28 protein-coding genes (2 of these 28 cut by a window edge) are annotated in these 57,671 nt (G+C 53.1%); 4 read left to right on the top strand and 24 right to left on the bottom strand.

The features are described 5' to 3' along the window. The 11 genes from HNQ92_RS18445 to HNQ92_RS18395 all read right to left on the bottom strand — a co-directional run. Positions 1-426: the 5' portion of an ion channel gene (locus HNQ92_RS18445; RefSeq protein ID WP_184175957.1), read on the bottom strand. 540 nt of this gene lie to the left of the window's left edge; only the first 426 of its 966 coding nucleotides appear in the window; it begins with the start codon at positions 424-426; its stop codon lies off the left edge, out of view. A 159-nt stretch (positions 427-585) separates the two neighbouring features. Next, positions 586-2,982 (bottom strand): ABC transporter permease, encoded by a 2,397-nt coding sequence (locus tag HNQ92_RS18440; RefSeq protein ID WP_184175955.1) that lies wholly within the window; start codon positions 2,980-2,982, stop codon positions 586-588. Between the two features lie 99 nt (positions 2,983-3,081). After that, positions 3,082-3,249 (bottom strand): nuclear transport factor 2 family protein, encoded by a 168-nt coding sequence (locus tag HNQ92_RS28705; RefSeq protein WP_246440408.1) that lies wholly within the window; start codon positions 3,247-3,249, stop codon positions 3,082-3,084. 132 nt (positions 3,250-3,381) lie between these two features. Next, positions 3,382-5,727, bottom strand: a complete 2,346-nt coding sequence (locus HNQ92_RS18430; protein ID WP_184175951.1) for an FtsX-like permease family protein — start codon at positions 5,725-5,727, stop codon at positions 3,382-3,384. Positions 5,728-6,167: 440 nt separating this feature from the next. Further along, positions 6,168-8,528, bottom strand: coding sequence for an ABC transporter permease (locus HNQ92_RS18425; protein WP_184176215.1), 2,361 nt, complete (start codon positions 8,526-8,528; stop codon positions 6,168-6,170). Positions 8,529-8,747: 219 nt separating this feature from the next. Beyond that, a complete protein-coding gene (locus HNQ92_RS18420; RefSeq protein WP_184175949.1) occupies positions 8,748-11,138 on the bottom strand; it encodes an ABC transporter permease in 2,391 nt (796 codons plus the stop codon). Between the two features lie 12 nt (positions 11,139-11,150). Next, a complete protein-coding gene (locus HNQ92_RS18415) occupies positions 11,151-13,511 on the bottom strand; it encodes an ABC transporter permease (RefSeq protein WP_184175946.1) in 2,361 nt (786 codons plus the stop codon). Positions 13,512-13,669: 158 nt separating this feature from the next. Then, complete coding sequence (locus HNQ92_RS18410) at positions 13,670-16,123, bottom strand: ABC transporter permease (protein WP_184175944.1); 2,454 nt, start codon at positions 16,121-16,123, stop codon at positions 13,670-13,672. 130 nt (positions 16,124-16,253) lie between these two features. Next, positions 16,254-18,686 carry an ABC transporter permease gene (locus HNQ92_RS18405; RefSeq protein WP_184175942.1) on the bottom strand — a complete coding sequence of 811 codons (2,433 nt, stop codon included), beginning with the start codon at positions 18,684-18,686 and terminating at the stop codon, positions 16,254-16,256. A 126-nt stretch (positions 18,687-18,812) separates the two neighbouring features. Continuing rightward, positions 18,813-21,275 carry an ABC transporter permease gene (locus HNQ92_RS18400; protein WP_184175940.1) on the bottom strand — a complete coding sequence of 821 codons (2,463 nt, stop codon included), beginning with the start codon at positions 21,273-21,275 and terminating at the stop codon, positions 18,813-18,815. A 96-nt stretch (positions 21,276-21,371) separates the two neighbouring features. Continuing rightward, positions 21,372-23,774, bottom strand: a complete 2,403-nt coding sequence (locus HNQ92_RS18395; protein ID WP_184175938.1) for an ABC transporter permease — start codon at positions 23,772-23,774, stop codon at positions 21,372-21,374. A 451-nt stretch (positions 23,775-24,225) separates the two neighbouring features. On the opposite strand from HNQ92_RS18395, the gene HNQ92_RS18390 reads away from it, so the two are divergent. Continuing rightward, positions 24,226-24,834, top strand: coding sequence for a class I SAM-dependent methyltransferase (locus HNQ92_RS18390; RefSeq protein ID WP_184175936.1), 609 nt, complete (start codon positions 24,226-24,228; stop codon positions 24,832-24,834). A gap of 154 nt (positions 24,835-24,988) precedes the next feature. Here the strand turns inward: HNQ92_RS18390 and HNQ92_RS18385 are convergent, their stop codons facing one another. The 13 genes from HNQ92_RS18385 to HNQ92_RS18325 all read right to left on the bottom strand — a co-directional run bounded on the left by HNQ92_RS18385 (position 24,989) and on the right by HNQ92_RS18325 (position 54,793). Then, the gene (locus HNQ92_RS18385) at positions 24,989-27,442 is read right to left on the bottom strand and encodes an ABC transporter permease (RefSeq protein ID WP_184175934.1); all 2,454 of its coding nucleotides are present in this window, start codon (positions 27,440-27,442) and stop codon (positions 24,989-24,991) included. A 155-nt stretch (positions 27,443-27,597) separates the two neighbouring features. Further along, positions 27,598-29,976 (bottom strand): ABC transporter permease, encoded by a 2,379-nt coding sequence (locus HNQ92_RS18380; RefSeq protein ID WP_184175932.1) that lies wholly within the window; start codon positions 29,974-29,976, stop codon positions 27,598-27,600. 191 nt (positions 29,977-30,167) lie between these two features. Next, a complete protein-coding gene (locus HNQ92_RS18375) occupies positions 30,168-32,549 on the bottom strand; it encodes an ABC transporter permease (protein ID WP_184175930.1) in 2,382 nt (793 codons plus the stop codon). 216 nt (positions 32,550-32,765) lie between these two features. Next, positions 32,766-35,153, bottom strand: a complete 2,388-nt coding sequence (locus tag HNQ92_RS18370; RefSeq protein ID WP_184175928.1) for an FtsX-like permease family protein — start codon at positions 35,151-35,153, stop codon at positions 32,766-32,768. 253 nt (positions 35,154-35,406) lie between these two features. Then, the gene (locus tag HNQ92_RS18365; RefSeq protein ID WP_184175926.1) at positions 35,407-36,813 is read right to left on the bottom strand and encodes a DUF3471 domain-containing protein; all 1,407 of its coding nucleotides are present in this window, start codon (positions 36,811-36,813) and stop codon (positions 35,407-35,409) included. Between the two features lie 285 nt (positions 36,814-37,098). Beyond that, positions 37,099-38,406 carry a DUF4143 domain-containing protein gene (locus HNQ92_RS18360; RefSeq protein WP_184175924.1) on the bottom strand — a complete coding sequence of 436 codons (1,308 nt, stop codon included), beginning with the start codon at positions 38,404-38,406 and terminating at the stop codon, positions 37,099-37,101. Between the two features lie 208 nt (positions 38,407-38,614). After that, a complete protein-coding gene (locus HNQ92_RS18355; protein ID WP_184175922.1) occupies positions 38,615-41,068 on the bottom strand; it encodes an ABC transporter permease in 2,454 nt (817 codons plus the stop codon). 224 nt (positions 41,069-41,292) lie between these two features. Further along, positions 41,293-43,674 carry an ABC transporter permease gene (locus HNQ92_RS18350; protein ID WP_184175920.1) on the bottom strand — a complete coding sequence of 794 codons (2,382 nt, stop codon included), beginning with the start codon at positions 43,672-43,674 and terminating at the stop codon, positions 41,293-41,295. Positions 43,675-43,789: 115 nt separating this feature from the next. Then, on the bottom strand, positions 43,790-46,225 hold the full coding sequence (locus tag HNQ92_RS18345) for an ABC transporter permease (RefSeq protein WP_184175918.1): 2,436 nt from the start codon (positions 46,223-46,225) through the stop codon (positions 43,790-43,792). A gap of 191 nt (positions 46,226-46,416) precedes the next feature. Beyond that, complete coding sequence (locus tag HNQ92_RS18340) at positions 46,417-48,852, bottom strand: ABC transporter permease (protein ID WP_184175915.1); 2,436 nt, start codon at positions 48,850-48,852, stop codon at positions 46,417-46,419. Between the two features lie 131 nt (positions 48,853-48,983). Continuing rightward, entirely contained in the window at positions 48,984-51,461 is a 2,478-nt protein-coding gene (locus HNQ92_RS18335) for an ABC transporter permease (protein ID WP_184175913.1), read from the bottom strand. A 432-nt stretch (positions 51,462-51,893) separates the two neighbouring features. Then, a complete protein-coding gene (locus HNQ92_RS18330; RefSeq protein ID WP_184175911.1) occupies positions 51,894-54,293 on the bottom strand; it encodes an ABC transporter permease in 2,400 nt (799 codons plus the stop codon). Positions 54,294-54,520: 227 nt separating this feature from the next. Then, positions 54,521-54,793, bottom strand: coding sequence for a hypothetical protein (locus tag HNQ92_RS18325; protein ID WP_184175909.1), 273 nt, complete (start codon positions 54,791-54,793; stop codon positions 54,521-54,523). A 797-nt stretch (positions 54,794-55,590) separates the two neighbouring features. On the opposite strand from HNQ92_RS18325, the gene HNQ92_RS18320 reads away from it, so the two are divergent. The 3 genes from HNQ92_RS18320 to HNQ92_RS18310 form a co-directional block, all read left to right on the top strand. Next, positions 55,591-56,514 (top strand): hypothetical protein, encoded by a 924-nt coding sequence (locus tag HNQ92_RS18320; protein WP_184175907.1) that lies wholly within the window; start codon positions 55,591-55,593, stop codon positions 56,512-56,514. A gap of 11 nt (positions 56,515-56,525) precedes the next feature. Continuing rightward, positions 56,526-56,957, top strand: coding sequence for a GPW/gp25 family protein (locus HNQ92_RS18315; RefSeq protein WP_184175905.1), 432 nt, complete (start codon positions 56,526-56,528; stop codon positions 56,955-56,957). Between the two features lie 369 nt (positions 56,958-57,326). Then, a protein-coding gene (locus tag HNQ92_RS18310) for a hypothetical protein (RefSeq protein ID WP_246440405.1) crosses the window boundary here: on the top strand, positions 57,327-57,671 show its 5' portion. It continues 1,164 nt past the right edge of the window; 345 of the gene's 1,509 nt are visible here — the first part of the coding sequence; its start codon is at positions 57,327-57,329; its stop codon lies beyond the right edge, outside the window.

Here is a 57,671-nt window from a genome sequence, read left to right as displayed (position 1 = left end):
AATGCCAATAAAAGACTCAATGGAGGCCACCACGTTGGTAACAAACCCCACCGGACTAATATGCCCATACCCTACGGTTGTGAGGGTTTGGGAGCTAAAAAAGAACGCCTGAAGGTACCTTTCGCTAAGGCTGTCGGCCAGCAGGGTACCTTCTAGGCTATCGGGTCCGAGGGAAAAATAGATCGTAGCAAAAATAATGTTCAGGCTGGTGTAGATACCAAAAACCGTCAGGATAAAATAGAGACGAGGCATCCGCAGCAAGCTGTGGTAAATGCTGATGCGCTCGTAAAAAGGGATGCCTTTTTTGCGGAGGCTCACCGTTCCATCCCGGTTGATCAGCCTTCGGCCCGCGGCGTCGCTGTTGGGGCTGAAGCCGGTATTATCAATGGATTTCGACTTTTTGCCGGATAAAGATGCACGACTCATGATTAATGGACCGAATAAGGAGGTTAAGAAGCTTGAATTCTTTCCAAAACTATACCTATTCGGCTGATCTACCAAGATCGACCGTTTAAATCAATTGGTTACGCCCTTGCACGAGGTACTTTTCAAAAGTACCCCGTGCCCTCTGCCCAACGCCCCATGCTACTCACTCCGCAGGCTCTTCACCGGGTTCATGAGCGCGGCTTTGATCGATTGGTACCCCACTGTAGCCAGCGCCACGGCTATAGCCAGCGAGGCCGCCACCGCAAAGTACCACCACGCAATCGGCTCGCGGTAGGGGAAATTCTCCAGCCACAACGTAGCGCCATAGTACGAAACGGGCGAAGCGATGACGATGGCCAACAAGACCAACACCACGAAATCTTTGGAAAGCAGCGCCACGATGGCCGCGGCCGAAGCGCCCATGACCTTCCGGATACCAATCTCTTTGATGCGGGTTTCGGCGCTGAACGTAGCCAGCCCAAACAACCCGATACACGAAACAAAAATGGACAAAATGGTCGCCCAGGTGATCATCTGCCGCCACTGGGCTTCGGCTTCGTACCTTTTGGCGTTGGTTACATCCTCAAACCGGTACTCAAAAGGCATAAGCGGAACGTGCTTCCGGAAGGTACTTTCAATGGCCTTGACCGCCCCCGGCACGTCTTGTTCTGCTTGGCCCGTCCGTAGCTTTACGAAGACCGTGCGCAGGCCGTAGTTTGGGTCCTGCGTCAGCAGCAGGGGAGCGATTTTTTCTTTCAGGGAAGCATAGTGGTAGTCTTTGATAACGCCAATAACCTTCATCTTCTGATTCTTCCAGAAAAAGTCTATTTCCTGACCGATGGGCTCGCGCCAGCCCGCCTCTTTCACAAAGGCTTCGTTCACAATGACGGCGTCCGTTGGGTCCGAGGGGAAGCGTTGGGAGAAGTTGCGCCCCTGTAGCACCGGAATCTGGAGCGTGGGCAGAAAGTTGTCATCTACACCGATGTACCCAAATCCCAGCTCGCGGCCGTCTACCTTTGCGCCGGTGCCGTTGTAATGCCCGTTAAAAGCCGCCACCGATTCCACGCCCGCAATTGCTTCCAGCTCTTGCATGAGTACGGCCAGCTTTTCTTGTCCGCCCCTGCCCCGCCCCATGCTAAAGCTCAGCAGTTGTTCGTCGTTGTAGCCCAGGTCTTTATTGACCAAATAATTGAACTGCGAGTAGATCACGATGGTACCGATTAGCAAACAAACCGACAAGGCAAACTGAAAAACCACCAGGCCTTTGGTCAGGTAGTTTTTGTGGGTGAGCTTCGTGCGGTTATACAACGTTTGTACCGGGCTAAAACCCGACAGCACCAGCGCCGGATAAAAGCCTGCGACTAGGGCGGTCAGTAGGAATAAAGCCACGTAGGCACTTACCAACCCGGCATCGAGCAGGTACGACAAAGCCAGCTGCTTGTTGGCCAGCTCGTTGAACGTAGGCATGACTGCCAGCGTGAGCACAATACCTAGCAAAAACGCCACCAACGAAAGCAAAAACGACTCGCCCAGGAATTGGTAAATGAGCTGCTTCCGCAGGCTTCCTACTACTTTCCGTATGCCAATTTCCTTGCTCCGTTTCAGGGAGCGCGCCACGGTCAGATTGACAAAATTGATGCAGGCAATGAGCAGTATAAACAGCGCGATACCCGTCAGGATGTACGAATAAATAGGCTTGCTGCCGTGGTCCAGTCCGTTGCGTAGCTCGTACTGTTCGCTCGCCTGGTGGATTTGCAGAAAAGGCTGTAAATCAAAATGAACGCGCTGCTTAAACCCTTCTTGTTGACTGAGTTCTTCCCGCGCTTTGGTATAAAAAACGCGGTCCAGCTTGGGTACCACGCTGAGGTAATTGGCTTTTTCGTGCAGCAACACGAAGGTATTCATGTAAAAACCCAACCAGGCGTTATCCAGCCAGCCGCGGGCTTCCTGGAATTTAAAAGAAAGGAGCGCATCAAACTGCAGCGAGGAGTTCTGCGGACACCTTTTGGCCACGCCCGTAACCGTAAAAGCCTCAAAATTTTCTCCTATTTTAAAATCAATCGTTTGGCCCAGGGCGTCTTTGGTATTGAAGTACTTCACGGCCAGGTCTTCCGAAAGTACCACCGAATTAACGCCCGCCAAGGCCGTTTTGGGCTCGCCCGCCAGCAAGGGCATCGAGAACACCGAAAAGAAATTGTCATCCACAAAAACGACGTTTTCGCTCAGGAGTTCGTTGCCTTTTTTCGTCACGAACGAGTTGCTCTGCATCCGCACGATGGCCTCAATTTCCGGAATTTCTTCCCGAAACGTGGGCCCGTGGATGGCGTTGGTACTCCCGGTGGTACTTGACTCCTTCTCGCCGGTCATGCTGACCGTGACCCGATACAGCCGGTCTTTGTTTTTCTGAAAGCGATCAAAGCTTACCTCATCTTTGGTATAAAGCGCAATGAGCATACAGCAGCTGAGCCCGAGCGCCAGGCCCGCCACGTTAATAAAAGAGAAAACCTTGTTTCTAAACAGGTTTCGAACGGCGATTTTGAAGTAGTTCTGCAACATGGCTATGCGTGAGTTTTGTGTTTACTTTACGGATAATTCAGGGGACAAAGCAGGCTCGCCTGGCTACTACCGGGGCTGCTGCGTAAACTTGGGCGACGGCTACCACAGCACGTTCACGATGTACCAGGAACCTTTTATCTTCAGGTGAATGTAATCAATACCCCACTCGGCCCTGAACTTGGCCGAAGCGGTCTTGGCGGCTACCTCAAATACCTCCCGACTGCGCGTTGGTGCGCTTCCGAAGCCGCGTCTTGTTCTACGAAACATTTTGTTAGCAACATGTGCATGTGCCCTTCTTCTCGCAACTTGTAGCTGGTCGTACATGGTCGTCGTGGTGTCGCGGAATAGAATTAATTGTCTGGCCCTCGTCATAACCTGCCAATGAATGTTTTACTGGTTTTACTCTGCTTTCAACACGTTTACGGGTTCAATCCGCCCCGCTCGAATGGTTTGGGATAGGACAACCAGTAGACCGACTATGGCAACCAAACCAACGCCTATGCTTATATTTATAAGACCCAAATCAAGCTGACTGCCCATTTCTTTTCTTAGTAAATCACCGCCAAACAAGCCCGCCGGAACACCAATAAGCCCGGCAATCAGGATAAGAATACCAAAATTCTTGGTAACTATCCACACCAATTTTATATTGTTTGCTCCTAATATTTTTCTTATACCCAGTTCTTTAGTGCGCGTTTCTACGGCGTAACTGGCTATGCCTAAAATACCCAAAGCAGCGATGATCATGACAATCAGGGCAGAGCCTCCAAAAATTTCCATTTCTCCACTGATTTTCCCACTGATTTCTCCTGAATAGCGATACTCTTTTAAGTTATAAAGATTTGCTGTTTTCTCAGAAAAATGGTCTTTCCATACCGATTGAATAGCTTTGGTCGCTTCCATTTCTGTATTTGGCTTTATTTTTATAGTCAAGGTGGTTATTTCTTTTGGCAAATACCGATAGATTAAAGGGATTTGTTGGCCAATAACCTCATTAGGCATGATGCCGATGACTTGTACAGAGGCAGAGTCCAGCAAGAGATTTTGCCCCACTAGGGTCTCCGATTTAGATTCCAATAATTTTGCGGCAGCTTCATTCACCAACACATATTGCTCCGTACTTTGGGGCATAGTTGAAGGAAAATTTTGCCCAGCCAGTAAGCTGATACCTTCTGTTTCAATTGTTCGTGGATCAATACTTACGTAGTTTATTTCCAGAGTTTTATCGTTTAGCGTTACAGAATCTTTACCCATTTTAATGGGCTCATAGTACCAGTTAGTGGCCAAAGTCGTTTCTACCTGACTTAACTGGCTTATTTCGTTTTGCAGGTTTTGATATTTTTCACCTTTTAAATCCAGTGTCAGAACATTGGATGGCACGGTTAAGCTGATGATTGCATTGTTTTTTCTATCATAATCGGCTACTATGACAACCAGTATCATAAACATGATGGTCACAGAAAATTGAACGACAATCAAAGCTTTGTAAACAGCAACACCCCGGAACAGCTTTATATTCTTCATTTTATGCAAAACCTGTATAGGCTGAAACGCTGACAATAGCCATGACGGGAAGGCCCCTGCGACTAAGCCCGTAATCACTGCGTAGGTTATCAAACCTACTACTAAGGCTATATCCCAAGAGAATGTCACATCATCCATATCGGGTATGTAGTGGCTTAGAATAGTAACACATGGCACTGTAAACAACAAAGCAAACAGGGCAACCAGGGTCGATTCCATTAAAAATTGACCAATAATTTCTCCTCTTCTTGCGCCTATCGTTTTGCGAACACCTACTTCTTTCGCTCGGGAGAAAGCACGCGCCAATGCCAAACTGATATAATTGAAAGCAGATAAAAGGGTTAAGGCTAGAACTATGAATAGCTGCATTTTTACGTCTCCCCAACTAGCACCCGCATTGGGGTTATTTTTAATATGAAATTTTCCAGGGGTAATATCTTCTATGGGTTGTGCCAAAAATTGAAGATGGCTCTTATCCAATTTCCGATTATAGTTCTGGAGCGTTGTATTGAGCTGCTTTATATTATCTTCTGATTTTAAACGGGCATAAATGGCTGAACCCTTGAAGTCTCCCCAATCTTGTGAAAGACTACTGATTGCTCCTTTTTTTTCAAGCATTTCAGCAGAACTCATTGATAACATTGCCTCAATGGGCAGATGTGTTTCTAAAGGAGGGTCCTGAATAATTCCCCCAACGGTATAAGAACCTAAATTTTCAAATTGGACCGTATGCCCTAAGACATTGGTGCTGCCAAATATTTTCTCTGCTGTTTTTTCTGTTAAAAAAAGGGTGGTGGAATTATTGGTAAGGCTTTTCGCATTACCTGACAATAATTTAAAGCCAAAAACATTAAAAAAAGAAGGCTCTGAAAATTTTATGTCAATGGGCACATCCCCTTTGTCGGTTTGCAGGTTATGTTTTCCTGCCAGACGTACTTTTACCGTTTCTTCAACAAAGGAGAAGCTTTCCATTTGAGTCGCCAACGGCAGTGGAGCTGTTGCCCATTTGGTTTGTTCCCCCTCCTTTGTTTCCTGCGTGAGTATCCGTACTAGTCGATTAAATTCTGGATGAAAATGGTCTGTATCAAAAGTGGCTTTTAGACCTGTAAAAAGAATAACACCAACCGCCATACTCAATGACAAGCTCAGTATATTGACTAATGAAAAAAGTTTGTTTTTCCAGAGTATCCGTATAGCGATTTTTAGACTGTTCTTTATCATGGCTTAAAGTGTTTATTTTTGATTAAAATCGGCCAAATACCGACGAGGGAATTCCTCTCAATTCTATTGACAAGGTTTGCGTCAATAGTACAAATTATTAAAACATGTTCGCTTGTGGTCATCACTTGTTGTATCGGTTTGATTCAGTCAAGTACAAAATATTTACACCCAAACTTACTTTTATCTCAGTGGGTGATTGCCGTGGAGAAGCCTATTGGTAGGATTGCCAAACGTTTCTTTTTTGTCGGGGAACCTTTGCCGGATTACACGGAAGGGCATTGTTGCTAACTTTGTACTAAACGAGTAATCCCACTTCAGCAAGCTCGGGTGACTGCTCTGGGCATAGGTATTAGAAAGCGCAGCCATCAGCAGGACAATCACAAATAACTTATTCATAACTAGTTCTTTATAGATTATAATTCTACATTCTTCATTAATTATCACTCACTGCGCAGGCTCTTTACCGGGTTCATGAGAGCGGCTTTGATGGCCTGGAAACTTACCGTGAGTAGGGCGATGAGAAGGGCTGCCACGCCCGCCACCGCAAAGTACCACCACTCGATCTCGATGCGGTAGGCGTACTTTTCGAGCCAGTTTTGGAGGAAGTACCAGGCCAGCGGAAAGGCAATCAGCGCCGCAATGGCTACGAGCTTCAGGAAGTCACGGGAGAGCATCCCGACCAGGTTGGTCACGCTCGCGCCAAGTACCTTGCGCACGCCGATTTCCTTGGTCCGTTGCTCGGCCGTAAAGGCTGCTAGCCCGAACAGCCCCAGACACGAGATAAAAATGGCCAGAAACGCAAAGTAGTTGGCCAGGGTATTCACCACGTTTTCGGCCTTGTACTGGTTACCGAAGTCTTCGTCGGCGAAGTGGTACTTGAACGGAAAACCCGGATTAAATTGCTTGTACACCTCTTCCAGCTGCGCGATGGCCTCTCTGGTTTTTCCGGGCTCCGTACGAACGAGCACCACGCCCCAGTTTTCTTCTTTGGGCTGCAAGTTCACGATCAATGGCTCTATGGGTACGTGCAACGACCCGGTATGGAAATCTTCCATGAGGCCGATGATGGTACCCTTTTTGCCCCACATCGTCAGTTCCTTGCCCACGGGGTCCTGGTAGCCTATCTTGCGGGCGGCGGCTTCGTTGATGAGGTAGTTGGAGGTATCCGTTCCGAACGTCGGATTGAAATCCCGCCCGTCGAGTAGTTTGACGCCCATCGTCTTCACAAAGTCATAGCCCGTCGGATTGACGCTAAAAAGTAACTGCTGCGTAGTGTCTTTACCTGGCCAGGTCACGCCCATGGTAGAGCTACCGAAGTTGAGCGGGTTGGCCTGGGAGCAGGCTACTGCCTTGATACCAGGCCGGTTTTCCAGCGCTTGCTTGAACGAAGCGAAGCGGTTGCTCATGGCTTTTTCGACGTCGGTGACGTACAGCAAATTTTCCCGCTCGAAGCCCAGGTTTTTGTTTTGAATGTACTGGATCTGCCGGTACACCACGATCATGGCCAGAATCAGCAGGATCGACAGCCCAAACTGAAATACCACCAGTCCCTGTCGGAAGTAGGCCGCGCTGGGCTTAAACTTCAAACTACCCTTAAGTACCACCACCGGGTTGAGCGACGACATGAATAAAGCCGGGTAGCTACCCGCCACCAGGCCCGTAATGACCGTGAGCCCCAGCAGCAGCAAGAGCACCGAGGGGTCCAGAAAATTGAGCTCCAGCTGCTTTTCGGTAAGGGCATTGAACGCAGGCAGCAGCAGGAGCACCAGCACCACGGCCACCAGCAGCGCCAGAGAGGTGATCAGCACCGACTCCCCCATAAACTGCCCGATCAGGCTGGCGCGGTAGGCTCCCACCACCTTACGCAGCCCCACCTCCTTGCCCCGTTTCACCGAGCGCGCCGTGGCCAGGTTCATGAAGTTGATGCAGGCAATGACCAGGATAAAAATAGCCACGATCGTAAAAAGCCGCACGTACTCGATCCGTCCGCCGTTTTGTTGGCCCGCGTCCCAGCGCGAGTACAGGTACCCCTTCCCGTAGTTGGTCAAAAACAGCTCCACGTTGCTGTTTTTGTTTTTGGTTTTTACGTAGCCTTTGATCTTGGCATTGACCTTATCCACATCCGCATTTTTGGCCAGCAGTACCACGCAGCGTGGGCCGTTGTTGCTCCATTCTTTGGACCAATCGTTGCTTTTTTGCCAGCGATCGTAGCTCATCAGGAAGTCGAACTTCATGGACGAAGCCGCCGGGATTTCCTTCAGAACACCGGTCACGATCACATCGTCTTTGTTGTCGACCCGGATCGTTTTGCCCAAAGGGTCCTGGCCTTTGAAGTACTTGTCGGCCAGCTTCTGGGAAATCACCACGCCGTCGGGCCGCCGCAGGGCCGTGTTAGCATCGCCCTGGCTGAGCTCAAACGAAAACATGGGGAGAAAATCGCCCTGCACGTACCGGCCTTTTTCGTTGTCGTAGGTATCGCCTACGGTAAAAACCGGCGCTTCTTCCCAAAGTACCTGGCTGGCCATTTCGATTTCCGGAATGTCTTTCACGATGTGATCGGCCAGAATACCCGGCGTGGAGGCGTAGGTATTGATGGAGCCCGAGTAGTGCTGATTCTCCATGACGTGGTAAATCCGCGCGTCGTTTTCGTGAAAACGATCCATCTTTATTTCGTCTCCCACCCACAGCATGATGAGCAGGCTACAGGCCATTCCCAGGGCCAGGCCCAGGATGTTGATGAGGCTGAACGATTTGTTTTTCACCAGGTTCCGCCAGGCAATTTTGAGGTAGTTTCTGATCATGGCTATTTTTAGTTTAAGGGGTACTTTATACATTTTTAGAATAGGTACTTATTGGCAGGGGGTTCGGGGCATTGGGGTAGTTAAGAGTTTAATGTTCATGGAATAGCCTCTATCCCCCCGCCCTTTCTCCGGCGGAGAAAGGGAGCTTCTTTCGAGGGTAATTTACACTTTCAACCCTAAGCTCTAAACTACCCACTGCCCAACGCCCTCTGCCCTACGCTACTCACTTCGCAGGACGCTGACCGGATTGCGCCGGGCCGTTCGCCATGCGTGCAGGCCCGTAATAAGCAGCGTCAGCAGCAGCGTAAACAGCAACACCAGGGCCAGTAAGGGGTAGTTGAACGCCGTCCGGAAGGCGAAGTTATCCAGCCATTGATCTACTACGTACCAGGCTGCCCCAAAGGCGGGAAGCGCCGCTCCGCCGATCAGTAGCAGGTACTCGCGCGTCAGCAAAAGTACCATTGGCCCCAGCCCCGCGCCAAGTACCTTACGAATACCGATTTCGCGGGCCCGTTGCCGGGCAATAAACGCCGCCAGACCAAACAAGCCCAGCGCCGCAATGAAGAGCGTCAGGAAAGAAAAAGCCAGAAAAATCCGCCCGCGGAGCTGGTCGGTCCGGTAGCCATCCTGCAAGGCTTCTTCCAAAAAACGGTACGTAAAAGGTACCTGCGGAAACAGCCGCTGCCAGGTACTTTCGAGCTGCGCCATCGCCTTGGGAAGATCCTCCCCTACCTTTACCACCAGTTGATCCGAAGGGCGCAGCAGCAGCAGCTGCGGCTCGATGGGCTGGTGGAGCGAGCTTTGGTGGAAATCTTCCATGACGCCAACTACCTCCAGGTAGTTAGGATTGCCCTGATCGCCCAGCCGGATCTTGGCGCCCAGCGGCTCGGCCAGGCCAAACTGCCGGGCCAGTGTTTGGTTAATAATGGCCGCTCGGGTAGCATCCGCCGGGGCGTCGGGCAGGAAGTTGCGCCCCGCCACCAGCCGGATGCCCATCGTGGACAGGAAGTCGGCATCGACCCGGCCCCGGCGCACCAACTGCGGCTCGGGCCCGGTGGTACCTTCCGCGCTGATGGGCCCCTTGACCATGTCGTCGGTGCCGGGCAGGAAATCGGCCGAGCCCGCAGACACCACGTAGGTACTTTGCCGAAGCTGCTTCTTGAAAACCTCCCACGGCTCGGCCTCGACCTCGCCGGGTCGGCTCAGCCGCAGGATCTGCTCCTGGTCGAAACCCAGGTTTTTACGCTGCAGGTACCTAAGCTGGTCGTAAATGAGGGCCGTGCAACCAAGCACAAAAAGTACCACCCCAAACTGAACGCCCACCAGTACCGTGCGCAGCGTGGCCCCTTTTACCAGACCACCCTTAAGTACCACTACCGGCCGCAAGGATGAGAGCACCAACGCCGGGTAGCTCCCGCCCAAGGTACCTAAGCCCACGGCCAGCGCCAGCATCCCGGCCAGCAGCGGTGGGCGCGCCAGCTGCCTGGCGTCCAGCTGCAAGCCAAGTACCTCGTTGAGGTAGCCTGAGCTCACCGACAGCAGCGCCACGCCCGCCACCAGCGCCAGCAGCGTAAAGGCCAAAGACTCGGTCAGGAACTGGCCCGCAACCTGCCGACGGCTGGAGCCCATCACCTTCCGGACCCCGATCTCCAGGGCACGCTTGCTCGCCTGGGCCGTCACCAGGTTTACGTAGCTGATCAGGGCCAGGAAGAGCATCAGCAGGCCTACGGCGCCAAAAATATACAGGTAGGTATAGCCACCGGTTTCGGCCAGATGGATGGCCGCGAGGGGCAGCAGCTCATGCGTGGCACTCACCAGCACCGGTTCGCGCTCCGGGTTGAGGTACTTGGTATACAGGCCCGACAGGTCCGAAGCCAGCGCCGCAGGATCTACGCCCGGTTGCAGCAACAGGTAGGTGGCGGTGTTGAACTGATTGAAATAGTATTGATCCAGGTCCGGGTCCGTTTGGGCCGAAATCAGCGCTTCGGGTACCCGGTGGCCGTTGCGGGGTAGGTCGCGGTACACGCCCGTTACCAGCAGGGACAAACGCTGGCCGTCGGTCTGGGTAGTGGTACTCAAATTACTCCTCAGCGTTTGGCCCAGGGCTTGTCTGGGTCCAAAGATGCGCCGGGCCAGGCTTTCCGAAAGAACGATTTTGGCCGGGCCGTCGAGCGCCTTACGGGAAGTACCCTCCACAAACTCGTAGGAAAAGACATCGAACACGCTGGAGTCGGCCGCGTAGACCTGGGCTTCGGAGATGGTTTTATCCTGATACTGAAAGGACATAAAATCATCTTTCCAATACTTAAAAAACCGGACGTAGGCCGCTACGCCCGCATACTCCTGCTGCGCCAACGACCCCAAGTTGGCCGGGGTAGAATGCCAGCCTACTTCAAGTACCTTCTCGCGGGTTTGGATGGCACGGGTTTCGATCCGGTAGATGCGGTCGGCATGGACGTGGGAGCGGTCGTAGCTCAGCTCAAAATCCAGGTACAGCAAAATACCCAGCGCCGCCGCCATACCCAGCGTAAGGCCAGCCAGGTTCAGGCCCGACAGCCAAGGCTGCCGCGCTACCGTGCGCCAAAAGAGAAGGAGGCTATTTCGCAGCATCGGGTTTGGTGTTTATTCCGTTTTCAAGGCTTTTACCGGATTGGTTAGCGCGGCTTTGATGGCTTGGCTGCTGACCGTCAGCAGCGTAATGAGCAGCGCCCCGCCCCCCGCCAGCGCAAAAACCCACCAGCTGATGTCGGTTCGGTAGCTGTAGCTTTGCAACCACCAGTTCATGCTCCACCACGCGACGGGGAAGGCCACCAGGCACGAAAAAGCCACCAGCCCGATGAACTCCCGCGAAAGCAAACCCGCCACCGAAGGGATGGAAGCGCCAAGTACCTTCCGGATGCCGATTTCTTTGGTGCGTTTTTCGGCCATGTAAGCGGCCAGCCCGAATAACCCCAGGCAGGAGATCAGGACGGTCAAAAACGCAAACAGAGCCGCCAAAGTCCCCGTGCGCTGTTCATCTTTGAACTTCGCCGCGTAGCTTTCATCCACAAACCGGTAATTGAACGGGTAGGACGGATTGTATTTGGTAAAAATTTGCTCAGTGGCTTTCAGGGCCTCCTGCGTAGGTACCTCCGGCCGGTATTTGATATGAATGACATTGAACCAGCCGTGTGCGCCTTCGATCACCATCGGCTCCATGGGATCATATGGCGAGTTAAGTATAAAATCTTTGATGATGCCCACCACGCGCCATTCCCGTCCGTTGTCTTTGATTACCTGCCCGAGGGGCTCGGTAAAACCCATGGCCTTCACCGCCGACTCGTTGAGGAGCACGGCGGACGAGTCGGTAGGGTACTTGCTCAGGTCCATATCCCGGCCTTCAAGCAGGGTGAGCCCCGCCGTGTTTACGATGTTTTCATCCGTACAAAACCGGTTGAAGACAATCTTGGCGTTGTCGGGTTTGCCCGTCCAGTCGAAGCCCCAGCTGTTGCTCCAGCCTTCGGTTAGGGGGGCGCTGGTTTTGGTCACCGACTCCACCACGCCCGAGCGCGCCAATTCGCTTTTGATGACTGCGTAATTTTTGGCTATATCGCCTTCCATAAAGGTATAGACAAGGTTGTTTTTCTGGTAGCCGTTGTCGCGCTCCTGCGCGTAATTGATCTGTTTTTTGATCACCAGCGTAGACACAATAAGCACCAAAGCAATACTGAACTGCACCACCACCAGTACTTTGCGCGGGTTGATCACCGCACGGGCCGTTTTGAAAGTACCCTTAAGTACCTTCACCGGCTGAAAGGAAGAAAGGTAAAAAGCCGGATAACTACCCGCCAGCAAGGCCGTAATCACGACAAAGGCACTAATAAATAACCAGAAATAAACATTAGTAAAATCAACGGTCAGCGGGCGGTCGATCAGCTCACTAAAAGCCGGAAGGCTCACAACCACGATGGTCAAAGCCAGCAAAGCGGCCAGGCAGGTAATGATAAAAGACTCGCTCAAGAACAGCCCGATGAGCGATTGTCTCCGGGCACCCGCTACCTTGCACACCCCTACTTCCTTGGCGCGCTTTTCGCTACGGGCCGTGCTCAGGTTCATGAAATTGATACAGGCAATGAGCAGGATAAACCCGGCGATGATGCCAAACTGCCGAACTACCTCGATGCGCCCGCCCGCCACCTGGCCATTCTCAAACCGCGAGAAGAGCCGCCACTTGGGAAGCGCGTGCAGAAACACCTCGTTGTCTTCTTCGTTTTTGCTGTGGCGACGGGTAATGTTTTTAATTTTTTGGGCTACCACCGCCTCCCGGGCCGTGGGGAGTAGCTCCACGTAGGTACGTACGGAGTTATTGCCCCAATACCCATCGTCCCAGCCCAACTTTTGCAGGTAAGACCAGGGCGAGAGGTACTCAAAATCAAAGCGGGAATTGGCGGGCAAATCCGCAAGTACCCCCGTGACGAGGGCGTTTTCGCTGCTGTCGATGCGGATGGTACGGCCCAGGGCCTCGGCGTTACCAAATAGCTTTTGGGCCAGTTGCTGCGTAATGACGATACTCCCCGGCTGGCCCAGGGCCGTAGCCGCATCGCCACTCAACAGCGGAAAGGTAAACATGGACAGAAACGTGGAGTCTACAAAGGCGCTGTTGGCCCGTATCTTTTTATCGCCTACAGTGAGCAGCGAGCCATTATTGGCCGAATAGCGGCTGGTTTGGGCTACTTCCGGGTACTCCTTCTGCAAGGCCGGTCCCAGCGGCTTGGGGGTACTTGGCCAGGCTTGTAGTTTGCCGTCGAAGGTAGATCGGTTCATGGCCAGGTAGAGCCGGTCCTTCTTCTCATGAAACATGTCGTAGGTGATCTCACTTTGAATCCAAAGCAAGATGAGCAGCGAGCAGGCCATGCCCACGGCCAGCCCGCCGATGTTGATAAAGGCATACCCTTTGGCTCTGATCAGGTTTCGCCACGCAATTTTGAAATAGTTCTTGATCATATCTTTTAAGCGTTTCTTTTCCTTCAAGGTACTTTATGGCATGGGGCGTACTTAGCCCGAAAGCCTCTATCCCCCCGCCCTTTCTCCGGCCGAGAAAGGGAGCTTAGTAAGGTACTTTTATTAAAAAGTACCCCGTGCCCAAGACCCCATGCCCCACCCTACTCGCTCCGCAAACTCTTCACCGGGTTCATGAGCGCGGCTTTGATGGCCTGGCTGCTGACCGTCAGCAGGGCGATCACAACGGCCAAGGTACCTGCCAGCACAAACATCCACCACTGAATACTGATCTTATAGGCAAAATCCTGCAGCCACTGCTCCATGACGTACCAGGTCAGCGGCGTGGCCAAGACCAGGGCGATCAGCACCAGCTTGATAAAATCGCCGGAAAGCAACGCCACGATGCTCGTAATGTCCGCGCCAAGTACCTTGCGCACGCCGATCTCCTTGGTGCGTTGCTGGGCCGCAAAGGTTGCCAGGCCAAACAGCCCCAGGCAGGAAATCAGGATCGAAATGAGCGTGAAGGAGTTGACGATGCGGGCCGTACGGGCGTCGGCGGCGTAGTTGCGCTGGAAATCCTCATCCAGAAAGCTGTACGTAAAGGGCTCGCCCGGCATCAATGCGTTCCATTTGGCTTCCAGAGCGGGAAGTACCTGGCCAACGTCGTGCGTATTGACGTGGGCAATGAGGTACCGGAAGTCGTTGCCCAGGTGCAGAAAAAACGCGTACGGCTCGATGGCCTGGTGCAGGTCGGCAAAGTGAAAGTCTTTCACTACCCCCACGATTTCGAGGGGATAAATCGAGCCGTCGCCTTCGGGAAAATTGAGCCGGGTACCTACGGCCTTGTCCAGCGGGATGCCGAACTTGCGCAGGGTTGCTTCGTTGACCACCATGCGGGAGTTGGTATCGCCCGGAAATTGCTCCGACAACATGCGGCCCGCGACCATCGTAAAGCCCATCGTTTGCATAAAATCCGGGGCTACCCAGTTGGTTTTAACCAACGCCGATTCGTTTACGCTCTGGTCGGGACGGTACAACGATAGGTCGCTGGCATTGGTGATGCCTGGGTAGTAAGAGGTACCCGAGGCCGCGGTGATCTGATTATTCTGTAAAATTTCCTCGCGCAGCGCGTGGTAGGCCTGCCGGGCCTTATCGCTCCGCAGCGGAATGACGACCTGCTGCTCTTTGGTAAAGCCCAGCGGCTGGTCGTGCATGAACTGGATCTGCTTCTGGATCACCAGTGTAGCCACCACCAGGCCGATCGAAATCACAAATTGGCACACCACGAGCCCCCGCCGCAAAGCCGTAGCCGAAACTGAGTTGACAAACCTACCTTTGATGACGTCCAGGGGATTGAAGACCGATAGGTAAAACGCCGGATAACTACCCGCCAGCAGGCCCGTCAGGAAAGCCAGCCCGACAAATGCCAGCAAGATTTCGGGCTGAAGCAAGTCCTGCAAAGCCAGGGCTTTGTCGGCCATTTGGTTGAAAGCGGGCAGGAAAAGGACCACCCCCGCTACCGCTACCAACAGCGCCAGGAAGGTAAGTACCATCGACTCGCCCAGAAACTGCCCGATCAGGCTACCTTGGCCCGCTCCCATTACTTTGCGCATCCCTACCTCCGCAGCCCGCTTGACCGAGCGAGCCGTGGCCAGGTTCATGAAGTTGATACAGGCAATGAGCAGCGTAAACAACGCAATGGACGCCAGCACGTACAGGTAGGTAGTGCTGGTAGTAGGCGTAACGATGGCATTGATCCGGCTAAACAGGTGAATATCCGACACCGGCAGCAAGAAGAGGTACTTTTCCACACCGGCGGCTTTCAAATCCTGCCGGGCGTACTTTTCGACAAAGGCAGGTAGTTTCTGCGTAAACTGTGCCGCGTTGGTACCTTCCCTCAGCCGGACGTACGTAAAAAACATGTTGTTGTTGGTGAAGTCCTGCGGCTGGTCGCGCAGGAAGCCCCCGACCCAACCGGCCGTCATGGGAAGAAAATAGCGGGCGTCGATGTGCGAGCGGGTACTTTCGTTTCGGTAAACGCCCGTTACGTTGAAGCTTTCACCGTACCCGCTCGACCCGCCAATGCGGATCGTACGGCCCAGGGCGGGTACTTCGCCAAATAGCTTCCGAGCCACCTCCTCCGACAGCACCACCGACTGCGGATCGGCCAGCGCCGTGCGGGCGTTGCCTTCCAGGAAGTCATACGAAAAGACGTCGAAAAAAGTCGAGTCGACCTGGTAGCCTTTGGTTTCGTAAAAAGACTTTACGGCCTGCCCCGGCTCCTGTATTTTCAGCAAGGCTTGGCTTTCGACGAAGTTGGGCCACAGGCGCGTCACCTGCACGACCTCGGGGTACTCGGCCTTGATGGCCTGGGCGTAAGGCGAGGGCGCGCGCGGGTTATCCATCTTATCGCCATTGCGCCAGTTTTCGCTTCGTAGTAAATAAATATCCTCGGCAAAGGCATGGTGCCGGTCGAACGAAAGCTCACTGCGAATGTAGAGCAGCAGCAACATGCAGCAGGTCATGCCTACCGATAGGCCAAACACATTGATGGCCGAAAACAGCTTGCTCTTTTGTACGTTTCGCCAGGCGATTTTGAGGTAGTTCCGGATCATGTTTTAGTTGTTCTTTTTAACAGGTACTTTTGGTATAGGGCGGAGGGGTAAGGGCAAAGGGTACTTTGTTATTGTGGGGGTACTTTACACTTTAACCACCCTCTGCCCCGCGCCCACGGCCCTCTGCCAATCACTCGCTCCGTAGGCTCTTCACGGGGTTCATCAGGGCGGCTTTGATGGCCTGGAAACTCACCGTCAAGAATGCCACAGCCAGTGCCAGCGCCGCCGCCAGCACAAACACCCACCACTCGATTCCGATCTGGTATTGAAAGCTCTCCATCCACGATTTCATGAAGTAGTACGCCACGGGCGAAGCGATGACGATGGCAATGCCGACGAGCTTCAGAAAATCTTGGGAAAGCAGCGCCGTGATGCTTACCACCGAGGCCCCAAGTACCTTGCGTACGCCGATTTCCTTGGTACGTTGCTCGGCGGTAAAGGCCGCCAGGCCAAACAACCCCAGGCAGGCGATAAAAATCGTCAGGCCAGCGAAGGTGCGGTAGAGCAAGCCCATTTGCTGCTCAGCCTGATAAAAGTTTTCGATGCTTTCTTCGTAGAATTTCCCTACGAAAGGTACCTCCGGGAAGATTTTCTCGTAAGCCGCTTTTACTTTCTCAATCGTATTTGGCAAGTTCTGGGATTGCAGTTTCACGGCTCCTGACCAATAAAACTCAGCCAATTGGGTAATCAATATGGGGTCCGTTTCTTCTTTAGCCGAATGAGTATGAAAATCCTTAATGACGCCCACGATGGGGGCGGGGTCCCAGTTGCCCATGCGCAAATGGTGGCCGATGACGGAGGCAGGATCGGTCACGCCCAGCTTTTTCAGGAGCCGCTCGTTGACCACAAATTTGGTATTGGTGTCGCCCGGCGCGTAAGGGGTACCCGCTATGAACTCGATGCCGAAGGTTTTGAAATAATCACCATCGGCCATCTTCATCGAGACGCTGAAATCTTCGTCCTCGGACATATTCGTAAAAGCAAAGTTGCTCCGCCAGTTGTTGCCGGAAGACGGTTGATCGGACGCGTAGGAGACAGCTCGTACTTCGGGGATTTTTAGTAATTCGTTGCGGAGGGCCTCATTGCGCGACCGGTACTCGGTATCCATGCTGAGCGTATAGACACCCTCTTTCACAAAACCCAGGTCGAGCTGGCTGACGTACTCCATCTGCCGCAGGTTGATAACCGTGCCGATGATCAGTACCAGTGCTGCTGCGAACTGAAACACGATCAGACTTTGGCGAAGCGTAAGGCCGCCCATCCAGCCGCGCGAAACCTTCTGGCGGAACACTTCCAGCGGCGAGAACGAGGAAAGTACCAAAGCCGGGTAGACGCCCGAAAGCAACGTAAGTACCAGCAGACCGCCCAGTAGCCACAGACCCAGCTCGGGGGTGAAGTACAGCGACGGATCGGTAGGTACATTAAACATTTGTTCGAGTAGCGGAATCGCCATGTAAGCCAGTACAAGACCTACGGCTACCGACCCCAGCACCACCAAAAACGTTTCGGTCAGGAACTGCGCCACCAGTTGACTCTTCTGGCTGCCCAGTACCTTGCGGACGCCTACTTCCCTGGCGCGTTTGGTGGCCAGTGCGGAGTACATGTTGATGAAGTTGATGCAGGCCATCAGTAGGATGAGGATGCCTACTACGGCAATGTTTCTAATCCGCTCCCTCGGCACCGCGCGATGTTTATAGTTATCCAGTCCAACGTTGTGGTGTACGTCTGCCAACGGGCTCAGCGAGTGCGTTTGCTTGCCTTTTTCTTTCCGGATGTCGTAGTGCTTGCGCGAGAATTTTTCGAGCAAGGCATTGGCCGAAGCCACCGAAAAGTGCTCGGGCAACAATACAAAAATTTGGTCTTTTGTAGTGGTACTTCCCCAATTTTCAAAATCCCCAAACCCAAACAGCTCCGGCTTGGCGCGCTTGGATTCGTAGGAAAGCACCAGATTGAGCGGGAAGTCCGTGTTAGCCGGAGCGTCTTCCAGTACCCCACCTACCTTCATAGTCGTCGTGTTATTGATCCGCAGGTACTTTCCCTCGGCTTGCTGGTAGTCCTTGAAATATTTTTCGGCAAACTTGCGCGACAGTACCACCACGTTGGGCTGGGCCAACACCTCAGGACGGCCCACAAGCCAGCGGTAGTTGAACAGTTGAAAAAAATCAGGCTCCACCATTACGCCTTCGTTTTTCTCCATGAATTTGGTAGAAACATCTTGTGAAGCAGGGTCGCTGCCCAGTACCGTCACCTGCGGGTCCAGGGTACCGAAGATCGGTACAATCTTTTCAAACTGCGGGATGTCCGTCTTCAGGGCCGCTGCTACGGGCAGCGGGCTACCCGGTGTTATTTCTTCGCCACCATCGGCATAGGTTTGCTGCTGCACTAGGCGGTAAACCCGGTCGTAATGGGGATGGAAGGTATCGAAGCTCAGCTCATAGCGCACCACCATGAATAGTAACAATGCAGCTGCCACGCCCACGCTTAGGCCCAACGTATTGAGAATAGTAAAGCCCCGGTGACGGGTCAGGTTTCGCCAGGCAATTTTGAGGTAGCTCCGGATCATGTTAGCTATTATTTTAAAAGGTACTTTAAAAGGGCCTCTATCCCCCCGCCCTTTCTCCGGCGGAGAAAGGGAGCTTGCTGGGTACTTTACACTTTGAACTTTCAACGCTAAACTACCCTCTGCCAATCACTCGCTCCGCAAGCTCTTCACCGGGTTCATCAGGGCGGCTTTGATGGCCTGGAAACTCACCGTGAGCAATGCAACGCCCACGGCCAGTCCTCCCGCCAAGGCGAAAATCCACCAACCGATGTCGATTTTGTAGGCGAAGTTCGATAACCACTGATTCATGGCATACCACGCGATGGGCGACGCAATCAGGATTGCAATCAGTACCAGTTTCAGAAAATCTTGGGAAAGCAGCGCGACGATGCTGCCAACGCTCGCGCCGAGGACTTTGCGCACGCCGATTTCTTTGGTGCGTTGCTGCGCCGCGAAGGCCGCCAGTCCGAACAGGCCCAGGCAGGAAATCAGGATGGAAATAATGGTAAAGTAGCTGACGATGCGGGATGTACGGGCTTCGGCCTGGTAGTTCTTCTGAAAATCCTCGTTCAGAAAAGTGTATTCAAAGGGTTCGTCGGGCCGCAGGGCTTTCCATTTCTGCTCCATAAAGCCCAGTACCTGCTGCATGTTATCGGTATTGACGTGCACGATGAGGTAATTGAAACGGGACCGGTTATTCAGCAGGAACGCGTACGGTCGGATGGTCTGGTGTAGGTTTTCATAGTGGAAATCCTTCACAACACCCACAATCTCGAACGGATAGGTGACGCCCTGCCAGTCGAAGCTCAACCGTTGTCCAATGGCCTTATCGGCCGGAATCTGAAACTCCTTCAGCAGGGCTTCGTTCACTACCATGCGGTCGTTGGTATCGCCGGGGTACTCGCGGGAGAACAGGCGCCCCTGCTTCAGGTCAAAGCCCATCGTCTGCAGATACTCGTAGTCCACACGGTTGATCTTGATCTCGGAGCCCTGGTCCTGAGGCTGGTCGGGACGGTGCATTACGAGGTCGGAGGCGTTGAAGATGCCGGGGTAGTACTGCGCGCCCCCCGCCGCTACGACCTGGTTGCTGGTAAGTACCTCGTTCCGGAAGGCGGAGTACACTGCCCGTGCCTCTCCCGACCGGAACGGTATGGCAATCTGCTGGTCCTGCGTGAAGCCCAGCGAGGTGTTACGCAGGTACTTCATCTGCTCCAGAATCACGAAGGTAGCCAGTACCAGCACCACCGACACCACAAACTGGAACACTACCAGCCCCCGGCGTAGCACCACCGACGAGAGGGTATTGGCAAACTTGCCGTACGCGGCCCGGCCTTTGAGCACAAGCACCGGGTTAAACAGCGACAGGTAAAAGGCCGGGTAGCTACCCGCAATGAAACCCGTCAGCAGGGCCAGACCCACGAAAGTCAGCAGGATGCCCGGCTCGAGTAGTTCGGTAAAATGCAGCTGCTTGCCCGTGAGCTGATTGAAGACCGGCAGCAGCAGGACCACCAGGACCAGGGAAATCACCAGCGCCAGCAGCGTGAGTACCATCGACTCGCCCAGGAACTGCCACACCAGTGCGAACTTCTCCGCCCCCATGACCTTACGAACCCCTACCTCCGCCGCCCGCCGGGCCGAGCGAGCCGTGGACAGGTTCATGAAGTTAATACAGGCAATCAGGAGGGTAAAGATGGCAATGGAAGCCAGGATGTACAGGTAAGTAGTAGTATTGGTAGGCGTAACTACGCTTTGAAACTGATCGGCCAGGTGCAGGTCTTTGACGGGTACCAGTTGCAGGGCTACATCAAAGCCGTACTGCTTCAGGTCGGCCCGGGCGTACTTTTCCACGAAGGCCGGTAGCTTATGCATCAGCTGTGCAGGCTCGGTACCCGGCCGCAGCCGCAGGTACGTAAAGAACATGTTGTTGTTGGCAAAATCGAGCCGACTTTCCCGCAGGAAATTACCAATGTCCCCCGCGTAGAGGGGAACAAAGAACCGGGCGTCGATATGGGAGCGGGCGCTGGCATCGCGGTACACGCCCGTTACTTTGAAGTCTTCGCCCAGGCCCAGATCGCCACTGATACGGACCGTTTTGTCAAGCGCCGGCCCGGTGCCAAAGAGCTTTTGGGCTACCTCCTCCGACAGTACCACCGCGTTGCGGTCAGCCAGCGCGTTGGCAGGGCTTCCCTCGACAAACTCATAGGAAAACATAGCGAAGAAGTTGGAATCTACCTGATAACCCTTGGTCTCGTAGAAGGAAAGTACCTGCTTACCCGGCTCTCGTACCTGGATCAGGGTTTTGTTTTCGGGCGCAAACAGACGGGTCGTCTCCTCAATCTCGGGGTACTCCGATCGCAGCGTCGGGGCATAGGGCGCCGGGGAAGTTGCAAACTCCCTTCCTGCTCCCTGTCCAATCGCCGCTTTGAGGCTCAGCAGGTATAGGTTATTGGCCTGCTGGTGGTGCTTATCAAACGCTAGCTCGCTCCGAATGTACAAGAGCAGCAACATGCAACAGGTCAAACCCACCGACAGACCCAGGATATTAATAGCCGAGAAAGTCTTGTTACGGATGATGTTCCGCCAGGCGATTTTGAGGTAGTTTCGGATCATGGCTGTTTTAGGTGGTTAGGTAAGAAGGTAGGAAAGTGCCGAAAGTTGTAAATCATGTTGCTACTAACTTTGGTGCCTTACTTCGTTTTTCATTCTTCACTCACTCCTAAGCGACTTCACCGGGTTCATGAGGGCCGCTTTGATGCTTTGGAAGCTGACTGTCAGCAGCGTCACCAGCAGCCCACCCAGGCCCGATACGCCAAAAACCCACCACGAAATAGCGGTGCGGTACTCGTATTTCTGGAGCCAGCCCGAGAGGAAGTAGTAAGCCACCGGCGTGGCAATGACAAAGCCGATAATGACCAATACCACGAAGTCTTTAGAGAGCATCTGCCAGAGGTTGAACACCGACGCGCCAAGTACCTTGCGGACGCCGATTTCTTTGGTACGCTGCTCGGCTACAAACGATGCTAACCCAAACAAACCTAAACAGCTAATGAATATAGCCAGCGCCGCAAAGAAGGTAGCCAGCTTACCGATGCGCTCTTCATTCGCAAATTTTTTCCCAAACTCTTCGTCGGCAAACTTGTAATCAAACGGGGCCGAGGGGATGTGTTTCCTAAAGGTACTTTCGATCGTAGCCAGGCTCTTGGTGGCGCTCTGGTTGGGGTTGAGCTTCAGCGTAATCCAGTTTACGTTTTCGTAATCCAGGAAGTAGATGCTTTGCTTCACGGGCTCGTAGGGCGACTGCATCAGCATGTCTTTGATCACACCTACTATTTTAAATTCTTCCCGGTCGCTCCCGAAGCCCCAGTAGATCGAAGTACCCACCGGGTCTTTAATCCCCATGAACTTGACGGCCGCTTCGTTGAGCACCACGCCTGACGAATCCGAGGAAAAATCGCGCGAGAAGTCGCGCCCGTCCTTAAACTGCCAGCCTACGGTTTTGCCAAATTCGTGCGTGACGAAAACCGTGGCGAAGTCGGTATCCAGCTTTGGGTCTTTACCCGGCCAGTCGAACCCTCCGCTGTTGGACCACACGCTGGTGAGCGGGCTCGACGACTCGGCCAGTTCTTCGATAGCCCCCGCGTTTTTGAGCTCAGTACGTAGTACGTCGAATTTCCCGTAGAAATCCGGCGATTTCATGAGCACCATCACGAGGCCGTCGCGGTTGTAGCCAATGGGCCGGTCTTTGGAATACTGAATTTGATTGTAGACGATAATGGTGCCGATGATCAGGGCCAGCGAAATAGAAAACTGCACCACCACCAGTACCTGGCGCGGCACCGAAGCAAACCGACCGACCTTGAAAGTACCCTTAAGTACCTTGATGGGCTGAAACGACGACAGGTACAGCGCCGGGTAGCTGCCGGCCACGAGGCCGGTCAGAACCGTAAAGCCAATACTACCCAGCCAAAACCAGGGACTGGCCCAGAGGACGAGCATCTGCTTGTCGGCCACCTGATTGAACCACGGCAAAACCAGCTGCACCAGTACCAGCGACAGCACAAAGGCCAGCGAAGCGACCAGCAACGACTCGTTAAAAAACTGGCTGATCAACTGCCCCCGCACGGAGCCAATGGCCTTCCGGATACCTACCTCCTTGGCCCGCTTCTCGGAGCGGGCCGTGCTTAGGTTCATGAAATTGATGCAGGCCAGCAGCAGCACAAAAATGCCGATAATCCCAAACAGCCAAACGTACTCGATCAGCCCTCCGGTTTGCACGCCGTTTTCCCAGTGCGAGCGCAACCGCCAGTCGCGCATGGGGTGCAGGAATATCTGCGCGTCGAATTTTTTTTCGCCCTCCGAAACGTTGTTGTACTTCGATTTGAGGATGCGTTTATCCACGGCCGCGAAGTCGGCATTGTCGGCAATCTGGGCAAAGAGCTGAAAGGAGTTATTGCCCCACTGCGCATTGTCCCGGGCCCGCTGTATCCATTCTTCTGACGCCACGTACAGGTCCCAGGGGGCGATAAACGTCAGCGCGCTAAACTGGTTATTATGCGGAATATCTTCGTAGACGCCCGTTACTTTTACGTCCAGCTTATTATTGATCTTAAGTACCTTGTCGAGAGGCTCCGCGCTGCCAAAGAGCGCCTGGGCCGTCGAGGCTGCCAGCAGGATGGAGTTCGGGTCTTTGAGTCCGTCCTGCGTTCCTTTCAGCATTTTCAGCGACAACAGCTTGGCGGCATCCGCATCCATGAAGTTGCCCGTCTTGTTGAGCTTCGTATCACCCACCGACAGAAAATGCTCGCCCTCCCACGACGACATCACGAGGTACTTGAAGCTACTGCCGTACTTTTCCTGAAGCTCTTTCCCCAGCGGAAACGGAATGGCGCTGCCCGTGTAGGTTTTGCCGTTGCTGGTCTGCTTCTGCATGACCTGCGCGATGTCCTCGTAGCTCGGGTGGTAGGTGTTGTAGGAAAGCTCATCGTAGATCCAGAGACCGATGAGCATCGCCACGGCCATGCCAGTAGCCAAGCCTGAAATGTTGATAAAAGAGTAAACCTTGTTCTTGACAAGATTCCGCCAGGCAATTTTGAGGAAGTTTCTGATCATGGCTTCTATGGAGTATCCTTTTGCGTCTGCAAAAGACATACCAGCAAACCAAATCTCCTTATAGTCAGACTCTTACATAATATCTATTATTAAAAAATGTCCGAATTCGGACAGTCTTGTTCAGCTACGAACGCTTAGTGAAAGTACCTGTTCGGGAAAGTTTCTATTTAGAAAATAAATAGTTATCCATGAGTAATGGACCGTTTTATAGGCAACAACTTTGGCCAGGATGCTACGGTCTGCTCTACGCGTGGCCTGTAAGAAGCACTGGACTTTTTCAATAAGCCCGAAGGTACTATCGCTACGCTTTCGCAAAAAGACCGCTTCGAGGAAAAAGGGAAGATCATTCACGCTGTTCCCGCCCATGAATTTATAGTTTGAAGGTACCTGCCTTCCTTTTCCAGGCGCAATAAAGTACCTTTGAAAAAATAGTCCCTTCAACGACCTGCCTATGCGCCTGATCCAGCGATTGAAAGATACCTTCCTGGGCTCGGAAGAAATCCCCGTCTATAAGCCCCGCAAAACGACCCGCCCCGCGCAAATGCTGGAGGTCGTTTCGGCCTGGCAGGGGCTGGAAGTGATCATCGAAGACATCCTGGACCGCTTCCAGATTGGTCGCCAGCGGTGCATCGAGTTTGGGGTGGAGTTTGGGTACTCCGCGGTGGTCTTTTCCAACTACTTCGAGCAGGTAGTGGGCGTCGATACCTTCGCCGGCGACATTCACACCGTCCACCAGGAGGATCACTACGAAGAGACGCGCCAGCGGCTAGCCACCTACCCCAACATCCGGCTCGTGAAGTCGGACTACCGCGACTGGATCGCGCAGGACGAGCAACGCTACAACTTCGCCCACGTGGATATTGTCCATACCTACGAAGACACCTACGCCTGCGGGCTCTGGGCTGCCCAACACAGCGACTGTACCATCTTCCACGACACCGAGAGCTTTCCGGAAGTGCGCCAGGCGGTCAAGGACCTTGCCAAAGCCACCGGACAAAAACTCTACAACTACCCCCACCACTACGGCCTGGGCATTTTGGTCAATCCAAAGCGCGGTTGAAAGGGCATGGGGCAGAGGGTAAAAAAAAGCGGCCATTCAAAGCCTCTATCCCCGGCCCTTTCTCCGGCGGAGAAAGGGAGCTTAGTAGGGTACTTTTATTAAAAAGTACCCCGTACCCAAGACCCTTTGCCCCGTACCCTATGCCCCAAGCCACTCACTCACTCCGCAAGCTCTTCACCGGGTTCATGAGCGCGGCGCGGACGCTCTGGAAGCTGACCGTCAGCAGGGCTATGAGCAAGGTAAGCAGGCCCGCGGCGGCGAAGATCCACCATTCGATCGTGATTTTGTAGGCAAACTCTTGCAGCCATTGGTCCATGGCCCACCAGGCCAGGGGTGCCGCAATGACCATCGCCACCAGCACCAGTACAACGAAATTTTTGGCCAATAAAATAACCACACTACCCACGCTGGCCCCAAGTACCTTCCGGATGCCGATCTCCCGCGTTTTTTGCTGGGTTACCAGCGCAATGAGCCCGTAAAGCCCCAGGCAGGAAATCAGGATGGCCAGCCCAGCAAAGTAGCTGATGAGCGTGCCGCGTCGCTGCTCGCGGTCGTAGAGCTGCGCCAGGTTGCGGTCCAGAAATTGGTACTCGAAGCTTTTTTCGGGAAAGTACCGGTCCCAGGTACTTTGTACGGCTTGCAGCGTGCCTTCTACCTGGGTAGGCCGCAGCTTGATGGACACCAGCGTGAGCTGCGGCGGCTCGATGTGCAGCACCAGGCTCGCTATGGGAGTGTACAGCGACTGATTATGAAAATCTTTCAGGACGCCAACTACCCTACCGGCCTTGCCCTCCACGTTGAGCGACTTGCCCACGGCTGCCTCCGCCGATCGCCAGCCAAACTGCTTCACGGCGGCTTCGTTGACAAGGTACCCCGCGGACTTATCAGTACCGTATTGTTCCGAAAAATCACGCCCGGCTAACACCTGAAGCCCATAGGTACCGGCAAAGTTATAGTCCACCGCCAGTACCGACGCAAACAGCAGCTCCTCCTGAGCCGCGCGGCCTTCGGGTACTACGTTGCGCCGCACGCTGCCGTCGCCAAGTACCTGGCTGGATAGCGTTACGGCCTCGATCTGCGGATTTTGCAACAGTACCTCCCGGAAGGTACTTAGCCGCTGGTAGCTGCTGTCGCTGGCCGTCGCAAAAACGTTGGTGATTTTAGGGCTACGGGTATTGGCCGTAATGATAAAGTCCTTGTTGAAGCCTAGCGGGCGATTTTGTAAAAAGCGTAGCTGCTGGCCCATTACAAGCGTCCCGATGATGAGGGCAATGGAGGCCACAAACTGTACTCCTAAAAGTACCTGGCGAAGTACCCCGCCGCGGGCTTTGCCGCTCAGGAAATTCCCTTTCAGCGTAGCCACCGGCTCAAAACCCGACACCACCAGGGCCGGGTAAATACCCGAAAGTACCCCCGCACCCACGGCGATTCCCACGAACAAAAGTACCAGTACGCCATCGCTCAGGAAGTACCCCAGGGTGAGCTGCTTGTCGGTCAGGCTGTTGAGCAGCGGTAAAAGCAGCCCGATCAGCACCAGGGCCAGGCCCAGCGCCAGGGTACTTAGCAGCAACGACTCGCCCAAAAACTGCGCGATCAGCTGCTGCCGGTAGCTCCCCATGACCTTCCGGAGGCCCACTTCCTTGGCGCGCCGGAGCGAGCGGGCCGTACTCAGGTTGATGAAGTTGATGCAGGCAATGAGCAGCGTGAGCCCGGCAATGCCCAGAAACACGTACAACCGGGACATGCTGCTTACCGGCTCGGGGGTATTTTGGGCGTCGGTGTGCAAGTAGAAGTCCTTCATCGGCTCCAGGCGGTACTCGATGCCGTTGGCTACCTCGGCATCCGCGTGGGTTTTGATAAACTGCGGAAAACGCGCGTTTATCGTCTCGGCCTTGCTATCGGGCCTCAGCAATACGTAGGTGTAGGAGTGCGAAATAATCCAGTTGTAGGGTATGTTTTGGCGCGCGCCCTCGTTTTCGGTGGCGTACATGGTTTCGTAGTTGGCCAGCAGCTCCGGGTGGATGTGGGAGTGGTCAGGGTAGTCTTTCACCACGCCCGCTACCTTCAGGGGGTACTTGCCTTCGTAAGTGATGGTCTGCCCCAGCGGATCGGCCTCGCCAAAGTACCTTCGGGCGGTCTTTTCACTAAGTACCACCGAAAATTTATCCCGTAGCGCCTCCTGAGGATTCCCTTTTATAAACTCAAACGAAAAAATATCCAGAATAGCCGGGTCGGTGAAGAAGAAGCGATCTTCGTCGTACTTGGCCGGGGCCGCGCCGTCCGCTTTTTTTACTTCAACCGTAGCCGGGCTCCGAAACATCCGGGCGGAGGCTTCTACCTCCGGAAAAGATTCCGCCAGCAGTGGCGACACCGGTGGGGGCGTAAGCGCCAGCGGCTGCTCCAAACCCGCAAAGCGGGGAAAGTACGTGATGCGGTGGATGCGGTCGAAGCGCGTCTGAAACTGGTCGTAGCTCAGCTCGTGCCTTACAAAAAGGACAATCAAAAAACAGCAGGTGAGGCCTGCCGTGAGGCCAATGATGTTGATGAAGGAGAATACTTTTTGGCTCCACAGATTCCGCCAGGCAATTTTCAGATAGTTTTGGATCATGACTTTTTATTGGTTTGTGTTTTCTTTTTTATGTGTGGTAAAAGGAGAAGGGCGTGGGGCGAAGGGCGTGAGGGCACTTTGCTTCCGCAGGAGGTACTTTACACTTTGAACGCTAAACTTTAAACTACCCTATGCCCAATGCCCCATGCCCCATGCTACTCACTCCGCAGGCTCTTCACCGGGTTCATGAGTGCGGCTTTGATGGCCTGGTAGCTGACCGTAGCAAAGGCGATCGTAACGGCTATGACGGCGGCAACTAGAAATACCCACCCGTGGAGGTCGGTCCGATAGGCGAAGTTCTGCAGCCATTGGTACATAAAATAGTAGGCAATGGGCGAAGCAATGACCAACGCGATAAGTACCAGCTTCAGGAAATCGACCGACAGCAGCGCTACGATACTACCCACGCTGGCCCCAAGTACCTTTCGCACGCCGATCTCTTTAGTGCGCCGCTCGGCGGCAAATGCCCCTAACCCGAAGAGCCCCAGGCTGGAAATAAGAATAGCGAGGGCGGCAAATAACCCAAATACCTGCCCGGCCCGAAGATCTGACTGGTAGGTACGCTGAAAGAAGTCGTCCAGAAACTCGTAGTCGAACGGCGTAGTTTGAAACGACTGCTTCCATAATTGCTCGATCTGCCCCAGCGTAGCGGGTATATCTCCGGCCCGGATCTTGACAGAAACCAACTCTTCCCAGCCGTCATTGAGCGAAAAAAGCAACGGCGGAATGGTACTTTTCAGGTTGTTCTGGTGGTAGTCGGCCACTAGCCCTACTACCGGCCCCCGCTGGGGTACTTCCCGGTAGCCTCCCTGGGGATCGTACTCAAAGGTGTAGTAACCCAGCGTTTTCCCGTCCAGGTTTTCCCAGCCAAAGTACTTCATGGCCGCTTCATTGATAAGAAAAGCCCGTCGATCTTCGAGGCGGTTAGCGTCCAGATTGCGGCCCTGCAAAAGCTTGATATTAAAGGTGGAAAGAAAATGCTCATCTATGGTAAGGCGACTGATGCTAAGATCTGCCGCCCCGGCAGGTTTGTATTCGCTAACGAGTTTTTCGCCACGCAAAGCCCCACTACCCGGTACGCTGTAACTCTGCGTAGCCGACTCCACCCCGGCCAGCTTCTGCACCTCCTGCCGAAAACGTAGCTTGGCTTCGGAGCTGGCGTCGTGCAGGTTCATGACCAGTACCTGCTCCCGCTGGTAGCCTAGATCTTTCGTCTGGACGTACCGAAGCTGACTGTACACCACCAGCGTGGCCACGATCATGACGATTGATACCGTAAACTGCCCTACCACCAGCACCTTCCTCAGCAAGGGCGTGCGAGTACCATCACCGCTAAAAGTACCTTTCAGCACCAGGCTTGGCTTAAACGACGACAACACGAACGCCGGGTACCCTCCGGCCAGCAAGCAAAGTACCCCCGCCCCCAGCAAAAGCCCTCCTACCCGGGTAGTGGTATAAATGGAGGCGAGCGTCAGCTGCTTGTCGGCTACTTCGTTGAAAGTCGGCAGTACGAATGGTACCAGCAGGGCCATCAGCATCAACGCCAGGCTAATAAAAAGTACGGTTTCGCCCAAAAATTGCCGCCAGAGCTGACCGAACGACGAGCCAAGTACCTTGCGTACGCCCACTTCCCGTGCCCGCTGAGTAGCCCTCGCTGTGGCCAGATTGACGTAGTTAAAAGCAGCCAGCGCCAGGATTAGAAGCGCCACGGCCGAAAAAATAGTTACGTACAGTTGCCGATTAGGCGCGATAAGATCCGTACGAAGGTACAGGTCGGTGAGTGGGATCAGCCCGAGCTTCCAGACCCCCACGTTGGGGTCGTTTAGGCTTTTCAAGTAGGCCGGAAACTGCGCCGCGAGGGTTTCGAGGCGGGTACCTGGCACCAGCAGCAGATACGTCCAGGTACTTCCAGCCCAAAGGTTGGTAGTCACATCCCAGCCCAGTAGCTCGTTGGCATTGGCGTAATTGGCCAGAAAATCAATTTTATGGTGGGAGTTGCCCGGTAGGTCCCGCATCACGCCGGTTACACGCAGGTTGTGCTTTTTATCGTATTGGATGGTCTTTCCCATCGGATCTTGCCCTGGAAAGTACTTCTGTGCCATCGACTCCGACACTACAACGCCGTATTGCTCCACCAAAGCCGTAGCCGGGTTGCCCTGCCGAAGGGGCAGCGTAAAGACACTGAATGCGCTGCTATCCGCAAAAAAGAAATGCTCTTCGTAAGCGGCGGCTTCGGTAGTAGTAAGCAATGGATTGGCTTGCTTAAGGCGCGCTACATTTTCTACCTGCGCAAATTGTCGCTTAAAATCGGTGGCCAGCTTCCCTCCGCTCACACCCACGTTTTCATACTGCTGCAGGATGGCGATGCGGTCGGCATGTTGATGAAACCGGTCGTAGCTCAGTTCGTCCAGCACATAGGTAGCGATCAGCAGTCCGCAGGTCAGGCCTATGGCCAGTCCGAAGATGTTGAGCAGCCCGTAGATCGGAGAACGCCTAAGGCCCCGCCAGGCAATTTTGAGGTAGTTTTGGATCATGACTTTTTAGGTTGAGGTTCTTGGTGGTTTTTGGCAAAGCAGTATAAAGAGTAAAGTACCTTGACGCCGCAATGGAATTGCGGCCATTCCATTGCGGCAATTCAAAAGCCTCTATCCCCGGCCCTTGCTCCGGCGGAGAAAGGGTACTTAGTAGGGTACTTTATCCAAAAGTACCCTACGCTCCCTGCTAATCACTCGCTCCGCAGGCTCTTCACCGGGTTCATCAGCGCGGCTTTAATGGCCTGGTAGCTGACCGTCAGCAGGGCAATGCTTACCGTCAGTAAACCCGCGGCACCCAGCATCCATCCTTCTACCTCGACCCGGTAGGCAAAACCCTGCAGCCAGTGCTTCATGACGTACCAGGCAACGGGCGAGGCCAGGCAAAAGGCGATGGCGATGGGTTTCAAAAACTGCGTGGACAGCAACCGAACAATACTAGGAATGGAGGCCCCAAGTACCTTGCGAACGCCAATTTCTTTGGTGCGCTGCTCGGCCGTAAAAGCCGCCAGGCCAAACAAGCCCAGGCACGAAATAAAGATGGCCAGAAACGCAAAGTAGTTGGACAAGGTACTAACTACCTGCTCGCTCCGGTACAGTCGCGTGTATTCCTGATCCGAAAATTGATACGCAAACGGGACGTTGGGATTCAGCTCTTGCCAGATTCTCTCCAGGCTGGCCAGCGCTTCCTGGGTTTTGCCCGCTTCGGTACGAACCAGGATATTCCCCCACAGCGGTTTTTGCCGGAGACGGATGATGAGCGGCTCGATGTTTTGTCGCATCGAATTGAAATGAAAATCCTTAAGTACCCCTACGATGGTACCTTGCCGATTTCCCCAGCTCAGGGGCTGCCCGATGGGCTGCTCATAGCCTATTTTTTTCAGGGCCGTTTCGTTGATGATAAAATTTACCGTATCGGTGCCGTAGGCTTCCGAAAAATCCCTTCCGGCCAGCAAGCGCAGGTCCAGGGTTTTTACAAAATCATAGCCAACGGCCGTATTAGAAAAGGAGGTGATCAGATTCGGATCTTTCCCGGTCCAACCCACGTCGTTGATGTGGTGCCCCAGCCCGGTGGGCGACTCTTCCATGCGCGAGATACTCACAATACCTTCCTTGGTACTCGCTTGCTCTTTAAAGAGGTCGTACTTGTTCGTCAGCTCACCTTCCAGCGGGATGTACAGGAGATTTTCCCGGTCAAAGCCCAGGTTTTTAGTTTGGAAATACGCCATCTGACGATACATCACGATCATGCCCACGATGAGTATCATGGAAAGCGAAAATTGAAAAACGACCAGCCCTTTTCGGAGAACCGTAGCTCCCCCGCTAAACCGCAAGGTACCTTTCAGTACCCGGTTCGGATTGAGCGACGACAGAAACAGGGCGGGGTAGCTTCCGGCCACCAAGCCCGTCAGCCCGAGTAGCCCCAGCAAACTTAGCCAGAACACCGGCTCAGCAAACGGCAACGTAAGTTGCTTGCCGGTAAGGGAATTAAACGCCGGTAACAGCACGGCTACCAAACCCACCGCTACCACAATGGCAAAGCCCGTGAGCAGCAAGGCTTCACTCAGAAACTGCCCCATCAATGCCCCCCGAACCGCCCCCACTACCTTCCGCACGCCTACTTCCTTGGCCCGTTTTTGCGAACGCGCCGTGGCCAGATTCATGAAATTGATGCAGGCAATGAGCAGGATAAAGACCGCCACCAGGCTAAAAAGCCGTACGTACTCGATGCGGCCGCCGTCGAGCTGGCCATTTTTGAAGGTAGAATGAAGGTACTTTTCGGGGTAGGACTGCAAGGCCAGCTCCACGCGGTGGCCCGTTATTTTGGGAGTATAGCGGTAAATAAAATCCTGGATTTTGGCTTCTACTTTTGCGGGGTCCATGGGAGCCCCGTTGCGGTCGGCCCGTAGCTGCACAAACGTAACCGGATCGCGGTTGCCCCAGTGTCTTGTCCACGCGTTTTCTTTCACATAATCGCTCCAGGGCGTCAGGAAATCGAACTGTTGGGATGAGTGGGCCGGTAAATTTTCAAACACGGCACTGACCGTCAGGTTGCTCCTGTTTTCGTAGCGGATGCTTTTTCCGATGGCTTTCTCCGGGCTTCCAAAAAACAGCTCGGCCATTTTCCGGGATATGGCGATGCCGCTCGGGGTACTTAGGGCGGTTTCGAAAGTACCCTCCAGCAACGGATACTCAAACATCTTAAAAAAATCACTGCTGGCGGCGGTACCCGGCATTTTATGTACTTTATCTCCCACGGCAAACGTGGCCGGCATGGCCCACTCCCGGGCGCTGGCGTATTGGATTTCCGGAATGACGCGCTTGAGCTCCTCGGCCAGCAGCCCCTGCGTGAAGTAATCGGCCTCTACTTTGCCATCCGAGTACGTGCGTTCGTAGACTTGGTACAAGTGCTGGCCGTTGGCATGAAACCCATCGACGCTGCGTTCGTCTTGAACCCATAACAAAATCAACAAGCTACACGCCAGCCCCAACGCCAGCCCCAGGATATTGATGATAGTAAAGGCTTTGTTCCGGGCCAAATTCCGCCAGGCAATTTTGAGGTAGTTACGGATCATGACGTTGGTTCATTTAGGTACTTGGTTGTTTCCTAAGAATAGGTACTTTGCGACATGGGGTAGTTGGGAGTATAAAGTGTAAAGTACCCCATGCCTCAATTCCATTGCGGCAATTCAAAAGCCTCTATCCCCGGCCCTTTCTCCCGCGGAGAAAGGGAGCTTAGTAGGGTACTTTTTACTTTCCCCATTAAAATTCAAACTACCCCCTCCTGCTAATCACTCACTCCGCAGGCTCTTGACCGGGTTCATGAGCGCGGCTTTGATGCTCTGCAACGACACCGTCAGCAGGGCTACGGCGGCGATGGCCAGGCCAGCCAGCGCAAACACCCACCACTGCACGTCGATGCGGTAGGCGAAGTCCTGAAGCCACTGCTCCAGCAAGTACCAGGCGATGGGTACTGCCAGGAGTATTCCTACCAGCACCAGTTTAAGAAAATCGCCGGAGAGGAGCGCTACGATGCTCCTGACGTCCGCCCCAAGTACCTTCCGAATCCCGATTTCCTTCGTGCGCACCCGGGCCTCGTGCGCCACCAGCCCAAACAGCCCCAGGCACGAAATCAGAATGGCCAAGCCAGCAAATACCTTAAGTACCTCACTCATGGTATCTTCCTTGCTGTACAGGCTCGCCATGCGCTCATCCAGAAACTGGTAGCTGAAGAGCGTATTGGGCGCCAGTTTGTCTACGGTACTTTTTACGAAGGCAATCGTCGGCTGCGGATCGCCGGGCTTGATTTTGAGCAGCAAACTACCCGTCCACTCGGGTTTGTATTCCAGCACCAGCGGCTCCACCTGGCTGTGCAGCGACGCAAAGTTGTAGTCCCGGATCACGCCCACGACCTTGCCCTGCACGCCCATCGTATGGTTTACGACGATACTCCCCACCGGGTTTTCGAGGCCCAGTAGTTGCGCGGCTTTTTCGTTGATGATGAACGTAGCGGAGTCGTTAAACTGGCGGGAGAAATTCCGTCCTTCCTTGAGCTTGATCTGCAACACATCCAGGTAGGCGTCGTCGACGCGCGTCACCTTTACGTTCTTGTATACTTTTCCTTCGGGCGGATTGAGCGGCGTGATGTACTCCACACTGAGCTCGTCGCCGATGAGGTTGGAAGCCTGCCCCACGGCCAGCACGGAGGTACTTTGCGTCAGTTCATTTTTAAAGAGCTCCGTATCGAGCAGTACTTTTTCCTTGAATTTCCCGTAGAGCTTCACTACCATTACCTGCTCTTTGTCAAAGCCGAGCTGCTTGTCCCGAAACAGGCTCATCTGCTGGTAGATCACGGTGGTGGCGATCATGAGAAAAGCCGACACCACAAACTGCAGCACGATCAGGCTCTTGCGCAGCACCGAAGCCGACGACCGGGGTAGTTTGTCGGCCTTGAGCGACGCCACCGGGTCGAAGCGGGCAATGAACAGGGCCGGAAACAACCCCGACAGCAAACCCACCACCAGCACGAGCCCACCTATGATGAGCAGGTTGTCGAGCCGCAGAATCTCTCCGGGGGGTACTTGCTTCCCGGCCAGCTGGTTATAAAAAGGCAGCGTTAGCTCGTAGAGGCAAATCGCCAGCAGGCTAGCCAGGATCGTCAGCAGGAAAGCTTCGCCCAAAAACTGCATCACAACCTGTGCTTTGCGCGCGCCCAGCGACTTCCTCATGCCTACCTCCTTGGCGCGTTTTAGGGTTTGGGTGGTAAAGAGATTAATAAAATTGACGCAGGCAATCAGCAAGATAAGTACCTCCACCGCCAGAAAAATGTAAATGTACACGATGCTACTGTTCGGGCTCATCTCCTGAATCAGGTTCGACTTCAGGTGAATATCCGTAAGCGGCTGAAAACGCACGGTACTTACAAACTCTTTGATCTCCTGAATTTCGTCCTCGGAAGTACCGCCATAGTACTTGATAAAGAAGTCGGTCAGGCGGCTTTGGGCTTTGGCTACGTCTTCTGGCTGCCGAAACTGGACGTACGTCCAGCCGAACATCCAGCCCCGGTTGCCGGTCCATTCCTGGGGTCGGTCCCGGTAAAAGGTAGGCATCGAAACCAGGTAGTCAAACTTCAGGTGGGTGTTCTTGGGGAGGTCTTCCACCACGGCCTTCACCCACAGTTCTTCCTGGCCATCGAAGGTCAGCTTCTGCCCTAGCGGGTCGTTTTTGCCAAAGAATTTTTCGGCCATGGTGCGCGAAATCACCACCGAGCCCGGTTCTTTCAGGCCCCGCGCCGGATCACCCGCCACGGCCCTCAGATCGAACATATTGATGACCGACGAATCGGCGTAGTAGCCGGTACTTTCGCCCTGCTCGTTGCGCTCGGAGCTAACTACCTGCATACCCCGGCTCGCAAACCGCCCCACCTGCTCCAGGTCCGGAAAGAAATGCAGCATTTCTTCGGCCAGCGGTGGCGACGACTTGGCCCACTCGGTGGTCACGATGCGGTAGATCCGGTCGTGATTCGGGAAGCTCTTTTCGTAGCTCAACTCCTCCTTGAGGTGAAGCGACAGCAGCAAACCACAGGCAATTCCCAGGCCCAGGCCCAGCAGATTAAACAGGCTGTATACCTTTTGCTTGAAAAGATTTCGCCAGGCAATTTTGAGGTAGTTTAGGAGCATGGGCAGTAGGCATAAAGGTACGTCAGTGAAGTATACCGATTGCTCAGAAAAAGCTATGCCAAACAATTTAAGTATTGAATATCAAATACTTAAATATTACAGCAAACTAAAAATGTCCGCAAACGGACAGATTACGACCGTTTGCGGACACCCTAAGCCCGGTAAAACATCTCTTTCCTTTTCCGTTCGAACTTTTTGGAAAAATCAATGCCCTAGCGTCCCCCCTTATCGAACCAGCGACGGCCTTTCCTGGTCATTGAACCCGCTTGATATCCATCATTTCTTTACCGTTGTTGTAGATGACAAAATTGGAAACGGCACCGGCGTTGTTTTTCACAAACGTCACGTCCAAATCCATTTCCCGAAAAAAGAAATGGTCTTCGGCTTTGGGGTAAAGGAGCGCATTGATGAAGGTCTTGCCTGCCACCCGAAGCACATCGCCTTCTTTCGTTACCATTACCTGGTCGCCATTCGGTAGCTGGTAGGTACCGGCGTAGCTGTCGAGTTGTTGTTCCTTCAGCTTCACCAACCGGGAGTCAAAGGTAGGGTCGGGACTGACTTCGATACCTTCCCTATTATTCAGGCGCGCTATGGCGCCCCAGCCCCAGCGGGCGTCGTTGGCCAGTCCTATCAGTAATTCGTTCTCGCCTTCTTTCAAGGGTAGTACAATGGCCGCATTTTCTACCGAGCAGCGTCCGCCCGGCGGTTTTTCCATGAGCCTTCCCTGTAAGTTTTTATCCAGGTACACCATTTGTCCGTTCAGAAAAACCCAAACGTCGTCTACAAAGCCGAAATCCATCGTCTTCTTCTGCACCTTTTCCGATTTGATTTTCACCTTCAGCCAGACGATACTACGGGTTTTCTTCTCACCAAAGGCCCGAATCAGGTTGACCAACCCCCGGCGCTCGGCTTCCAGTACCCGCCATTTTGTGGCCGGACTGGGCAGAAGATCGTAGCTAAAATCTACTTTCTCCGGAATAGACTGTGGCTCACTGACACCCCAGCTCCGGATGTACCGAGGATCATTGGCCGTAGGGTCCATACCGGGCCGGGCGGGCAGGTCTTCGGTTTCGTTAGACTTCACCACAAGGTTCCTGACTACCATATCGCCTTCGAAACCAAGGGTACCTTGACTGGGATTGCCTTCCAGATGGTCTACCTCCAGCGTGGGTTTATCGGGGCTATTGACGTACATCCGCATCTGGGAGTCAGAAATCACGAGTTTCACATGGTTCCAGTTATCCTTGCTAAAAGCCGCATTCGACTGGTACTGTACGTACATATCCCACATCAAAACCCCGTCGATGTAGGGCGCGTACTGCACGCCGTCTTCTGCCAAGGGATGGCCGGCCCGAGCCATCCGTAAATAAAAGCACTCCGTCTCTTTAGCATCCTGGTAGCGGAAATAAAAGCTGAGTGAATTGGGTTTTACGTCGAATTCGATCGTACCGCTTTTGAAGTTAAAATTTCTGGCAAGTACCTTCCCGGCGTCGGGCTTGATGTGCATCTCTGAGGTACCATTCTCTTGGGTAAAGGAGACTTTGTCGGGTTTGAACTCCCATTTTTCGGCGGTTAAGGGTACTTCATTCGGCTTGCTTTTTTGGGCAAAGGCCAGGCAGGAAAGCAGGCAGAAGACTAAGAACAAAGGATTTCTTTTCATGACTGTTTAGTAGTAATTGGTTATCATGTTTACCCGCCTGCCACTACCGGCTAGAAGTACTAGCAAGGCTTTGGGCAAAGTTGTGGAGGCAGGGCAAAAGTACCCGTTCATTACTGGTTCAAATCCTGTTCAAATGTGTTCAAACGCCAGAACCCTCTCCTTTTCACCGATGGCTCCGCCTTTGGGCATGATAGCGTATACGCACTGACGCACTTCGCTGGGTACTACCGCCGTGACACCGGAGAAAGGGAGCTTTCGTAGGGGCGTCTCCTTGCGTAGATAAGTTTACGAAGAAAGTAAAGCTGGCAATTGCTGGATAGCGTACAGGGGTAGATTGGTCAGCCACTCTTCCTTCCGGAAATCAGCCATAGAAGTTCTTATGGCCGTCTCAGGCTGGTACTTTTGACAAAATACGCGCAAGCTTTTTGCCATAAGGTTTTCTTCTGCCTTCACTTCTATGGGGATAATCTGGCCGGCGTACTGTACCAGAAAGTCTATTTCAGCGGTGGCATTCTCGGCAGACCAATAGTAGGTCGCTATGCCATCCTCAAGCATTAACTGCTGCAACACAAACTGTTCGGTTAACGCCCCTTTGAATTCTTCAAATATCCGGTTTCCTTCCAGCAGCGTTTTTACGTCCATATCTACCATAGCCCCGAGCAACCCTACATCTACCATGAATAATTTAAAGGCTCCAAAATCCTCATATGCTTTGAGGGGCATGGCTGGCTTGGTTACGCGGTTTACTTTATGAATCAGGCCGCAATCAATAAGCCACGACATCGCTAACTCGTACTCTTTGGCTCTGGCTCCTTGCCGGATTATTCCGTAAATAAATTTTTTGTTTTCCTTGGCCAATTGTGCCGGGATCGAGTTCCACAGCATCCGGATTCTAGGTACGATTTCGTTAGGAGCATGTTTGGAAAAATCTTGCTCGTAGGCCTCCAATATTCGCTTTTGGATTATCCTTGCTTCGTTAAAATCGGTATTACGGGAAAAAGATACTACTACTTCGGGCATTCCACCCGTGTAGTAGTACTGCCGCAGCAGGTGGATGTACTTAGACCGAAACGTTTTAATGAGCTCCCAGTCTTTAGTGTTCAAAAGAGTCAGCAAGGGCGTCTCGCCCAAGGCTTCTAAAAATTCCGCGAAACTCAAAGGATGAAGATCCAGAAACGCTACCTTCCCAACCGGAAAGGACGTTTGTTGGTTTAGAGCAACGCCCAGTAAAGAGCCCGCCGAAATAATGTGGTATTCCGGCGCATTCTCCTGAAAGTACTTCAACGATGTAAGCGCTCCTTCGGCTTCTTGAATCTCGTCAAAAATTAGTAGGGTGTTTGAGGCGTCAATAGACACGCCCGTTTCGATCTGCAATGCCATGATGATACGTTGAATATCAAAGTCATGGGTGAAAATATTCTTAAGCGTTCTAGAGCTCTCAAAATTCACGTAAGCTACCTGTTCATATTCCGCCTGACCAAACGCTTTCATCAGCCAGGTCTTTCCTACTTGCCTGGCTCCTCGGATGAGAAGTGGTTTTCGGCTTTCAGAATGCTTCCATTTGATCAATTCTGCCAGTTTCGTTCTTTTCACTTTATAGGCCTTTACACAAATTCAAAGGAATTTTTGCGTAAACTTACACTTATTCAAAGGAAATAATGTAACCCACAACACTTTTTCGAAGGAATTTGCTTTAACCGAGGTATTTCTAAGGCTAAGGTACTTTACTTAAAAGCCCCAATTCCATTGCGGGGTACTTTTAATTTTTAACTCTAAACTACCCTCTGCCCCATGCCAAAAGCTATTCGCTTCGCAGGCTTTTCACCGGGTTCATGAGGGCGGCGCGGATGCTTTGAAAACTCACGGTGAGTAGGGCTATGGCTATGGCCAAGGTACCTGCCAGCGCGAAAATCCACCACGACAGGTCAATCTTGTAGGCGAACTCGTCCAGCCAGCGCTTGGTGGCGTACCAGGCCAGCGGAGTGGCCAGCAGAATGGCCACCAATACCAGCTTAAGGAAATCGCGCGAGAGTAGGGCCACGATGCTGCCCACGCTGGCCCCAAGTACCTTGCGAACGCCGATCTCCTTGGTGCGTTGCGTAATGGTGTAGGACGACAACCCAAACAGCCCCAGCGAGGCAATCAAGACGGCCAGTAGCGAAAAGGCGGTGGTGATTTTGCCAAAAAGCTGGTCGTCTTTGTATTGGCGGTTAAACTGCTCATCCATAAAAAAGTACGAGAAGTTGTTGCCGGGGAAGAACTGCTGGTACTTTTGCTTCACCAGCTCCAGGGTACGGTTTAGGTCGGTGGTGGCTATTTTTAGGGAATAGTACCCGCCGTTGGAGTAGAAGGGAGCAAACAAAATAGGCTCGATGGGATGCCGCAGCGACTGCTGGTGAAAGTCCCGAACTACCCCCACGACGTCCCACTCCCGGCCCATGAACGAGATCTTCTGCCCGACCGCCGCCCCCGGCTCCTCAAAGCCCAGTAACGCGGCTGCTGAGGCGTTGATGATGATATTTTTTATTTTACGCCCGTCGGGGTCCGAGTCGGTGGAGAGGAAATTCCGACCGGCCAGTAGGTCGATCTGGTAGGTATCAAAAAAGTCGAGGTCAATTACCATGCGGCTGAGAGTCAAGCCTTTTTCGTCGTTAGCACCCACGCGCTTTACGTTGAAGGTACGCGGCAGCCGGTTGCCTAGTAAATTGATTGAGGCCGAAGCGGCCTTAATGGCCGGGTATTGGGTCAGCTCGCCTTTGAAGGTACTGATTCGGTCGATGGAGGTAGAGTCCCACTCCGTGAGCGCCGGGCCCGACACCACCAAGGTCTGGTCCAGGTTGAAACCCAGCTTCTCCGACCGCATGTACTCCAGCTGCCGGAACACGATGAAAGTACCTACAATCAGGACCACCGAAGCCGTATACTGAAAAACCACCAGCGATTTCCGTACCCAAATACCCTTTTCCGAGCGCTTGAAAGTACCCTTCAGGACGCTTATGGGCTGAAAGGAGGACAGCGCAAAGGCCGGATAAAAACCGGAGAAAACCACCCCCAGCACAAAAACGCCCGCCAATACCAGCGCCATCAGGCTTCCGCCGTAGCCCGCGCCGGTGAGCAGAGCAAGCGAGAGGGGCTTTTCGATGAGGGCCACCAGTACGGGTTCTAACGTCACCGCCAGCCCCAGGGCTATCCCCAGCGCCAGGAGATTGAGCAGGACTGATTCAGACAAAAACTGACTCATCAGCTGCTGCATGGTAGCACCGGCTACTTTTCGTACGCCCACCTCCTTGGCCCGCTCCAGCGACCGCGCCGTGGCCAGGTTGATGTAGTTGATCCAGGCAATGAGCAGGATGAAAGCCGCAATGATGAGCATCGTCCAGACGGCCTTGCCGTTGTTAACTACCCCGATTTCGTACTCATAGTCGGAGTAGAGGTGGGCTTCGGTAAGCGGCTGGAGGTAGAATTTCTCCACGCTTCCGGACACTTTATCACCTTGGAAGTAGCGCTCGCTAAAAGCGGGAAACTTACGCTCCAGGGCTAAAGCATCCACCCCTGGTTTTAGCTTCAGGTAGTGCCACATGTCAGACGACTCCCAGCTGTTTTTGACCCACTCGCCCCAGGTACCTACCAGCGTCTCGTACGAAACCAACGCCCCAAATTGCAGGTGCGACGTAGCCGGAACGTCTTCCAGAATGCCCGTGATCTGGTAAGGCTCGTTGTCCAGGTCAATGAGCAAGGAGCGGCCGATGAGCGTAGCGTAGTCGGTGGGTTTAACGCCAAAAATCCGTTGCGCGTTGCTTTCCGTCAGCACTAGGCTCCGTGGTGCATTCAGGGCCGTACGAGGATTCCCGGCCAGGAGCGGGAAGGTAAAAAACGCCAGGAAATGCTCATCAACGTAGAAAAGCTGGTCTTCCTGAAATACCTGCTTCTCGTGCCGAATCTTGATACTACCGCCATTGGCCAAGGTTGTATAGGCGTCGATTTCCTGATAATCGTTGGCCATCGTTTTGCCCACGGTGGGGTAGGTGATGGTGCCATGCTGAATAAGCTTCCCCTGCTGAAAACGGTCGTTGGTGACGCGGTAGATACGATCAGCATCCCGTTGAAACCGATCAAAACTTAGCTCGAAACTAACGTACTGCAAGATCAGCAGACAGGCCGTCAGGCCCGCTACCAGCCCCAGGAGATTGACCCCCGAAAAAACTTTGTTTTTCCAAAGGTTCCGAACGGCGATTTTGAGGTAGTTACGAATCATAGCTGGTTTTGTTTTTGGTACATATTGCAAATAGGTACTTCGTAGCTAGGGGCAGAGGGTTTGGGGCATGGGGCATTTTTTGGCCTCAATGGGATAGCCTCAATTCCATGGCGGCTATCCCCCCGCCCTTTCTCCCGCGGAGAAAGGGAGCCTTGGCGCAGGGTACTTTACAGAAAAAGTACCCTGCGCCCTCTGCCGCGCGGCGGACCGTCCCATGCCAAAAGCTACTCGCTCCGCAGACTCTTCACGGGGTTCATGAGGGCGGCGCGGATGCTTTGAAAACTCACCGTGGCAAAGGCAATCGTTACGGCCACGACGGCCGCCACCACAAATACCCACCAGTGGATGTCAGTTCGGTAGGCAAAGTTTTGCAGCCATTGGTACATAAAATAGTAAGCGATGGGCGAGGCGACCAAAAACGCGACAAGTACCAGCTTCAGGAAGTCCTTGGAGAGCAGCGTCACGATGCTCGTCACGTCCGCTCCAAGTACCTTCCGCACGCCAATCTCCTTGGTGCGCTGCAGGGTACTGTACGAAGCCAGCCCCAACAAACCCAGGCAGGAAATAAAGATGGCCAGGATGGCAAAATTAAAGAATAGCTTTTCGAAGCGCTCCTCGCTGCGGTACTGCCGGTCGAAGAACTCATCCATGAAGTAGTAGCTGAACGGACGGTTGGGCATGATGGTTTTCCAGTTGTTCTCGATGCCCGCGATGGTCTCTTTCAGGTTGCTGCCCGCTACTTTTACCGAAATAAGATCGCACCCTCCGGGCTCGATCCGCATGGTGAGGGGTTTGATGGTTTCCTGCAACGACCGGAAGTGGAAGTCTTTCACGACGCCGATGATTTTACCTTCGCGTCCCCACTGCCGGAAACGCCGCCCCACGGCTTCCTCGGGCGAGCTGTACCCGAATAGCTTCACCGCCGCTTCGTTCATGACCATGGCCTCGGTGGTATCCGTGCCGAAGTCGCGCGAAAAGGCGCGCCCCGCTACCATTTCCAGCTTAAACTGCGGGATGTAGTCAAAGTCGACAAAGTACAGGTCCAGGTTGGCAATCTGTAGATCACCGCTTTTATTTTCAATTTCGGAGTAAGCCCCCGGATTGCCACTGCCCGGTACGCTGGACGACGCGGCCGTGGATTGGACGCCGGACAAACGTGTCAACGACTCCTTGAAAGCATCCCGCTTGGGATCCCCTTCCGAGTCGATGATCATCATCTGGTCTTTGCTGAAACCCAGGTCCCGGTCGCGCATGAAGTTCATCTGAGTATACACAATAATGGTGGCGATGATCAGAGCAATGGAAATGGCAAACTGCGACGCGACCAGGCCTTTCCGGAGCAAAATCCCCTTTACACTCGACGCAAAACGCCCCTTCAAAACAATTACCGGCTCAAAGGAAGAAAGTACCAAAGCCGGGTAGATTCCCGCCAGCAGCCCAATGCCGATCGCCGACGCGAACATCGCGAGCAGGTACCCCCCACTGCTGAATATTCCCGTACTGATGGTTTTGCCCGCCAAATTGTTAAACAGCGGAATCAGCAGCGCCGACAAGAAAATGGACAGCACGAACGCGATCATACACAGCAAGACTGACTCAGCCATAAACTGCCGGGCCAGCAGCAGCCGGGGAGCGCCTACGACCTTACGTATGCCTACCTCTTTGGCGCGTTCGGCGGAGCGGGCCGTGGTGAGATTGACAAAATTGATACAGGCAATGAGGAGGATAAAAATGGCCACAATCGAGAAAATGTACACGTTGCTGACACTACCCGTTTCGCCGCCGCCCCGCGTGGAGTGCAGGTACACGTCTTTAAGTGGCTCCAAAAAGAGCGTATAGTGCATCTGGTTTTTGTCCATGAGCTCGCCCGCACGGGTACGCAGAAAAGCCGGAAATTTTTTCTCCAAAGCCGCACCGGTCACATTCGGTTTCAGGAGCAGGTAGGTACTGGCTCCAAAGTTGCCCCATTGGTCGTCGATGCCCTTGTTAAACCGCTCCGTAAACGTCACCATTGACACAAACAGGTCGCCTTTGATCTGAGAGTTTTCGGGTATGTCCTTGATTACGCCCGTCACCGTGGCCGCCAGGCCGTCGCCGGAAAAGAGCAGCGTTTGCCCCAGCGGATCTTCATCGCCGAAGTACTTCTTGGCCGCTTTTTCGGTAAACACCAGGCTAAGCTGGTCTTTCAGGGCCGTTTTAGGGTCGCCTTTTATTAATTCAAAATCAAAAACCTGAAAGAACGACGAATCCGCGAAGATCGTTTTTTCTTCCTGAAACTTCACGTCGCCCCGGCGCACCAGAAAACTACCCCCGCTCAGGCGGGTGAAGGCTTCCACCTCGGGTAGGTCGTTCTGGATACTGGGGGCAAAAGCCCAGGAAGTAACGGACGTATTGATGGTTTCGGAGGGCGTTTTGATGTCCGTCACCAGCCGGTAGATGCGGTCGGCCTTGCTGTGAAAGGCATCGTAGCTCAGCTCAAGCTGAACGTACAGGAATATCAGGAAACAAGCCGACATCCCGACGGTGAGCCCCATGATGTTGATGAAGGAAAACACCTTGTGTTTCCACAGGTTCCGAAAAGCGATTTTGAGGTAGTTACGGATCATAATAGGGTTGTATTGTTTTTTTTAATATTGCCTCTATCCCTAGTCCTTTCTCCGCTGAGAAAGGGCGCTTGTATGGGGGTACTTTTCACTTTATACGCTAATACTCTCTACTCCATCATTCACTTCGCAAAGACTCCACCGGGTTCATCAACGCTGCTTTCACGCTTTGAAAACTTACCGTCAATAGGGCAATGCCCACGGCCAAAGTACCTGCCAGCGCAAAGACCCACCACGCGATGTCGATCTTGTAGGCAAAATCCTGCAACCAGAAATGCATGGCGTACCAGGCCACGGGCGTGGCGATCAGGATGGCGATGAGTACCAGTTTGAGGAAATCTTTGGAAAGCAACGCCACAACACTGGTCACAGAAGCACCAAGTACCTTACGGACTCCGATTTCTTTGGTGCGTTGCTCGGCGGTGAAGGTAGCCAGGCCGAACAGCCCCAGACAGGCCACAAAGATGGTGAGCCCGGCAAACAGGCCCAGGATTTGTCCCGTCTTCTGTTCGGCGCGGTAGGTGGCGTTGAAGTTTTCCTCCAGGAACGAATACTCCAGCGGCTCGTCCACCACCAGGTCCTTCCACCGTTTTTCTACGGCGGTGATCAGCGCGGGCAAATCTCGGGTTTTTACTTTGGCCAGGATCGCGCCGCCGTTGTGGCCCAGCGTCATCATCAGCGGCGTAATGCGCTCGTGCAGCGATTTGAAATGAAAGTCCTTCACCACGCCGATAACGTGGTAGGTTGTTTTGGTACCCTCGTTGTTGGGCCGGGTAACGGTATGGCCGACAGCGTCGTGCCCCCACCCCATTTCCCGGGCGGCGGTTTCGTTCAGGATGATAGCCGAAGAATCCGTACCAAACTCCGGCGAAAAATTTCGCCCGGCCACCATACTCATACCCAGCGTCGGAATGTAGTTTTCGTCTACATCGTAGCGAATGCCCTTTGTAAACTCGTTGACTTTATCGTCGCCATATACCATAAAATTATTGTTGTACGAAGGCCCGGCGGGAACGTAGCCCGAAACGGTCACGTCCACGACCCGCGAATCCTGCAAAAGTTGCTTTTTGAACAGCTGCTCGTTTTGCCCCAAACGGTAAGTACCCTGCAACACAAGTACCTGTTCTTTGTCGTAGCCCAGCTTGGCATTTTGGATAAATTGCAGTTGCTGGTACACCACCGCAGTGCCGACGATGAGGACGAAGGAAATGCAAAACTGCACCACCACCAAGGTACTTCGCAAGCCAATACTACGCCGCCCGTTCGTCAAACGGCCGGGACTGGAGCCTCCTTTCAGTACCGTGATGGGTTTGAAAGACGAAAGAAAAAAGGCCGGATAGCTACCCGCCATAATGCCCACGGCCAGACCCAAAAGCAACAAACCGGGCAACAGCCAGGGTACCTTGGTAAAGTTGAGCGTCAGATTTTTGTCGGCCAGATCATTAAAAAACGGTAAAGCCAGCCACACCAGGGCCACCGCCAGTACCAGCGCCACGGCGGTCAGCAGCAGCGATTCGAGCAAAAATTGGCTGACCAGGGTACTTTTCACCGAACCCATGACTTTACGAATACCCACTTCCCGCGCTCGTTTCGAGGCTCCGGCGGTGCTGAGGTTCATGAAATTGATGCAGGCGATCAGCAGCATGAACAGCGCAATGGCCCCAAACATATAGACGTAGCGCACATCGCCGGACGGCCCCAGATCATAATCAAAGTCAGCATACAAGTGAATGTCCGTCAGTGGCTGAAGCTGCAAACCCAGCTCATTGCCCTGCTTCCGAAACTCCGCGTAGTTCATGCCAAAGGCCTGCCTGATTTCCGGCCCCATGTACTTTTCTACTACCTGCGGGAGCTTGGCCTGCAGCTGCCGGTAATCGTAGCCGTCGGGCAGCAGCAGGTAGGTAAAAAACTCCGACTGCATCCAGGAATTGACCTGGGCTTCGGCCAGACCGGCCATTGAAATCAGGAAGTCAAAATGAAAATGCGAGTGGGTCGGCATATCGGCCATGACACCCGTCACCTCAAGTACCTCCTCGTAGTTATTGGTTTTGAGGGCTTTCCCGATCGGGTCTTCGTTGCCAAAGTACTTTTGGGCCATTTTTTCCGAAATAACCAGCGTATTCGGTCGAAGCAAAGCCGTGTTGGGATTGCCCTTCACCAGGGGAAAAGTAAACACCTGCAGAAAATTGGAATCGACAAAGGCTACGCCGTATTCTTTGAATACCTTGTCATCTTTGGCCAGCTTAAAGGCCATAGCCTGCCGCAGCCGCGTGGCTTCCAGTACTTCGGGGTACTCGCGCTGCAAGGTTTTGGCCGTGGGCGGCATGACGGTAGCTTCGTTGATCTTATTGCCGCTCATGTTGGCCTTGAACGTCACCCGCACAATGCGGTCGGCTTTCTCATGAAAACGGTCGTAGTTCAGCTCGTCCAGCACAAACAGGCCGATGATCAGGCAGGTAGCCAGCCCGAAAGCCAGCCCAACGATATTGATGGCCGAAAACGCCTTGCTGCGCAAGAGGTTCCGGTAGGCTATTTTCAGGTAATTAGAGAGCATGAGAGTGAGGGGTTGGTTAGTATTTAGTATGGTAGGTTAAAATTTACTAGAAGAATCGGCGTTTACGCAGGGTTTTAAATATGATTTGGGTCAAAAGTTAAAACGCGTTGTTCGCGCCGCTGCCTGGGGTACCTCATGGCGTCAACGGTAGAAAAGCTACCGAACGAATCCCCCTTACCCTTCCAGGCTATTTACTCACTACGCAAAGACTCCAGCGGGTTCATCAACGCTGCTTTGATGGCTTGGAAACTCACTGTAAGCAGCGCAATACCCACTGCCAGCGCGCCCGCCAAAGCAAAAATCCACCATTCGAGCTCGATTTTATAGGCAAAATCAGCCAGCCACCGGCTCATGGCGTACCAGGCCACGGGCGTGGCTATCAGGATAGCGATGAGTACCAGTTTGAGAAAATCTTTGGAAAGTAACGCGACGATGCTGGTGACACTCGCACCCAGTACCTTGCGGATGCCGATTTCCTTCACGCGCTGCTGGATCACGTAGATGACCAGGCCCAGTAGTCCCATGCAGGCGATGAAGATGGCCAATAGAGAGAACAGACTGAAAATCCGTTCCGAAACTTGTTCGGACTGGTACAGCCGGTTCCAGTCGGTATCCAAAAACGAATAGTGGAAAGGCTGATCGGGCAGGTACCTTTTCCAGAGCGCTTCTGTTTGGGTGATGGCGGCCTGGGGATTCGGAGCGCTGAACCGCATGACGATTTGATTATTGAATCCATTGAACACTTTGTCGTGCAGAATGAAGAGGGGCGTAATACGCTGGTGCAGTGAAGCGAAATGGAAGTTTTTTACTACCCCCACCACCGTGTAGGTTAGCTCAGCTTGGGCCGCCCCGAAGGTATCGGGACTTTTTACTTGCTTGCCAATGGGGTCGGTCAGGCCCAACTCGCGGACAGCCTCCTCGTTCAGAATCACCGACAGCGAATCGTTGAAATCGCGGGAAAACGACCGTCCGGTAAGCATAGTCATACCCATCGAGGCCAAGTACTCGTCATCAATCACCATCGCCCGACCCGTAACGGTTTCGGTTTCGGCAGGCCTCCGAAAGGTAATGCCGAAAAAATTCTGAGCATCCGGCGTCGAGCTGGTGCCACCTACCTGCTTCACACCGGCCAGTTGGCTGGCTTCTTCCTTGAAAGCCCGCGTGTTCTTATTCAGGAATCCTGCGCCCTGGATGGTAATGACCGCCTCTTTGTTAAAACCTAGTTCTTTGGTCTGGATATAGTGCATTTGCCGGAACACCACCAGCGTGCACACAATCAGAGCCACCGAAATGGCAAACTGGAAAACCACCAGCCCATTGCGGAGCAGGTACCCCTGCCGGGTAGCCGAAAATTTACCTTTCAAAACTTTGATCGGCTCAAAAGCCGCCAGTACACCCGCCGGATAGCTACCCGCCAGCAAACCAATGCCCCCCGCCAGCAACAAAAAAGCGGGCAGACGCCAGCCCGCCAGAAACGACAGGGAAAGTTCCTTGCCCGCCAGATCGTTGAAGTAAGGCAACAGACCCGCTACTAGTAACACCGCAATCCCGAAACTAAAGAGACTCAGCAGCACCGATTCGGTCAGGAACTGCATCGCCAACTGGCTTTTCGTGGAGCCGAGCGATTTGCGAATGCCTACCTCGCGCGCCCGTTCGGCCGAGCGTGCGGTGGCCAGGTTCATAAAATTAATGGCGGCAATCAAAAGCACGAACATGGCGATGAGCGAGAAAATCGTCACCAACGTCTGACTCCCGTTGCTACCCAGTTCATCTTCAAGATGAGAATTCAGGTGAATACCCCGCAACGGTTGCAGGAAATAAAAGTAGCCGCTGCCCGCTTTGAGGTACTCTTTGTACGACACGCCAAAGTTTCGCTGTACCTGTCCGGCAGCGTATTTCTCGACCAGCGTCGGAAACTGCGCCTGCACGGTTTTAGGTTGAACCTCGGGTTTGAGCCGCAGGTAGGTCGTAGCCGAAAAACTGATGAAATTTTCGGGTTGGGCCGCATTCGGTTGGGCCACCGTCGACAGCAGAAAGTCAAAAGTAAAGTGGATATTGGGGGGCAAGTCAGCGCAAACACCCGTAACCTCTAGTTTTGGTCCCTGCACGAGCTCAATCACCTTACCTACTGGATTGGCCTTACCAAAGAGTCGGCGGGCCGTTTGCTGGGTTAGTACCACCGTATTGGGTCGGTTGAGTACCTGATCTGGGTTACCGCGGATAAGCGCCGTTTGGAACACCTCGAAGAAGGTGGAGTCCGCCGCCAGTACGTTGCTTTCTTCAAAGACCCGCCCCTGGTACTTGAATACCGCCGGTGCGTTGCGAGTGAGGGTAAAAAGCCGCACCACCTCCTCCACGCCCGGAATGTCTCGTTTCAGTACGGAGGCGTAAGAATCTGGGATGATGGCGTACTTCGCCACGCGGTCGGGGTACTTGCGTTCCAGCGCCACTCGGTAGATACGCTCGCCGTTGGGCCAGTAGCGGTCGTAGCTGCGCTCATCGACGACGTACATCACGATCAGAATGCAGCAGGCCATGCCAATGGATAGCCCGATGATGTTAATGGCGGTATTCATCTTGTTTTTCAAAAGATTCCGCCGGGCAATTTTGAGGTAGTTGCGGATCATGGCTGTAGTTGTTTTTTATAAGGTACTTTTTTGAGCATGGGGCGGAGGGATAAGGGCAGAGGGTACTTTGGGGTACTTTACACTTTCAACTCTAAACTACCCTATGCCCCACGCCCACTGCTCTATCCTAGTCACTCGCTGCGCAGCGACTCCACCGGGTTCATCAGCGCGGCTTTGATGGCCTGGAAGCTGATGGTGAGCAGCGCAATACCCACGGCCAGCCCGCCAGCCCCGGCAAAGTACCACCATTCTAAGTCAATTTTATAGGTAAAATCCGCCAGCCAGGTGTTCATGATGTACCAGGCGATGGGCGTAGCGATGACAATAGCCACCACAACGAGTTTAAGAAAATCCGTAGAAAGCAGCGAGACAATACTGGCCACGCTCGCGCCAAGTACCTTACGCACACCGATCTCCTTGATGCGACTTTCGGCGGTATAAGCCGCCAGCGCAAACAGCCCCAGACAGCCAATGAATAGAGCCAGCCCGGTAAGGATGTTTAGAACGGTGCTCATCCGGGCCTCAGAACGGTAGAGTCTGGCGAAGGTAGCGTCCAAAAAATCATAATCGAAGGGTACTTCCGGCACGGCTTTATTCCACAAAGCAGCGATTTTTTCAACGGCCTGTTTCTCAGTACCAGCACGCAGTCGCAGGGCCATGTACGAGCCCCAAGTCTGGTAGGTCTTAGATGCTTCGTGAAATAGCGCCATGGGTTCGATCACGGTACGTACCGAAGCATCGTTAAAATCACGCATAACCCCGACCACCTGAAAACGTTGGTTGGCATTACCCGGATAGCGGAGCCATTTTCCGATCGGATCTTTCCAGCCAATCGCCCTGACCGCCGTTTCGTTCAGGATAACAGAGGCCGAATCGCTGACCGAATGGGGGCGAAAGTTGCGCCCAGCCAGGATTTCGATACCCAGGGTAGGCACAAAATCTGCGTCGGTCAGGTAAGAGCCAATAGGGATGCTGGAGACGACAGCATTTTCTTCGTCGCCTTGTTCCGGCTCATAAAAGTCGCCAAAACTACCCAAAGAAGGTAAAAATGTAGCATGTGTAGCGTCCAATGCTTCGGGCAGGCTGGCCAGTTGCTGCCTGAAATCCTCCCGCATCGAAGGCGTGGCAAGGTGGCGTACATTTTCGACCACCAGTACATGTTCACGATTCAGGCCGGGCGATTGCTTTTGGGCAAATTCCAACTGCCGAAACACCACGATCGAACCCAGCATGAGCACGATGGAAACCGTGAACTGAAACACGACGAGCCCGCTGCGCACCGATACAAGCCCACCCCTCACCCGCGCGCCAACGGACTTAAACATCTCGATGGCCTTAAATCGTGACAAATAAAAAGCCGGGTAAAGCCCCCCTAGCAAGCCTGTTATAATGGGTAGTAGCGTGACAAAACCGAGAATTTTCGGCGAAAAAAGATCACTGGGAAATAGTGCGAGCCCCGTCAGATTATTGTAAAAAGGAAGCACTGCGCTCGTTAGTAAGGCAGCCAGGAGCATGGCCGCTAGGCTCAACAGCAGCGACTCGACCAGAAATTGCGCCACTAGCGCGCTCCGCTGTGAGCCCAGCGCCTTACGTACCCCTACCTCCTGCGCCCGCTGCATGGAGCGGGCCGTGCTGAGATTCATAAAATTGACGCAGGCCAGGAGCAGAATTAAACCACCAATGATGGCAAACATCCCGACTTGTTGTCCGTCGCCGAGGGTGTTCAGGCGTGAAATAAGCCCCGTGTAGTTCAAATGCAGCTTTTCGAGGGGAAGAAGTTTTACATCAAGGCGGTCACCTTTTTTGAACTGCTCTTCCAAATCCTGCCCTATTCGCGCGTAGGCAGCAGGCGCGTAGGTACGTACCATCGTCGGAAATTTATTTTCCAAAGCAGCCAGCGTAGGCTCGGTGGCGGGTTGGCGCAGCCGCACCCAGGTATCGACCTGTAGCCAGATCCAACTCCACGAAAATCGTTCTACCACCGAGAAGTTGGCCATAGATGCCAGAAATCCAAACTGCACCGTGGAATTGGTGGGTAACTCCTGCACGATTCCCGTTACCTGGTAGGGGTAGTTGTTCAGTTTCAAAGACTGCCCTAGCGCAGCTTGGTCGCCAAAGTACTTCCGAGCCATGCTCTCCGTCAGCACTACGCTGCCGGGTTTGTCGAGGGCGGTGCGGGGGTCGCCCGCTACCATCGGGAAACCGAATAGCTCCAGAAAAGCCGTGTCGGCGGCCATCGCGGTGTTGTATTCATTGAAAGTAAGGGGTACCTTGCCATTCATGGCTTCCCGTTGTACCACCACACTGCCCAGATTGAAGGTACGGGCGGCCATTTCTATTTCGGGAAAATCCTCTACCAGCCGCGCCCCGACGGGCGGCGGTGTGTTGGTAGTGAAGGCCTCCTGGTCGCCCATTTTGATGTCGAAGGCCACTGCGCAAACCCGATCCGAATAAGGCAAGAAGGTATCGTAATTTTTCTCGTGAAAAACGTACAGCCCAATGAGCCAGCAGGCCGCCAGGCCCACGGCCAGCCCGGATACGTTGATGAGCGAGAAGAAAGCTTGTCGCCGGAAGTGACGAAAGGCGATCTTGAGGTAGTTTTGGAGCATAGCTTTTGAGCGTTAATAACCTGGGTACTTGTTGACATGGGAGCAGAGGTACTTTCAGGAATGGATTCCTAAAAGTACCTCCCACATAGCCCCTAAAAACTACCCGCCGTGCAATGTACTACCAACGCTATGCCAGGATCAATTAACCACTGATCGCCAATTGTTTATCTATTAGCAAAGTATCAAAATCGTCCGAAAATGAACAGTTTTTGTACGCCTCCGAACAGGGTACTTTGTGGCAGTGGGTACGGAGCAGTGGGCAGTGGTCTCCTTTTTTCGTGAGTAGGTACCTCTAATTGACCCCATGGAATTGGGGCAGTCCCATGGCGTAATCCCCGGCCCTTTCTCCGCCCGAGAAAGGGCGCGGTGCAAGGGTACTTTGCTGAAAAGTACCCTTACCAAACCCTATGTCCCAAGGCTCTATGCCCAAAACTATTCACTCCGCAGGCTCTTGACGGGGTCCATCAGCGCGGCTTTAAGGGCCTGGAAGCTGATGGTGAGTAGCGCTACCGCAACGGCCATAAATCCCGCCACGACAAAGACCCACCATTCGGTGGTGATGCGGTAGGCAAACTGCTGCAGCCAGGTAGTGATGGCCCACCAGGCCACGGGCGTGGCAATGAGGATGGAAAGAATCACCAGCCTCATAAAATCTCTGGAGAGCAGGGACACGATACCCGTTACGGAAGCGCCCAGTACTTTTCGTACCCCAATTTCTTTTATTCTTCGCTCGGCCGAATACGACGCCAGACCAAATAACCCCAGGCAAGATACGAAGATCGCCAGCGCGGCCAATATTCCCACCAGCTTACTCACCTGGCTATCGGCCTGGTACAGCTCCGCAAAATGCTCATCCAGAAAGGAGTAGCTAAAATCTTGCTCAGGTACCTGCCGGTTCCAGATCGCCTGTATAGCCGCCAGCGTCGCCTTGGTTTCTTTGCCCCTGATACGCACCGACATCTCGCTGTATCCCCAATCTTTTTGATTAAAAAGACAGAGCGTTTCTATCTTATGATGCAGCGAATTGAAGTTGAAATCTTGAGCCACGCCCACGATGGTACTGAGCGAATCCATCCCCCCAAATCCGAAGCGCTTTCCGAGTAACGATTCGTAGGACGAATCCGGCTGGTCTTTCAGCAACTCCTTGGCCAGGGCTTCATTGACGATGTACGTGCGGGCGTTGTCGGCGGGTTCGTCCTTAAAATTGCGCCCGGCTAAGAGTTTTATTTTGTACAACGAAAGGTAGTCCGGATCGACGATCACTTGGGAGGCAGCCATTTCTCGGGCGGGGCCGTCGCCCTGAAACCGGACGCCCGTCTGGTGAAAGTTATTGCCCAGGCGCTGCTGCGAACCGGTTACGGCTTCCACGAAGGTATTGGAAAGCAGCTCCTCTTTCAGCGACTGGTACTTAGGGCCCGATCTGGAATCGAGCGGAATAATGACGACTTGCTCCCGGTCAAAACCGGGGTCCTTATCTTGCATGAAATGAAGTTGTTTTACGGCAAAACCCGTAGCCGTAATCAGGAAGACCGCGCTGGTAAATTGCGCCACCACCAAAGCACTCCGAAAGGTACTTTTACCGATCTGCAAAGTACCCTTCAGTACTTTAATGGGTTGAAAAGCCGACAAGAAGGCCGCAGGGTACAAGCCCGAAAATAGCCCGATGACGATCGTTCCGGCCAAGGTAGCTAACAGCAACGGCGGATTACTAAAAATGGAAAATTCGAGCGCGCGCTGGCTGAACTGACTCATGCCCGGCAGAACCAACTTGACCAAAAGTACCGCCAGTACCAGCGCCATAAAAGCCAGTAAAACCGACTCGCCCATAAACTGAACCGATAGCTGGAACCGCTGCGCACCGATGGCTTTGCGTATGCCTACTTCCTTGGCCCGCCCCGTTGAACGTGCCGTGGACAAATTCATAAAGTTAACGCAGGCGATCACCAGCACGATAATGGCAATGATAGAAAAAACGTAGGTATAGCTCCGGTCAAACTTCTGGTAGTTGATGTAGTCGTGCGTAATGTCTACCGACTGGGCGTGGACATCGGACAGCGGCTGTAAAAACAGCTCATAGAACTTCCAGCCGTCATTTTTCATGTGCCGTTTGAGGTAGTCCGGGAATTTTTGTTCTAAGGCGGCCCGGTCGGTACCCGGTGCCAACTCCAGGTAGGTCACCAGCCAATTGCCTCCCCAGTTTTCCATGTTTTCCGGCCCGGTGATGGTACTGAAGGAGCACAGCGATTCAAATTGCAGGTGTGAATTGGCGGGTACGTTCTCCATCACACCCGTCACTTTAAACGTCAGCGTATCCTGACCATAGCGGATCACGGACCTGCCAATGGGGTTTTCGGCACCAAAAAGGCTGGCGGCGCTTTTCTGGGAAAGTACGATGCTATTGGGCTCTTGCAAAAGCGTAGCCTTATCGCCTTCCAGTACTTTGTAATCAAACAGCTCAAAAAAGTTAGGATCTACCCACAGGATTCGGGGTAGCTCCACTTTCTTTTGCTGGTACGTAAAGGGTACTTTGGTACTCAGCCTGATCCGGACATAATCCAGGATCTCCGGAAACTCTTCCTTCAAAGTTGGCCCCATGGGGTACATCGACAAGGCTACTTTTTGGGGTGCCACCATGCCTTCAAATTTCTGTACTTCGTCCAGCCGATACAGATTTTTGCTATGGATTTTATCAAAGCTTCTCTCGTAAAAAACGAAGAGCATAATGACGATACAGGCGGCCATGCCGATCGCCAGGCCAACGATGTTGATGGCGGAAAAAACTTTGTTTTTCCACAGGTTTCGGAAGGCAATTTTGAGGTAGTTTCGGATCATGGACTTTCGTTTCTAGGGGTACTTTTTTTTAAAAAAATCGGTATTTTATGGACATGGGGCGGCGGGGGTTAGCCAGAGGGCACTTTGCTATGGCGGGGTACTTTAAAATAAGCTCTAAACTACCCTCTGCCCAATCCCCTCTGCCCTCTGCTACTCACTCCTTAAACTCTTCACCGGGTTCATCTGCGCGGCTATGATGGCCTGGGAGCTTACCGTCAGCAGGGCGATCACAACGGCCAAGGTTCCTGCCAGGGCAAATACCCACCACGCCAGATGGACACGACGTGCGACTGCATCTCACCAAACTTATCCAGATCTCGCACCCGGTAGAGTCGGTCGGCCGTTGCGTGGTAGCGATCGAAGCCGTACTCAAAACGCACAATCCAAAAGAGCACAATGGCCACGCCCAGCCCCAGCGTAAGGCCCACCAGGTTAATCACCGAATAGCTCCGGTTGCGTACCAAACTACGCCGGGCGGTTTTGAGATAATTTCGGATCATGATCGCCGCAGAAAAGGAGGTATTGGGGAGAAAGTAAAAATGCCTGTGGGTTTTTACAAGAAAAAACCATACCCATTTCGATAATACACTCATAATCAGATATATAATAAAAATGAAGGTTGGTGTTTTTGTCCGAAATCGAACAGAAGCGTACTGAAATGAACAGACGGACAGAGGCCCGTTGGGGCCAATTTTTGGATTGGAGCTGCCTGGTAATCCCTCGGTAAGCGGAGCGATTCTCCTAGTACCGTTGGCTCAATGGGTGTAAAGGGTTATGGACAAGTACAGGGCAATTGAGGAAATTTGATGGTATAAATCGGGACGCCTATATAAAATAAAGTATGAAAAACCGCATACTATATCGACTCGCACCGGCTTATCTGTAATGCTTGTGCAGCCATGGTTTTGCCCCAAGCCATCCGCCACTTAATCTCTGAACTTTATACCTTTTCAAAGAATTCGATATGGGGATGATTCTGAACACAGCTGGTAACTTGAAAACGACCCTAGTCAGAGGCAGGCAGGGCCCGCCGGAAACCTCTTCGTCCTGAAAACGGTGGTAAAAACATCATGCATTCCGGAAAAGCATTTTAAGACTAGTCCCGAAGACAAAAATGGTATGACATGCTGGTAAAAGGCAGAGTACATGACCTGGCAAATCAACGACACCAGTATACCGTAGACAGTTGAAAAAAACGACAAAAACTACCCTCCGGCATACTGATAGAATTCAGACGCGACGAAGCCAGCGACGAGGCTATGTACAAATGTCACATTGATAAATAAACAACAACCAAATGATTACGATTCGGCATCTCTACGTGTTTTCTAGCCTGGTAGCGAGTTTGGGAGCAACACAAGCCCAGCCCTTAATCACTCGCAATACCGTAAATCAATCTACTGACCTGGCAACAACCGGGAAGGCTCCGGAGATAGCCAAAATCAGTGAGTCTCCTGTGTATCTAAAGGTGTATGGTTTCTACGGTATTCTTACACCGGGTTCTCAAATCACCTCTAGCTTCACCTCCAATTCAGCGGGTACTTCTACGGCATTCAAAACGAATAATAAGGGTTTGGGAGCCGGGCCACGGGCAGGTGTAGGAATTGGCTTGATTGTAAGTGACTTCATTAACCTAGGCATTGATGCTGATATGCTTTTTGGCGCCGCTATAAAGACCGATAATGCGTATAGAGGCAGTAATTATATCTACACCAACACCAGCACAACAACACTCCGGGTATTGTCTTTTACTCCCAATATTACCTTCAAAGCGTTGTCCCGACCGGCTTACTATATCTACAACCGCCTGGGTGTCGTGGTGGGGACAGTACTTGATTATAAAATCGTAGAAAACAGTGAAAATGTACCTAATGCGGGGATCATCACTCTTGGTGAATCCATAACCGAGTACACCAAGAACAGCCTGGCTGTCGGTTACCAGGCTGCTTTGGGTATTCAATTTCGGTTGAGCGAGAACCTGCGGGGCTTTGCGGAGATCGTTGCCTATAACCAGTCCTTCAAGCCCAGAGAACTCCTCGGTACTTCAATCCACACCAGCAACGGGGCGCTGGTAAATGATTATACCTATATCACGGAATATAAAGACCAGGGCGAGTACCTGAGCTCCATTAGGGACGGGGTGGATGTCAACCAGGCAGCCAGCTATAACGTAGCCATGAACAGTATAGGAATAGGCGTAGGTATATTATTTCGATTCTAACGACGATCGCTATGATCCATCCCTACTACGCTTTGCCGCTTCGTTTGGATGACGTTCTGCGTCACAAACCTCACCCGACCTGCTCGCTACCGCAGTCGATTGCCCAAAATCTTTATTTGATGCTCACGACCCACTTCGCCGAGTCGAGGTTTGATGAAACATTTGGGTGTAGCTTATGGGATGAGGATTTTGTGACCCAGTCAACCAGCCGCTGGAAAGAAGACATCCGGCAATCCATTGAAACATCGGTACTTGAACACGAAAAGCGACTGACGCAGGTTCGAATACGGGTTGAACTCACGGACCAGGAAATAGAGCTAAGCCAGACAAATCGCCGGGTTAAACGGCGGCTAACGATCTGGATTGATGGTTTGCTGACTCGGACTAACGAACGCTTTTCGTTCCAGCGCAGCTTGTTTTTAGCTCCTTTATCAACCGAATAAATTATGGCCGCTACAACACTTCTTACAGAAAGCTTCGCCCGTGAGCGCGTTAAAACCCGGATGCTGCGCCGGGCGGCCGATTTGTGGGGGTATACAGAAACGGACCTTGACAGTTTCGATCCGCTGGTGGCATTATTGATCGAAGCTTGTGCGGTGGAGTTCGAGCGAGTAGCCGTCGAAATTGGGAATACCCAAAGTCGGCTCCTCGCTCGACTGGCCCAGGTTCTACACCCTGAACCTGATGTAGCCCGGCCCGCTTTTGGCATTGCACAGGTTCGCCCGGTTGAATCAAGCACAAACGTCCCTCCAACCCTACAATTGTATTATAAACGCGGTGGAAATACTCGCTCCGATTCGAGCAGTACCACATTGGCTAAGGACATGTACTTTTCACCCGTTGGTACGTATTCGGTAGTGAATGGGGCCGTCCGGTATATCGCCACGCCCGAAACCCTCTTTCGGGTAGATGAGGCTAACCAGAAAACGCCTATTGCTCAGCGTCAGGCCCTACCGGTAGCCGCGCCTTACCAATCCCTATGGTTGGGCCTGGAAGTAGACGATAGTATTGCATCTCTTGAGGGCATTACCTTCTTTTTCGACTGGTCGACCGAAGCCGACCGGACTTCCTTCCAACCCCTGCTGGCTCTGAGTCCGTGGCACTTGGGCGGCAAGAACCTCACGGTACGGGCGGGCCTAGCCGACAACAGCACTATC

It is taken from the genome of Rhabdobacter roseus (genome assembly GCF_014202275.1).
GTDB classification, from domain to species: domain Bacteria; phylum Bacteroidota; class Bacteroidia; order Cytophagales; family Spirosomataceae; genus Rhabdobacter; species Rhabdobacter roseus.
This window is presented reverse-complemented; position numbering and strand designations above follow the sequence as displayed.

Coding starts and splice junctions, on each gene's coding strand:
- HNQ92_RS18440 (WP_184175955.1), bottom strand. CDS start 2,982: ATGTTGCAGAACTACTTCAAAATCGCCGTTCGAAACCTGTTTAGAAAC.
- HNQ92_RS28705 (WP_246440408.1), bottom strand. CDS start 3,249: ATGTTTCGTAGAACAAGACGCGGCTTCGGAAGCGCACCAACGCGCAGT.
- HNQ92_RS18430 (WP_184175951.1), bottom strand. CDS start 5,727: ATGATAAAGAACAGTCTAAAAATCGCTATACGGATACTCTGGAAAAAC.
- HNQ92_RS18425 (WP_184176215.1), bottom strand. CDS start 8,528: ATGATCAGAAACTACCTCAAAATTGCCTGGCGGAACCTGGTGAAAAAC.
- HNQ92_RS18420 (WP_184175949.1), bottom strand. CDS start 11,138: ATGCTGCGAAATAGCCTCCTTCTCTTTTGGCGCACGGTAGCGCGGCAG.
- HNQ92_RS18415 (WP_184175946.1), bottom strand. CDS start 13,511: ATGATCAAGAACTATTTCAAAATTGCGTGGCGAAACCTGATCAGAGCC.
- HNQ92_RS18410 (WP_184175944.1), bottom strand. CDS start 16,123: ATGATCCGGAACTACCTCAAAATCGCCTGGCGAAACGTACAAAAGAGC.
- HNQ92_RS18405 (WP_184175942.1), bottom strand. CDS start 18,686: ATGATCCGGAGCTACCTCAAAATTGCCTGGCGAAACCTGACCCGTCAC.
- HNQ92_RS18400 (WP_184175940.1), bottom strand. CDS start 21,275: ATGATCCGAAACTACCTCAAAATCGCCTGGCGGAACATCATCCGTAAC.
- HNQ92_RS18395 (WP_184175938.1), bottom strand. CDS start 23,774: ATGATCAGAAACTTCCTCAAAATTGCCTGGCGGAATCTTGTCAAGAAC.
- HNQ92_RS18390 (WP_184175936.1), top strand. CDS start 24,226: ATGCGCCTGATCCAGCGATTGAAAGATACCTTCCTGGGCTCGGAAGAA.
- HNQ92_RS18385 (WP_184175934.1), bottom strand. CDS start 27,442: ATGATCCAAAACTATCTGAAAATTGCCTGGCGGAATCTGTGGAGCCAA.
- HNQ92_RS18380 (WP_184175932.1), bottom strand. CDS start 29,976: ATGATCCAAAACTACCTCAAAATTGCCTGGCGGGGCCTTAGGCGTTCT.
- HNQ92_RS18375 (WP_184175930.1), bottom strand. CDS start 32,549: ATGATCCGTAACTACCTCAAAATTGCCTGGCGGAATTTGGCCCGGAAC.
- HNQ92_RS18370 (WP_184175928.1), bottom strand. CDS start 35,153: ATGCTCCTAAACTACCTCAAAATTGCCTGGCGAAATCTTTTCAAGCAA.
- HNQ92_RS18365 (WP_184175926.1), bottom strand. CDS start 36,813: ATGAAAAGAAATCCTTTGTTCTTAGTCTTCTGCCTGCTTTCCTGCCTG.
- HNQ92_RS18355 (WP_184175922.1), bottom strand. CDS start 41,068: ATGATTCGTAACTACCTCAAAATCGCCGTTCGGAACCTTTGGAAAAAC.
- HNQ92_RS18350 (WP_184175920.1), bottom strand. CDS start 43,674: ATGATCCGTAACTACCTCAAAATCGCTTTTCGGAACCTGTGGAAACAC.
- HNQ92_RS18345 (WP_184175918.1), bottom strand. CDS start 46,225: ATGCTCTCTAATTACCTGAAAATAGCCTACCGGAACCTCTTGCGCAGC.
- HNQ92_RS18340 (WP_184175915.1), bottom strand. CDS start 48,852: ATGATCCGCAACTACCTCAAAATTGCCCGGCGGAATCTTTTGAAAAAC.
- HNQ92_RS18335 (WP_184175913.1), bottom strand. CDS start 51,461: ATGCTCCAAAACTACCTCAAGATCGCCTTTCGTCACTTCCGGCGACAA.
- HNQ92_RS18330 (WP_184175911.1), bottom strand. CDS start 54,293: ATGATCCGAAACTACCTCAAAATTGCCTTCCGAAACCTGTGGAAAAAC.
- HNQ92_RS18325 (WP_184175909.1), bottom strand. CDS start 54,793: ATGATCCGAAATTATCTCAAAACCGCCCGGCGTAGTTTGGTACGCAAC.
- HNQ92_RS18320 (WP_184175907.1), top strand. CDS start 55,591: ATGATTACGATTCGGCATCTCTACGTGTTTTCTAGCCTGGTAGCGAGT.
- HNQ92_RS18315 (WP_184175905.1), top strand. CDS start 56,526: ATGATCCATCCCTACTACGCTTTGCCGCTTCGTTTGGATGACGTTCTG.